Genomic DNA, 55,267 nt, shown 5'->3' with positions numbered 1-55,267 from the left:
ATCCGCGCCGCCCGCCACCCACGGGACGGCGATCTCCGCGGCCGGGCTGCGCGTCTCCGACCGTTCCAGAAAGCGCTTTCTCATGCAACGGGCGGCCGCGATGTCAACGTTGTCAACGGCCGCGATCAACCGGTCGGACGACTCGCGCAGCCCGTCGGAAATTCTCCAGCGGTAGGACTCTTACCGAAGTGGGCCGAGCAACGCCGAGGTACTTCGCACCCAAGCGGTTCGCGGGCACCCGCGAAGATCAGCCGCTCTTGCTGCGGGTCTTCCGCGGCTGACGGCTCTCGGCCCGCATCTCCCGCATGTCCAGGAAAGCGGCAACACCGGACACCAGCGCCGCGAACAGCCCGAGGAACCGGCCCAGGCCGGGTCCGATGGCGACCCCGGCGGCCTCGAAGATGCCGCGCTGGTCGGCGTCGAACTCCCAGTCCAGGGTGAACCAGCCCAGCACCATCAGCAGCAGCGACGCCGCGGCGACCACCAGCCACAGCTGCGGCAGGCCGCTGACCCGCAGGGTCCGGATGCGCCCGAAAGCGACCACGACCAGCCCGGCCAGCAGCAACGGCAGCGGCGGGCACCAGGAGAAGAAGCTCGAGTGCCAGGCGTCGCGGATGACGTCACCGTGGGGCAGCTGCGCGAGGATGCTCTCGATGTCCGGCCTGGTGGCGGTCAGCGTGGTCCACGGCAGGAACGTCGAGCCCAGCGCGAGCAGCCCGGCCGCCAAGCCGAGCCACTCGCGCCAGGTGACGCTCTTGACGAATCCCGGTCGTGTCATTAAACCGATCAGGAACCGACGCGCTCGATGATCAGCTCACGAACCCGCTTGGCGTCGGCCTGCCCCTTGGTCGCCTTCATGACCGCGCCGACGATCGCACCCGCCGCAGCGACCTTGCCGCCGCGGATCTTTTCCGCGACGTCCGGTTGCGCCGCCAAGGCCTCGTCGATCGCCGCAAGCAGCGCCGAGTCGTCCGAGACGACCTTCAGCCCGCGCTTCTCGACGACTTCCCGCGGCTCGCCCTCGCCGGCGAGCACGCCCTGGACGACTTCCTTCGCCAGCTTGTTCGTCAGCTCGCCGGACGTCACCAGCCCGATCACCTCGGCGACCTGGGCCGGTGTGATCGCCAGTTCGGACAGCTCGACCTCGCGGGCGTTGGCCTCCTGGGCGAGGGTGTTGACCCACCAGCCACGGGCGTCATCGGGCGACGCGCCGGCCTCGACGGTGGCCGCGACGAGCTCGACGGCACCGACGTTCAGCAGGTCACGCAGGGCTTCGTCGGAAAGCGACCATTCCTGCTGAATCCGCTTCCGCCGTTCCGAAGGCATCTCCGGCAGCGTCCCGCGCAGCTCCTCGACCCATTCGCGCGACGGTGCGATCGGGACCAGGTCGGGCTCCGGGAAGTACCGGTAGTCCTCGGCGGTCTCCTTCGTCCGGCCCGGCGACGTGGTGCCGTCGGCCTCCTGGAAGTGCCGCGTCTCCTGCTTGATCGAACCGCCCTCGGCGAGGATCGCCGCCTGCCGCGTCATTTCGTAGCGGACGGCGCGCTCAACACTGCGCAGCGAGTTGACGTTCTTCGTCTCGGTCCGGGTCCCGAACTCGGTCGCGTCCTTCGCCATCAGCGACACGTTCGCGTCGCACCGCAGCGAGCCCTGGTCCATCCGGACGTCGGACACGTCGAGCGCGCGAAGCAGGTCCCGCAGCGCACTCACGTACGCCCGCGCGACCTCGGGGGCCCGCTCACCGGTGCCTTCGATCGGCTTCGTCACGATTTCGATCAGCGGCACACCGGCCCGGTTGTAGTCGAGCAGCGAGTGCTCGGCGCCGTGGATCCGCCCGGTGGCGCCGCCGACGTGCAGCGACTTGCCGGTGTCCTCCTCCATGTGCGCGCGCTCGATCTCCACGCGCACGACCTCGCCGTCGTCGAGCGTGACGTCGAGGTAGCCGTTGAAGGCGATCGGCTCGTCGTACTGCGAGGTCTGGAAGTTCTTCGGCATGTCCGGGTAGAAGTAGTTCTTCCGCGCGAACCGGCACCACTCGGCGATCTCGCAGTTCAGCGCGAGACCGATCCGGATGGCCCCCTCGACGGCCTTGCCGTTGACGGCCGGCAGCGCCCCGGGCAGCCCCAGGCAGGTCGGGCAGACCTTCGTGTTCGGCTCGCCGCCGAACTCGTTCGGGCAGCCGCAGAACATCTTCGTGAGCGTGTTCAGCTCGACGTGCACCTCGAGCCCGAGCACGGGGTCGAACCGCTCGACGACGTCGGCGTAGTCCATCAACTCGGCCACGGCAGTCACTTCGTTCCTCCCAGCTCCGGGACCTTGTGGATGAGCGCCCCGCCGGCGGCGGCGTCACGGGCGGCCTCGTAGGCGGCGCCGACCCGGTAGAGCCGGTCGTCGGCGAGCGCCGGGGCCATGATCTGCAGCCCGACCGGCAGGCCGTCCTCGTCGGAGAGCCCGCTCGGCACGCTCATGGCGGCGTTGCCCGCGAGGTTCGACGGGATCGTGCACAGGTCGGCGAGGTACATCGCCATCGGGTCGTCGACGCGCTCGCCGATCTTGAACGCCGTGGTCGGCGTCGTGGGCGAAACGAGGACGTCGACCTGATCGAAGGCGGCGTCGAAGTCACGCGTGATGAGCGTGCGCACCTTCTGCGCCGAGCCGTAGTAGGCGTCGTAGTAGCCGGACGACAACGCGTAGGTGCCCAGCATGATCCGCCGCTTGACCTCGGCGCCGAAGCCCTTCTCCCGCGTCAGCGACATGACCTCTTCGGCGCTGTGCGTGCCGTCGTCGGCGACGCGCAGGCCGTAGCGCATGGCGTCGAACCGCGCGAGGTTCGACGAGCACTCGCTCGGCGCGATCAGGTAGTACGCCGGCAGCGCGTAGACGAAATTCGGACAAGACACCTCGACGACGTCCGCGCCGAGCGCCCGCAGCTGCTCGACCGCGGCCTGGAACGACCGCAGCACGCCCGGCTGGTAGCCGTCGCCGCCGAACTCCTTCACGACGCCGACCTTGACGCCCTTCAGATCACCGGTCATGCCCTGCCGGGCGGCGGCGACCACCGGCGGCACCGGCGTGTCGATGGAGGTTGAGTCCCGCGGGTCGTACCCGGCGATGACCTCGTGGAGCAGGGCGGCGTCGAGCACCGTCCGCGCGCAGGGCCCGGCCTGGTCGAGCGAGGACGAAAAAGCGACAAGGCCGTACCGCGAGACGCCGCCGTAGGTCGGCTTGACCCCGACGGTGCCGGTGACGGACCCGGGCTGCCGGATCGACCCACCGGTGTCGGTGCCGATGGCGATGGCGGCCTCGAACGCCGCGATCGATGCCGACGAGCCACCGCCCGACCCGCCCGGGATGCGGGCGTGGTCCCAGGGGTTGTGCGTCGGGCCGTACGCCGAGTTCTCGGTCGACGACCCCATGGCGAACTCGTCCATGTTCGTCTTGCCGAGGATCACCACACCGGCCTCGCGCAGCTTGCGCGTCACCGTCGCGTCGTACGGCGGCAGCCAGCCTTCGAGCGTTTTCGAACCACAGGTCGTCGGCACGCCCTCGGTCGTCAGGACGTCCTTGAGCGCGAGCGGCACGCCGGCCAGCGGCGACGCGGGCGCCTTGCCGTCGGCGAGACCTTCGTCGACCGCCTTGGCCGCGGCCAGCGCGCCCTCGGTGTCGACGTGCAGAAACGCGTGGATGTGGTCGTCGACCTCGGCGATCCGGTCCAGGTGGGCCTGCGTGACCTCGACCGCGGACACCTCGCGCGAGTGGATCTTGCCCGCCAGCTCCGCGGCGGTCAGCTTGATGAGCTCGGTCACTGCTCTTCCCCCAGAATCCGCGGCACCCGGAAACGGCCGTCTTCGGCGGCCGGCGCACCGGCCAGCGCCTGCTGCTGCGAGAGCCCGGGGACGACGACGTCCTGTCGGAAGACGTTCGTCAGCGGCACGGCGTGCGACGTGGGCGGCACGTCGGCGGCGGCGACCTCGCTCACCTTGGCCACCGAGTCCAGGATCTGGTCGAGCTGGCCGGCGAAGACGTCGATCTCGTCGTCGGTCACGGCCAGCCTGGCCAGCTTCGCGAGGTGCGCGACCTCGTCTCGGGAAATGTTGGGCACGCGGGTGACTCCCGGGTTGTGCTGTGCGGGTTGTCTCGGAAGCTGCAAGTCTATGGTGGCGGCGCGGGCGGACTCGACTGGGTTACGCCCGGCGCAAGCCGGCTGCCGTCCGGCGACGCTCACATCCCGCCCGGCGGACAGCAGGTCCCGCGAGCCGGGTGCGTCTGTCACAATCGGCGACCGGCATCGAGCGTCCCACGGCAAGGCTGGGACGCCAGAGGTGAGAGGGGCGCGTGGTGTCGTTCCTGATCCGGGTCCTCCTTCCGGACAGCCCGGGGACCCTCGGCGCGGTCGCCACGGCGCTCGGCACGGTAGGCGCCGACATCCTCAGCGTGGACGTCGTCGAACGCGGCAGCGGAGTCGCCGTCGACGACCTGGTGGTCGAGCTCCCGTCGGGTCGTCTGCCCGACGCGCTGATCACGGCGGCGGAGAGCGTCGAGGGTGTCGAAGTCGATGCGGTCCGTCCCTACGCGGGTGTCCTGGACACGCACCGCGAGCTCGAGCTCGTCGAAGAGATCGCCGCACAGCCGAAGTCCGGCCTCGACATTCTCGCCGAGGGCGTTCCCCGCATCGTGCGCGCCGGCTGGGCGATGATCGTCGAACATTCGGAGACGGGCGCGGTCCGGCTGGCCTCGTCCAGCGCGGCCCCGGAGACCCCGATCACCGACCTGCCGTGGCTGCCGCTGGAACGCGCCACGGTCCTCGACAGCGAGGAGGACTGGATCCCGGAGACGTGGAAGGAGCTCGGCACCGAGCTCGCCGCGACCCCGCTCGGCAAGCCGGGCAAGGCGCTGCTCGTCGCCCGCCCGGGCGGGCCGAACTTCCGCGCCGCCGAAGTCGCCCGGCTCGCCCACCTCGCCGGCATCGTCGCGGTCGTCCTCGACGGCTAGCGAGAAGCCGGTCACGTCGCCGAAAGGGACGAGCCTGCGTGGGCTCGTCCCTTTCTCGACAACGCCCAGGTCAGAAGTCGATCTGATAGGCGATCAGGGAGATGTGCGGGAACGGCCGCCAGTCCCGCTCGGCCAGGCGCGTGAACCCGAGGCGTTCATAGAGCCGATGTGCGCTGTGCATCCGGTCGACGCTGCTGAGGACCACTCTGCGAAGACCCAGTGCGCGAGCGCGATCGAACACCGCCTTGATCAAGGCTTCGCCGACACCTCGGCCACGCGCCGACGGCGCCACCGCCAGCATCCGGAACTCCAGCTCGCCCGAACGCGAGACCTCGGCGTATTCGGACCCCGGGTGAACGACGGTCACGGTCCCGACCACCTCCCCCGCCCCGTCCACGGCGACCAGGACCTCGGCCTTCTCGACCCGCCGCGCGACGTCGCGCAGCATCGCGTCGTAGCCGACGTCGTCGGCCAAGTGGCCATCGGCCGCGTATGCGCGCACCGTGACCTCGCCCGCTACGGCGTACTCCTCGGGCCGCGGCGGCCTGATCTCGACGTCACCCATCCGATTCCCCGGTCTCTTCTTCGGCGGTCTCGTCGCCGGCCGGCAGCGCCACCTCCCGCGCCGCGTCGGGGCCCTGCTCGAGCAGGACGCGGAAGCCGGCCTCGTCGAGCACCGGCACCTTGAGCTGAATGGCCTTGTCGTATTTCGAACCAGGCGAGTCCCCGACGACGACGAAGGCGGTCTTCTTCGAGACCGACCCGGCGGCCTTGCCACCGCGGGCCATGACGACTTCCTTGGCCTCGTCTCGCGAGAAGCCGTCGAGCGAGCCCGTCACCACGATCGACAGCCCCTCGAGGTGGCGCGGGATCGACTGGTCGCGCTCCTCCTCCATCCGCACCCCGGCGCGTCGCCATTTTTCGACGATCTCCCGGTGCCAAGCGACGTCGAACCACTCCTGCGTTGCGTGGGCGATGGTCGGGCCGACGCCGTCGACTGCGGAAAGTTCCTCCTCGGTGGCCTGCTCGATCCGTTCGATCGAACCGAACTCACGGGCCAGCGCCTGCGCCGCGGTCGGCCCGACGTGCCGGATCGACAGGGCGACCAGCACCTTCCACAACGGCCGGTCCTTGGCCACGTCGAGGTTGGCGAGCAGCTTCCGCGCGTTCGCCGACAACTCCCCCGCCTTGGTCCGGAACAGTTCGACCTCGGCGAGGCTGTCCTCGTTCAGGTCGAAGACGTCGCCCTCATCGGCGACCACCCGGGCTTCGAGCAGCGCAACCGCCGCCTCGTACCCGAGGACCTCGATGTCGAAGGCGCCGCGCCCGGCCAGGTGGAACAGGCGCTCCCGCAGCTGCGCAGGACAGAACCGCGTGTTCGGGCACCGGATGTCCTTGTCGCCTTCCTTCTGGTAGGCGAGCTCCGTGCCGCATTCCGGGCAGTGCGTGGGCATGACGAACTCGCGCTCGTCGCCTGTGCGCGCGTCCACGACCGGACCGAGGACCTCGGGAATGACGTCGCCGGCCTTCCGGATGACGATCCGGTCGCCGATGAGCACGCCCTTGCGCTTGACCTCCTCCTGGTTGTGGAGGGTGGCCCTGGCCACGGTCGACCCCGCGACCGTGACCGGCTCGGTGACCGCGAACGGGGTCACCCGTCCGGTGCGCCCGACGCCGACCTGGATGTCCAGCAGCGTGGTGATCGCCTCTTCCGGCGGGTACTTGTACGCGATCGCCCACCGCGGGGCGCGCGACGTCGTGCCCAGCCGTCGCTGCAGCGCCACCTGGTCGACCTTGATGACCACGCCGTCGATCTCGTGCTCGGCGTCGTGCCGGTGCTCACCCCAGTAGACGATGTGCGCGGTGAGCTCGTCGGCCGAAGTCAGGACCTTGCTGTGCGGTGACACCGGGAGCCCCCACGCAGCCAGCGCGTCGTACGCCTCCGACTGACGCTGGGGCTCGAAGCCCGCGCGTTTGCCGAGGCCGTGGCAGATCAACCGCAGCCGGCGCTCGCGAGTGATCTTGGGGTCCTTCTGCCGCAGCGAGCCGGCCGCGGTGTTGCGCGGGTTCGCGTACGGCGGCTTGCCGGCTTCGACCATCTTCGCGTTCAGCTCGAGGAAGTCCTCGACGCGGAAGAAAACCTCGCCACGCACCTCGACCAGGGCGGGCACCGGGAACTGCTCGGTGCCGGTCAGCAGCTGCGGAACTTGGTCGAGTGTGCGGACGTTGAGCGTGACGTCTTCACCGGTCCGGCCGTCGCCCCGCGTGAGCGCCCGGGTCAGGTGGCCGTTTTCGTACAGGAGGTTGATCGCCAGGCCGTCGATCTTCAGCTCGGCGAGGAATTCCGTGCGCCCGACCTCCTTCTCGACGCGTTCGACCCAGGCCAGGAAGTCGTCCTCGGCGAACACATTGTCCAGGCTGAGCATGCGTTCGAGATGGTCGTGCGCGGTGAAGTCAGTCGAGAACGTGCCACCGACCCGCTGGGTCGGCGACTCGGGCGTGACGAGCGCCGGGTGGGCCTCCTCGATCCGCTGGAGTTCGCCCAGCAGCTCGTCGAACTGCCCGTCGGAGATGATCGGCGAGTCCAGGACGTAGTAGCGGAACTGGTGGTCGCGCAGTTCCTCGGCGAGGGCGCTGTGCCGCTCCCGGACGTCGGCCGGGACGTCGGCGACGTCCTCCGCGGCCACCGGGGCGTCGACCGCCGCAACCTGGTCCTGGGGAAGTTCGGTGCTGCTCACGGGTGGTAACCCTAGCTGGAGGTACCGACATTTTCGTCCGGTCCGCCGCCCAGCCCGCGGACCAGTTCACGGAGCTCCAGAAGGGTGATGGCCCCGGCCGGCTCGGCCTCCGCGGTCTCGACGCGCCGTAACCGTTCGGCGGCGAGCCGTTCACCCAATGTCGCGTCGAGCGGGAGAAAGGTCATGGTCCGCCGGGTGGCGTCGTCGAGATCGCCGAAGCGCGGGTGGAAGACGGCGACATCGACCACGTGCTCCTCGTCGTCCACCTGGGCGACGACCCGGACATCGGCCAGTGCGATCCGGTGCTCGCCGAGGTTCACGGTGACCTCGGTCGGATCGGGTACCGGCGGGACCGAATCGTGGTACTCCCAGATCGCGTCGTCCGGCGGCGCGGCCGCGCGCCACGCGTCGGTGAACGGCCGCACTTCGGGATCTTCCTGGCCGGTCACGACCAGGGCGTAGATCGCCTGGCGACCGCGCTCGAGCGAGAAGTGCAGCCGCGGGTGCAGCGCCTCGACCAGCTGGCAGAGCTCGTACTCGACCCGGTGCGGCTCGCCCTCCCCCAGCGCTGCGCTGACCATGGGAAGCAGCTCGAACCAGCCGTGCCAGAACGCCTCCGCGGCGGCCGCCGGGTCGTCCGGCACGGGCTGCTCGGGCCACGCGGTGCGCGGGTCAGGCGGATCGGCGGCGGCGGCGCTCTTGCGGCGGAACAGACGCATGGTCAGGGGTGATCCTCGTTCGGTCGGCTACCCGACACGCTACTTGCCGGCAGGAGCGGACGTCGGCGAGTCGCCGGATTCCGTCACCAGCCTTCCGGCGGCTCCACGAAGGCTTTGCCGAGGTCCCGCGTCAGCGCCAGGGCCCGCCGCATCCATTCCGGTGTCGCGCCGGCGAGGCCGCAGGCGGGTGTCGGCACCGCTCGTTCGGCGAGGACGCTGCGGTTGAAGCCGAGCCGATCGGCCAGCCGGAACGCCGGCTCGCCGACCTCCTTCAGGCTCGTCGGCGAAGCCGGCGAGGTTGCCGGAACCGCGCCCATGAACAGCGTCGCCCCGCCGTCCCACACCTCACCGATCTCATCGAGGAACGCGGCAGACGCCCCGTCGAGCGCGGCGAGGTCGAAAGCCAAGGCGTCCGCACCGGCCTCGCGCAGCAACCCCAGCGGCGGTTTCGCGGCGCAGCAGTGCAGGATCACCGGACGATCGGTGATCCGTCGCGCGCCCTCGATCACGGTGGTGAGCAGCTGACGGGCCTCAGGCTCCGGCACCGCGGGGACGGTCCCGTAGCCGGACGGGGTCGACAGGCCACCGGCCAGCACCGCGGGCAACGACGGTTCGTCGAACTGGACCAGGACCGGCGCGCCGGTCCTGGCCTGCACTTCCGCGACGTGTTCGGCCAAGCCGTCCAACAGGGACGCCGTGAAGTCCCGCAAGGCCCCGCGATCGGTGAGCACCCGGTGGCCGCGGGCCAGTTCGATCCCGGCGCCGAGCGTCCACGGCCCGGCCACCTGAACCTTGAAGACCGGCGGGGTGACCCCGGACTTCTCCCGCGCCTCCTGCACGGCGTCGAGATCCCAGCGAAGCAGATCGAGGGCCCGGCGATGCTCGTGCCCAGGCCGCGACGCGACGCGGTAGCCGCTCGGCACGACCTCGACCGCCAGGTCGACGAGCAGTGCGGCGGTCCGGCCGAGCATGTCCGCCCCGACGCCGCGGTCCGGCAGCTCGGGCAGGTGCGGAAAGTCGGGCAGCTCGCCGAACACGACCGCCGCCGCTTCGGCGGGATCTTCGCCCGGCATCGATCCGATCGCCGTTGCGGCTCCGCTGGGCCAGATTCGCTCACTCACGACCACCGATTCTGGTCGACCCCTCGATACCGGTACCGGCCGGGGCGTCAAGATGCGGACATTCACCGCATTTCCCTTCAGTGACACCATGAGCGGGTCCGCGGCGATAGGCTGACCGGCCATGACGAGTTCGCCACCGCAGCCGGGCTGGTACCCGGACGCGCGGGACCCCCGTCTGCACCGATGGTGGGACGGCCGGGCCTGGACCGCCGACACCCGCACGGCCTCCCCGTTCCCGCCTCCGAGCGACTCCGAGCCGATCGAGCTGGACATCGAACGTGCCCACGACCCGGCCCGGATCCAGAACCAGGTCAACCGCGCGACACGTGGCCGAGGCGGAACACGCGCCGGGGGCGGGACCCTGTTCACCGAGCCGGTCCTCGTGGTCAACCAGCGCGCCAAGCTGATCGAGATGGCCAACGAGTTCGGGGTCTTCGACCAAAACGGCAACCGGCTCGGCGGGGTCGTCGAAGTGGGCCAGAGCACGCTGAAAAAGGCGATCCGGCTCCTGACCAACTACGACCAGTTCCTGACCCACAAGTTCGAAGTCCGCGACGCCAACCACAGCACCGTGCTCAAGGTGACCCGGCCGGCGAAGGTGTTCAAGTCCCGGTTCCTCGTCACCAGGGCCGACGAGACGCCGATCGGCGAGATCGTCCAGGAGAATGTCTTCGGCAAGATCCGGTTCGGCTTCATCGTCGACGGCCGGCCGGTCGGCGGGATCTTCGCCGAGAACTGGCGAGCCTGGAACTTCTCGATCCGCGACCACGCCGACACCGAGGTCGCGCGGGTGACCAAGACCTGGGGCGGGATCCTCAAGGCCGCTTTCACCACGGCCGACAACTACGTCGTGGAGATCCCGCACCCGCTGCCGGATCCGCTCGCCAGCATGGTGGTCGCCGCGGCCTTGACGATCGACACGGCCCTGAAGCAGGACACCGACTGATCGAGTGACCGGCGTCTCATCTCCTCCCGGTGGACAGCGGGCCCGGCACGGCCCAGCCTGAAGAAGGCCGGGACGCCGCAGTCTCGCCGGGACGGAGGTCACCGTGGAACCGTTGCCGGAAAGCAGCGACAGGAACTGGACCGAGCCCGGAATCTACGAGGTCTCGGCCGGCGTCTACCGGATCCCGTTGCCGCTGCCCAACGATGCTTTGCGCGCGGTCAACGTCTACGCGGTCACCGACGGCGAGAAGCTGGTCCTGGTCGATTCCGGCTGGGCGCTGACCGTGGCCCGGCAACAGCTCGCCGACGCCCTGAGCGGAATCGGTGCCGGACTCGCCGACGTCAGCGAGTTCCTCGTGACCCACGTGCATCGGGACCACTATTCGCAGGCGGTGGTCCTGCGTCGTGACTTCGGTTCGAAGATCGCTCTCGGCCAGGACGAAGAGCCATCGCTCAAGGCATCCGGCAATCCCGACCGCCTGCCGATGGAAGCCCAGGTCGACCTGTTGTTCCAGGCCGGGGCCCGCGAAGTCGTGGAAGCGCTGGCCCGTCAGTTCGGCACGAACCGGCGGCACACGGAAGCCGAGCTCTGGGAAGCGCCCGACGAATGGCTGACGCCCGGCCCGCGGCCGATCCTGCCCGGGCGCGAGTTCGAAGTCGTCGCCACTCCGGGACACACGTCCGGCCATGTCGTCTTCGTCGACGACACCGCCGACCTGTTGTTCTCCGGTGACCACGTGCTGCCGCACATCACGCCCTCCATCGGGTTCCAGCCGGTGCCGGCCGAACTGCCCCTCAACGACTTCATCGACTCGCTCCGCTTGGTGCGTGCCATGCCGGACCGCCGCATGCTTCCCGCGCACGGCCCGGTGTCCGAGAGCGTGCACACCCGGGTCGACGAACTGCTGGAACACCACCGTCAACGTCTCGAGACGATCGCCTCCCAAATCGAGGCCGGTGCTACTTGCGCGCACGAAGCAGCGCACCGGATCGGCTGGACCCGACGCAACCGCAAACTGTCCGAAATGGACTCCTTCAATCAGATGCTTGCGGTCCTCGAAACCGCCGCCCACCTCGATCTCCTGGTATCTCAAGGGAAATTGAGCGCCCAGACCGTCGACGGGGTTCGTCGTTACGCGGTGACCTGAGAGCAGACGCGGCCAGCACTGCGGGTAGCCACGTCGTTGCAGTTAGGTCCGCCGTCCAGCCTCCTGCATACTGGGCGGGATGGAGGTCATCAGACGCGCGCGGGCAACGGACATCGAGGCGCTCGTGCGCCTGTTCGGCGCACGCGGCGAACCGTTGGCAGCCGCGCTCCGGGAACTCATGAACACCCCGCACGTCACGCTGGTCGTGGCCGAGGACGACAACGGCGTCGCCGGCACTGCACAGCTGACCGTGCTTCGAGGCCTCGCCTGGGACGGCGCACCCCGCGGCCTGCTCGAAGGCATCCGCGCCGCACGGCGGGGTGTGACCAGCGCACTCTTGACCTGGGGCATCGACGAAGCCCGCCGGCGCGGGTGCGCGCGCGTCCACCTCGATTCGGGCGTCAACCGCGGCGACCTGCGAGATTTCTACGCACGCTTCGGCTTCGAGTACAGCTATCAAGGATTCACCCGCGTCCTGTGATACTGACGTCGTGGCCGACTACACCATCCGCAGGGCACGGCGAGAAGACATCGAGGCGATCGTGCGCATGCTGGCGGACGACCAGCTCGGCGCCACCCGGGACGATCCCGGCGACCTCGAGCCGTACCTGCGCGCCTTTACCGAGATCGACGCGGATCCGAATCAGCTCTTGGTGGTTGTCGTGTCAGGCGACGAGCCGGTCGGCACCTTGCAGCTCACGATCATTCCCGGGCTCGCCAGGCGCGGCGCGCTTCGCGGCCAGATCGAGGCCGTGCGGATTCACGCCGGCCATCGAGGCACCGGCCTGGGCGCCGACCTCGTCCGCTGGGCGATCGACGAGTCGCGGCGGCGCGGGTGCGCCCTGGTGCAACTCACGTCGGACACCTCCCGGACCGAAGCTCACCGGTTCTACGAGCGGCTCGGATTCGTACCCAGCCACACGGGTTTCAAGCTCAAGCTCTGAGCGACGAAGCCCTCTACCCGCGGCGAAGCGACAGTCCATTTCGGACATTTACCCTCCCATGATCGTCACGCGGTCGTCCGCGTACCCGCACGATCCCGAAACAATTGCGATCCGTCAAGATGAAGGGCGCGAATGGACCGTTCGCGCCCTTTTGCTGACTTTCCTCGCAAGCCGTCGTACCGTCGAGCTCATGACGCATTCACAACCAGTCCACAAGCTCATCCCCGCATCCGTTCAGGGCGCCGACAGTGAACTTCCGTTCGTGCTCCAATCGATCCGCGCCGACCCGAACACCTTGCAGCACATGAAAGACGACCAGGTCGTCGACCTGATCCGTGATACCGACGCGGAGATCTCGAAACTGCAAGCAGTGCAGCTGAGAGCGATCGCGGACCTGAGCGTGCGACGGAGACGGGCGCCCAGCGCGTCGTCGGAAGTCGCGTTGGCCTTGTCCATAACGGAACACCGCGCCAGTGCCATCGTTTCCGCCGCCAACGCGCTGATTGCCCGCCTCCCTCGCATGCTCAACCTCATGGACGACGGCCAGCTCGACCTCTATCGCGCCATGAAGGTGACCGATGCGACGGCATGGCTGTCGGGAGATCACGTACGTGTCGTCGACGCGACGCTCGAAGATCGGGTGCCGGGACGGAACGCCACCCAGGTCCGCCGGGCCGCGACCTACGCCGCCGCGCAAGCCGATCCCGACGGCGCAGCGCTGCGCACCGAAAGGAAGCTCGTCGAGCGGCGACTCACCCTGCACCACCAAGACACCGGCGTGACCCACTTGTCGGTCAACAATGCACCGACAGAGAAGGCAACCGCCGCCTATGCCCGCGTCGACCAAGCAGCCCGTGCGTTGAAGACGCCGGACGAACCGCGAACGCTGGATCAGCTCCGAGCGGACGTGGCCATCGATCTGCTGCTCAGTGGCTCAGGTGGCCCGAGCGAACGCACCGAGGTCTTCCTGCACATCGACCTGGCAACCTATCTCGGCCTCAATCAGACGCCGGCGGCGTTGGCCGGTCGCGGGCCTATCGCGTCTGCGCTGGCTCGGCACATCATCGGCGGGCCCGATACGACGCTGCGCCGAGTTCTCACCGATCCGCGAACCGGTCACGCGGTCGAACTGTCCCCGACGCGCTACTCGCTCGAGCAGGACGAGTTCATCAAGGTTCGCGATCAAGAGTGCCGACAGCCCGGATGCACGCGCCCCGCACAGAGCTGCGGGATCAAAGCGACTCGCACGAAGGGCGGGTCCGGAGGTATCGCGGACCAGGCCGTCACCTACTGCTCGCGGCACAGCAAGCTGGAAGGACAACCCGGCTGGGACTACGAAGTCACGCCGGACGGCACCCTCAACGTCGCGACGCCGACTGGGCAAGTCCATTCGACGACACCGCCGTCGATGCACCCCGGCCGCCGCAAGGCGGACCGGCTCCGGAAGAAACCCCGAAAGTGACCGACGATCAGCGGGTGCCGGAAATCTTCGCGCTGCCGAGGACGACGTCTCCATCGCCGGGATCAGGGCGGTAGAGAACGACGACCTGACCCGGAGCGACTCCTCGCAGCGGCTCGCGCAAGTGCACCGTCATGGTGTCGTTGTCCACGTCGGCGACCGCCTCCACGATCCCTCCGTGGGCCCTGACCTGGACCACGCATTCGGTGGGTTCGGTCAGCGGCCGGCCGCTGGGCCAGATCGCCCGGTCAGCCTCGATCACCGTGACGCCGAGGTCGGCCGCGGAGCCGACCTTGACGGAGCCCGACACCGGTTCGAGCGACAGGACGTACCGAGGACGGCCATCCGGCGCCGGAGCATCGATTCCCAGCCCCTTGCGCTGGCCGACCGTGAACCCGTGCACCCCCGTGTGCCGCCCGAGGACGGCTCCCGTTTCCGCGTCCACGAGCTCGCCAGGACGCTGTCCCAGCCGGTTCTCCAGGAACTTCTTGGTGTCGCCGTCCGGGATGAAGCAGATGTCGTGGCTGTCGGGCTTGTTGGCGACGGACAGACCTCGTCGTTCCGCCTCGGCGCGCACGTCGGTCTTCCAGGAGCCCCCCAGGGGGAACATGGCGTGACTGAGCTGTTCCGGTGTCAGCGAGGCGAGTACGTACGACTGGTCCTTGCCGCTGTCCGCGCTACGACGCAATTCAGGCACACCGTCTACCACGGTGAGACGCGCGTAGTGACCTGTCGCGACCGCATCGAACCCGAGCGCCATCGCCTTTTCGAGAAGCGCTTCGAACTTGATCTTCTCGTTGCAGGTGACACAAGGATTCGGGGTGCGTCCGGCAGCGTATTCGCCGACGAAGGTTTCAACGACCTCTTCGGTGAAGCGCTCAGCGAAATCCCAGATGTAGAACGGGATGCCGAGGATGTCAGCGGCTCGCCGGGCGTCATGCGAGTCCTCGATCGTGCAGCACCCGCGCGAGCCGGTCCGCAGAGTTCCCGGTTTGGCCGACAGGGCCAAGTGCACACCAACGACGTCGTGCCCGGCGTCGACCGCGCGCGCCGCGGCGACCGCCGAGTCCACTCCTCCGCTCATCGCGGCCAAAACCCGCATTGCCTTACACCTCTTGCTTCTGAGTCTGCTTGCGCATTCCGGCGAGGCCGGCCTGCCGGGCGCGCATGACGACGCCACCGATCTCCGCAGCCACGGCGTCGACGTCCGCGGCGGTGGATGTGTGGCCGAGGGAGAAACGGAGGGAACCGCGAGCCGCTGCGGGATCGGCCCCCATGGCGAGCAGCACGTGGCTCGGCTGGGCGACGCCTGCAGTGCACGCAGATCCCGTCGAACATTCGATGCCCTTGGCGTCGAGCAGCATCAACAGGCTGTCGCCAGCGCATCCGGGGAACGTGAAGTGGGCGTGGCTGGGCAGCCTCTCGCCATCTCCACCGTTGAGGACGGCGTCGGGTACCTCACGTTGAACGGCCTCGACGAGCCCGTCTCGAAGTTCCTCGACGCGCTTCGCGTAGTCGGCGCGGGACGCGACACTGCTTCGGACCGCAGCTGCGAAACCCACGATCGCCGGGACGTCCAAGGTGCCGGAGCGGACGTTGCGTTCCTGGCCACCGCCGTGCAGCAGAGGCGCGCAAGGTACGTCACGTCCGAGCAGCAGCGCTCCCACTCCGAATGGGCCACCGAGCTTGTGCCCGGTCAGCGTGAGTGCTGCGGCGCCGCTGGCGGCGAAGTCGACCGGTGCGGCCCCGACGGCCTGAACCGCGTCGGTGTGGAACGGGATATCGAAATCGGCGCACACCGCCGTCAGCTCGGCAATCGGGTTGATCGTGCCGACCTCGTTGTTCGCCCACATCACGGTGGCCAACGCCACGGTCTCAGGATCCGCGGCGATGGCTGCCCGGAGGACGTCAGGCGATACCCGCCCCTGGCTGTCCACGTCCAGCAGCGTGACCTCGGCACCGCTGTGGGCTTCGAGCCATTCGACGGTATCCAGCACAGCGTGGTGCTCCGCGGCACCGCACAGGATGCGGCGACGCTGCTTCTGCTCGCCGCGACGAGCCCAATAGATGCCCTTGATCGCGAGGTTGTCGCTCTCGGTGCCTCCGCCGGTGAAGATCACCTCGGAGGGACGAGCGCCCAGTGCCTCGGCGATGGTTTCGCGGGCTTCTTCGACCATCCGGCGAGCCCGGCGGCCCGAAGAGTGCAGCGCCGAGGCGTTGCCCACGGTGGGTAGCGCCTCGGTCATCGCCGCTATGGCTTCGGGCAACATCGGTGTGGTCGCCGCGTGGTCGAGATAAGTCATCGCTGTTCCAGGGTAGTCCGCTCCAGCGCGTGACGAAGTCCACCCTGGCTCTCGAAGTGGCCTGTCACACCTTTGACGGCCACCGCCCGCTCAGCCGGACGCCCACCACCGCGAGCGCCACCAAGGCCACCGTGAGCAGGGTCATCGCCGGCGACGGGTCGAAAACCGAGCCGACCGCGCCGAGCAGAACACCACCCAGGCCGATGAGCAGCGCAGAGCCGACCCAGTCCGCGAGCTGCATCGCCGAGGTGTTGAATCCGCGCTCGCCTTCGGGCGAGTAGCGGAGCAGGAGGACGGAGATCGCGGGCATCGCGATCCCCATGCCTGCGCCGCCGACCGCGCAGGCCACGAAGGCGACCCAGCCGGGGAACCACGGCTGCGAAACCAGGCCGAAGCCCACCAGGCCGGCCGCGACCAGCCAGAAGCCGGTGCGCAGCGATGCCTCTCGCGACCAGTCGAGGTAGCGGCCTTGGGCTGCCGACGCCGCCGACCAGCCCAAAGCCGTGATCGTCAGTGGCAGGCCGGCGAGGGCGGGGCTGTAACCGTGGACCGCGCTCATCGTCAGCGGGAGGTACGCCTCCATCCCGGCGTACGCTCCGGCGATCAGGGCGCGAGAGGCGATGACGGTCGGCAGGCCGGGACGGGAAGTCAACGTCCCGGACGGCAGCAGCGTCCGGAGCGCGTAGCCCAGCGCGATGAGTCCGACCGTGCCGTAGCCGAGCGCGACGAGTGACTGGTGCTGCGCCGCCCACGTCAACGCTGCGACGCCAAGCGCGGCGATGATCGCCTGCGTCACGCTCGCCCGTCGCCCACCCGTGGCGGGCTCGTGGGCGGGCAAGCGCCGGACGACCACGACCAGCATGAGCACGCCGACTGCCACGAGCGGAACCAAGCCGAGGAAGACCCAGCGCCAGCCGACGCTGACCGTCACGACCCCGGCGACCGAAGGCCCGATGACCGCGGGCAGGACCCAAGCGGCCGCGTTCGCGGCGTAGATGACCGGACGTTCGTGGTCGGTGAACGTCAGCGCGATCAGGAGCGAGACCGAGACGAGGAGCAGTCCCGCGCCGAAGCCCTGCAACGCGCGGCCGAGAAGGAGCGTCGGCATCGCGCTCGCCGTTCCCGCCACCACCAGACCGGCTGCGAACAAAATGGGCCCGGCGAGCAATGCCGGCGCCGGGCCGCGGCGGTCGCCGATCCGGCCCGAAAGCACCGTCGCGACCACGCTGGAGATCAGGAAGATCGTGAACGGCCACGAGTAGAGCGACAGCCCGTGGAGGTCGGCGACCAGCGTGGGCATCGCCGTGGCCACGCCCATGCTCTCGAACGCGACCAACGTGACCACGAGCAGCAACGCGATCGTGGTCAGCCGGTTTTCCGCGCTCCAGAGCACGCTTCGGCGACGGGGCGCGGAGTCGATCGTCGAGGCCATGATCAGCAGCTTGCAACCTCCAGCACGCTGGAGGTCAAGGTGATTCAGGCGGAGCGGTGCACCACCGGTTCCAGTGGCAAGCCGCGGGCCAGCGCAGCCGCCTCGCCTCGGGAACTGACGTCGAGCTTGTCGAGGATGTTCCGGACGTGGAACTTCACCGTGTGCTCGCTGAGCTGCAGTTGTTCGGCGATCTGCCGGTTGCGCAGTCCCTGGGAGATGCCCGACAGGACTTCCAGTTCGCGTGGGTTGAGCCGATCGAGGGGACGCAGCTCCGGCGGCTCCGCCACGCCGAGCGGGAGCGCCGCCGTGACCGTCGTGCCCCAGGTCGGCACGGCGTCGACCTCCCAGTGGCCGCCGAGGGCCGTGAGACGCTCGGTCAGGCCACGGGGCGGGACCGCGTCGGCGACTTCGGGGCAATCGTCGCGGACCGTGATCCGCAGCACCGAGCCGTCCACGCGCCAGGACGCCCTCACGCGCGTGGTCGCAGCACGATCCAACGCCGCTAGCACCAAGCCGCGGGTCAGCGTCCGTGCGGTGTGGGCGATGTCCTGCGGGAGTGACGCGTCGCCCACGGGGTCGACGAGGTCGACGTCGACTTCCGTGTGCCGGACCAGGTCGGCCAGCTGGGTCTTGAGGACCCCGAATGCCGTGTCCGTCTGCTCGGCGGACAGGACCTGGTCGCGGTCGACGACGCCTTTGAGCTCCAGCAGCGCGTCGGCGGCGAGGTCGACCGCGGTGCGGCGGGCGACAGCGTCGGGGAGCCGGCTCGAGCGGAGGACCGACAGGAGCGTGACCAGGCTTGCCGCGTGCGTCTGGCCGAGGTCGGTGATTGCCTGGGCGCGGGCGGAGGCCGCGGCGAGGCTGCCGGCCAGGACGTCCGGGCCCGGGTCGGTCGCCCGCTGGCCCGCGTCGGTGCTGACGATGTGCCACAGCCGGGCCGCCAATTCCAGCTCCGCGGGCGGCGGCTCCGCGGCCTCGGGCACCACGGCGATCACCGCGCCCTGGCCGACGGCCGGTGTCGAAGCGAGCAGGACCAGACGACGCTCGACGCCCCCGAGCACGCCGTCGGTCACCAGGGCCTTGCCCGGCTCGCTGCGGTCGACCAGCCGTTGCAGCTCGACGCTCGTCACGGCCTGCGTGATCGTTTCATCTCCGATGACTTTGAGCGGGCTGCGAGGACAGTCGCCCGTCTGCATCGCCGCCGCGCGATGCGGGATCAGCCTGGCCAGCTCGGCGGTGAACCGGCTGAGCAACTGAGGCCGCGGTGCCGACAGGAGCCGCTCGACGACGTCCAGCACGTGCCGCGGATCCGACCAGGAAGCGTCCATGGCCTCCAAGGTAGGCGCGTCCGGGGTCCGGCGACCTGCTCGTCCGGCTAGTGAACACTGCTCGTCCGGGCGGTTCGGCGGCTCCGCCGGGCGAGTTGACTTCCGGGGGAGGACATTCGAACCGAAGGTCACGAACCAAGGAGCGAAAAAACACCATGCGAGCGATCACCTTCTCCGCATACGGCGGACCGGAAGTCCTGCAGCTGTCCGACGTCCCGGCGCCGGAGCCGGGCCCGAGACAGGTGCGGCTGGCCGTGCGGGCCGCCGGCGTCAACCCGATCGACTGGAAGATCCGCAACGGCGCCATGCAGCAAAATTTCCAGGTCCCGTTCCCGCACATCCCCGGTCTCGAGGTCGCCGGGGTCGTCGACGCCGTCGGGGAGGGCGCGGACTTCGCCGTGGGCGACGAGGTGTTCGGCTGGTCGGAGACCGGTGCCTACGCCGAGTACGCGCTCGCGAAGACGATCGCGCCGAAGCCCGCGAGCCTTTCGTGGGCGGACGCCGCCGCGTTGCCGGTCGCCGGCGAAACCGCGCTTCGCGTGCTCGGGCTGCTCGGGGTTCGCGAGGGTGAGACGCTGCTGCTCCTCGGCGCCAGCGGCACGGTCGGGCGGTTCGCCGCTCAGGTGGCGATCGCGCAGGGAGTGACCGTCGTCGGGACCGGGGGAAGCCGGAGCCTCGACGACCTCAAGTCGCTGGGCGTCGTTCCGGTCCGCTACGGCGACGGCTGGGTGGAGCGGGTCCGCGAGGTGACGTCGGGGCCGGTGGACGCCGTCTTCGACGCCGCCGGGCACGGGGTGCTGCCGGGGTCCGTCGAGCTGCGGGGTACCAAGGACCGGATCGTCACCATCGCCGATGCGGCCGCGTTCGAGCTGGGGATCCCCTTTTCCAGCGGGGGCGAGCAGACCCGTGAGGTCCTCACACGGATCGCCGGCTGGGTGACCGATCGAGGGGTCGGCATCGCACAGGGCAAGAGCTATCCGCTGGCCGAGGCGGCCGCGGCGCAGGTCGAAAGCGAGGACGGGCACCCTGGCGGAAAGTTGACCATCGCCGTCGGCTGACCGAAAAGGGACCCAATCCGGGCCTGTCGCCGGATCGCGGCGACAGGGCCCGGATCACTTCGCGGGAGGCGAAGCCAGTGGGGCCGCCTGGCGGCGCGGGGTCCGCCGCCGCTGCTGGGCCGGGATCTGCACCGTTCCCAGTGCGGAATGGACCGCCGCCTCGGCGAGGGCGGCCAGTTCGCGGCGGGTTTCCGCGCGGCCTGGGGCGATCTCCGGGCAGACGTGGATCTCGAGCACCAGACCGCGCAGGGCCGCGACCCGGCGCAGGGAGGCGACCAGCGACTCCGGTCCGATGAACGCCGGGCGGCTGGTCTCGCGGCCGTCGGCGAGGCGGTACCGCAACGCGATCGGGCGCACCGGGACACCACCGTCGATGGCCGCCTGGAACGTCGCCGTCGTGAAGCGGCCCGACGCCAGGCCGCACCACGTGGTGCCCTCCGGGGTGACGCTCACCAGCGAGCCCGTCCTCAGCGCGTCGGCCAGCGACGCCATCGTGGCGGGCAACGTCGTCAGCCGTTCGCGGTCGAGGAAGATGCTGCCGCCGCGGCGGACCAGGCCGCCGAGCACCGGCCAGCCCGCGATCTCCTTCTTGGCCAGCGCGCGCATCGGCCGCAGCGCGTTGATCGCGACGATGTCCAGCCACGAGATGTGGTTGTTCACCACCAGTGCGCCACGGCCGGCGGGCGCGGTCAGGAAATCGGCGCCGCCCCGGATGTCCAGGCGGACGCCGAACGCCCGCAGCACGCCGAGGAAGATCAGCCGAAGCAGACGCTCGCGGCCTGGGGCGACCAGCAGCAAGGGCGCGAACACCAGTGCCGCGAGCACGACCGAGATCGCCGCCCCGAAGCGCAGAACCCGTCGCGGAAGACCGACCACCGGGTCGTCGGCGGTGAGGCAGCCGTCGCCGCAGGGCGACGACGGCATCCAAGCGTGGCTCATCCCTGGACCCCGAGGAAAAACTTGAGGTACCGCTCGTCGACGTTGTGCAGGTCCAGGAGGACGAAGAAGTCCGCGACGCCGAAGTCGACGTCGAGCGCCGGCGGCCCGCAGACCTTGGCGCCGAGCCGGACGTAGCCCTTGATCAGCGGCGGCAGCGTGGGCCGCGCCGGGCGCTCGATGCCCGAGGTGTCCCACGGGATCAACGGTGCGACGCGCGTGGCCTCGTCGGAGTAGTGCTTGGCGCGCAGGACGTCCCACACGCCGGCGGCGAAGGAACCGTCGTCCACCAGCGGGACCGAAGCGCAGCCGGCGAGGTAGCGGTGGCCGGAAAGCAGCATGTAGCGGGCGATCCCCGCCCAGACCAGGCTGACGACGGCGCCGCTGCGGTGGTCCGGGTGCACGCACGACCGGCCGGTTTCGACCAGCGACGGTCGCAGGCCCTCGATCGCGGTCAGGTCGAATTCGCTGTCCGCGTAGAGCTTTCCGGCCTGGGCGGCGCGGTCCGGCGGGAGCATCCGGTAGCAGCCGACGATCTCGCCCGTGTTGTCGTCGCGGACCACGAGGTGGTCGCAGAATTCGTCGAACTCGTCGATGTCGAGACCGGGCCGCGGGGAGTGGAGGCGCGCGCCCATTTCCTCGGCGAAAACCAGGTGGCGCAGTTTCTGCGCCGCAACCACTTCGTCGTTCGCGTGCGCGACGAGAAGTGAGTACCGAGGGGCGTCGGCGGGGAGCTCGTTACCCGCCTGATCAGTGCTGACGAGGAGCTGTGACGTCGTCATGGTCAAGGTTTACCCGCGCGGAGGAAGCCGCGGAGAGTGCCATCCGATGACCGATTAGTGCACGTTCAGTTAATGGCGGGTTCTCAGGCTCTTCTCAGGTGCCTGAATGCGCGAAGGGCCTCCCGGAACGTCCCGGGAGGCCCTTCGACGAAGCTGGAAATCAGCCCTTGCGCTTCGCGACCGCCTCGGTCAGCTGCGGCGCGACGTTGAACAGGTCGCCGACGATGCCGAAGTCGGCGATCTCGAAGATCGGCGCCTCCGGGTCCTTGTTGACGGCGATGATCGTCTTCGACGTCTGCATGCCCGCGCGGTGCTGGATCGCGCCGGAGATGCCGAGCGCGATGTACAACTGCGGCGAGACCGTCTTGCCGGTCTGGCCGACCTGGAACTGCGCCGGGTAGTAACCCGAGTCGACAGCGGCACGCGACGCGCCGACAGCCGCGCCGAGCGAGTCGGCCAGCTTCTCGACGACGTCGAACTTCTCCGCCGAGCCGACACCACGGCCACCGGACACCACGATGGAGGCCTCGGTCAGCTCCGGCCGGTCACCACCGGTCACCGGCTCGACGCCGGTGATCTTGGTGGCCTTCGCCGCGTCGACCGCGGGGAGCTCGACGGTCTCCTCGGCCGCCGCGCCCTCGGCGGGCTCGGCCTCGACCGCGCCCGGGCGGATCGAGACCACCGGCGCGCCCTTCGCGGACTTGGACTTGACCGAGAACGCGCCACCGAAGATGGACTGGTCGATGACGCCGTCGCCGTTGACGCCCACGGCGTCGTAGATCAGGCCGGAGCCCAGGCGCACGGCCAGGCGGGCGGCGACCTCCTTGCCCTCACCGCTGGCGGTGACGAGCACGGCGGCCGGGGACGCCTGCTGCGCGAGCGCCGCGAGCACGTCGACCTTGGGCGTGACCAGGTAGTTCGCGGCGTCGTCGCCTTCCGCGACATACACCTTGGCGGCGCCGTGCGACGCCAGCGCCTGCTTCGCCTTGGCGGCGGTCCCGGTCGGGCCGACGACGACGGCCGACGGCTCACCGAGCGCGCGGGCGGCGGTCAGCAGCTCGAGCGTGACCTTCTTGACCTCACCGTCGACGTGGTCGACGAGGACGAGTACTTCAGCCATGGTTCTACTTCCTCCTCGAAGAGCCGTTGTCAGATGAGCTTCTGGCCGACCAGGTACTCGGCGACCTTGGTGCCGCCGTCGCCCTCGTCCTCGGTCTTCTCGCCGGCGGTGCGCGGCGGCTTCGGCGAGGATTCGGTCACCGTGGACCACGCGTTGGCGAGACCGACCTCGCCCGCGTCGATGCCCAGGTCGGCGATGGTGAACGTCTCGACCGGCTTCTTCTTCGCGGCCATGATGCCCTTGAACGACGGGTAGCGCGGCTCGTTGATCTTCTCGCCGACGCTCACGATCGCGGGCAGGCTCGCCTCGAGGTGGGTGAGGCCGTCCTCGGTCTCACGGGTGGCCTTGATCGTCGAGCCCTCGACGGTCAGCTCACGCACGTAGGTGACCTGCGGCAGGCCCAGCAGCTCCGCGAGGATCGCCGGGATGGCACCACCGCGGCCGTCGGACGACTCGTTGCCGGCGATGACCAGGTCGAAGCCCTCGACCTTGCCGATGGCGGCGGCGAGCACCTTGGCGGTGGCGATCGCGTCGGAGCCGTGCAGCGCCTCGTCGGAGACGTGGATGGCCTTGTCGGCGCCCATGGACAGCGCCTTGCGGATGGCGTCGGTCGCGCGGTCGGGGCCCACCGAGATCACGGTGACCTCGCCCTCGCCGGCTTCCTTGATCTTCAGCGCTTCTTCGACGGCCTTCTCGTTGATCTCGTCGAGCACGGCGTCGGCGGATTCGCGGTCAAGGGTGTGGTCGGACCCGTTGAGCTTCCGCTCCGAGTAGGTGTCCGGTACCTGCTTGACCAGGACGACGATGTTGGTCATGGGTCTGCTTCGACCTCCCGGTTCGTGGCCCGCGGACGACCACGGGACAGTGCTCTACTGGCCGGTAGATTAGGACCAATCGGCGCGCGGGACCCGTCGAGGTGACGTCATTCACCTGGATGGGCAATTTAGTGGGACCATCGTCCCGGTAGTTGACCGGTTACCCCACCCGAACTGCCGTTCGTCCGATCGGACCAACCACGGCCTACTCGCGGTGGGTGTCCGGCATTAACCTTCTCCACCATGCCCGCGCGCATCGCCGTCATCACCGACTCGAGCTCCTGCCTGCCCGACCTCGTCGCTTCTCGCTGGGCCATCGGCGTCGTCCAGATCCAGCTCAGCCTGGGAAGCCACTACGACGACGAAAACCGCTTCGACCGCGGCGAAGTGATCGACGCCATGAGAGCCGGGCAGGTGATCGCCACGGCGCCCCCGGACCCGGGGGCGTTCTTCTGGGCCTACCAGGAGGCAGCCACCGCCGGCGCGACCGCCATCGTCAGCATCCACATCTCCGGCCGCATGTCCGACACCGTCCGCGCGGCCCGGGAGGCCGCCCAGCAGGTCCGCATCCCGGTGCACGTCCTCGACAGCCGGACCACCGGCATGAGCCTCGGCTTCGCCGCCGTGTCGGCCGCGCGGGCCGCCGCGGCCGGCGCGGACGCCGACCGGGTCATCGAGGCCGCCGAACGCCGGTGCACCACGAGCACCGAGTTCATCTACGTCGACACCCTCGAGTACCTCCGCCGCGGCGGCCGGATCGGCGCCGCCCAGGCCATGCTCGGTAGTGCGTTTTCGATCAAACCGCTGCTCACGGTCAAGGACGGCGAGGTCGCGCCGCTCGCCCGGGTGCCCGGCACCAAGCGCGCCCTGGCGAAGATGGTCGACCTCGCGGTGAAGAAGTCCGGCGGGTTCCGCGCCGACATCGCCGTGACCCGGTTCGGTGCCAGCGATCACGAACTGGAGATCGGCAGGCAGATCGAACGCCGGGTGCCGGCGATGGTCGAGAGCATGGTCGTCGAAGCGAGCACGGTCATCGGCGCGCACCTCGGCCCCGGCGCGCTCGGCATCACGGTGTCGCCGGTGGGCTGACCCGCCGCGCCGGGACCAGCAGGACCACGAGCGGCAGCAGCACCCCCAGCCCGGTCGTCCCCACGATGAGGACCTGGTCGATCCGCTCGAAGTGCCCGACGTGGCCGAGGTGGTAGAGGAAGTGCGGGACGCCGAACAGCAGCGCCGAGACGGCCGCGAGCCGCGCCACCGCTGTGGTGCCGATCACGGCGGCCCCGATCAGCAGGGCCGCGAGCGCCAGGTTGAGCCCGCCGAAGTCGCGCAGGAGGTGCTCGTTGAACGGCCCGTCCATCGAAACCCAGCCGGCACGGAAGCCGGGAAAGTCCTGGTAGAAGCCGGTCGGCGACCCGAGTGGCCAGATTCCGACCACGGCCTCGACCAAGCCGAAGACGACGAGCAGTACGCGGGTGATGGTCCGTTGCATGACCACGGAACGAGACGGCGGTGCCGGACGTGACACCCGCTAGGGTCGCGGAGGTGACCACCCCAGCCACCCGGGCCGAGGCGCTGCACCTGACCGGCGAGCGGACCGTCCCCGGCATCGCCGAGGAGAACTACTGGTTCAGGCGCCACGAAGCCGCGTACGCCGCCCTGCTCCCCCACTGCGCGGACGCGATGGTCCTCGAAGCCGGCTGCGGCGAGGGCTACGGCGCGAGCCTCCTCGCCACGACGGCCCGCCGGGTGCTCGCGCTGGACTACGACGTCCCGACCACCGAGCACGTCGCCCGCCGCTACCCCGAGGTCGCCGTCGCGCGGGCGAACCTGGCCTTCCTCCCGGTCCGGGACGGCGCGGTCGACGTCGTCGCCAACTTTCAGGTCATCGAGCACCTGTGGGACCAGGCCGGGTTCCTCGCCGAGTGCCGGCGCGTGTTGTCGGAAAACGGCAAGCTGCTGGTCACGACGCCGAACCGGCTGACCTTCACCCCGGACAGCGACACGCCGCTGAACCCGTTCCACACGCGCGAGCTGGCGCCCTCCGAACTGGCCGGGCTGCTCACCGACGCCGGCTTCGCCGTCGAATCGCTGCACGGGCTGCACCACGGCCGGGCCGTGCGCGCCCTCGACGAGCGGTACGGCGGTTCGATCATCGACGCCCAGCTCGACGTGGTCATGGGCAAGCTGCCGGGCCAGGCCGAGTGGCCGGAAGCCCTGCTCGCCGACGTCGCCGCGATCGAGGCCACCGGGTTCGACATCCACGGCGACGACCTGGACGCCAGCCTCGACCTGATCGCCGTGGCGGTGCGCCGATGAGCGAGGGCACCTTCTGCCTCGTCGTGCACAGCCACCTGCCGTGGCTGCCGCACCACGGGAACTGGCCGGTCGGCGAGGAATGGCTCTACCAGGCGTGGGCGCACTCCTACCTGCCGATGGTCGAGCTCCTGGAGCGCTTCGCCGACGAAGGCCGCCGCGACGTGCTGACGCTGGGCGTGACGCCTGTGCTCGCCGCGCAGCTCGACGACCCGTACAGCATTCGCGCGTTTCACGACTGGCTCGGCCACTGGCAGCTGCGGGCCCAGCACGCGGCGACGCTGTGGCGCGGCGACCCGCTGCTGCGCGAGCTCGCCGCGGCCGAGCACCGGACCGCCGTCCGCGCGGCCGAGGAGCTCGGGACGCGGTGGCGGCACGGGTTCTCCCCGGTCCTGCGGTCCTTGGTCGACAATTCGACCATCGAGCTGCTCGGCGGCCCGCTCGCCCACCCGTTCCAGCCGTTGCTGGACCCGCGGGTGCGCGAGTTCGCGCTGAACGCCGGTCTCGCCGACACGGCCCTGCGGATCGGGACGCGGCCGGAGGGGATCTGGGCCCCCGAGTGCGGCTACGCGCCTGGTATGGAAAACGACTACGCGGCGGCCGGCGTCCGGCGGTTCCTGGTCGACGGCCCGTCGCTGCGCGGCGAGTCCTGGGCCGCCCGGCCGGTCGGCGACACCGACGTCCTCGCGTTCGGCCGGGACCTCGAGGTCACCTACCGCGTCTGGTCGCCGAAGGCCGGCTACCCCGGCCACGCCGCCTACCGCGACTTCCACACGTGGCAGCACGAGGTCGGCCTCAAGGCGGCGCGGGTCACCGGCAAGACGGTCGAGCCGCAGGACAAGGCGCCCTACGATCCGGCGCTCGCCGCCGACGTGCTGCGGACGCACGTCAAGGACTTCGTCGAGACCGTCGTGACGCGCCTGCGGTCGCTGAAGCGGCAACACGGGCGTGAGGCGCTCGTGGTCGCCGCGTACGACACGGAGCTGTTCGGGCACTGGTGGCACGAAGGACCGGCGTGGCTGGAAGGCGTGCTGCGCGCGCTGCCCGAGGCCGGCGTGCGGGTGACGACGCTGAAGGGCGCGATGGAAGCCGGCCACGTCGGCGAGCCGATCGACCTGCCTTCGTCGTCGTGGGGGTCTGGCAAGGACTGGCGCGTCTGGGACGGCGAGCAGGTCAAGGACATGGTCGCCGCCAACGCGGCGCTGCAGGACCGGCTGCTCGACCTGGTCGCCGGGCTGGACCGGACGGCCCGGGACACCGTCGCCGACCAGGCCGTCGCCGAGGCGATGCTGGCGCTGGAAAGCGACTGGGCGTTCATGGTCACCAAGGACTCGGCCGCGGACTACGCACGTCGTCGCGCGGCGGTCCACACCGAGCGCTTCGACGCGCTGGCCGGGCTGCTGCGCCGCGGCGATCGCGCCCGCGCCGTTGAGCTCGCCGCCGCCTACCGCGCCGACGACGGACCGTTCGGGCACCTCGACGCCCGGGCGCTGAAGCACGACTGAAAGGAACTTTTATGGGGATCCACGAGATTCCGCTCAAGACCCTCGACGGGCACGACAGCTCGCTGGGCGAGTTCGCGGGCAAGGCGCTGCTCGTGGTCAACGTCGCGTCCAAGTGCGGCCTGACCCCGCAGTACTCCGGTCTCGAGCGGCTGCAGGAACGCTTCGGCGAGCAGGGCTTCTCCGTCGTCGGATTCCCGTGCAACCAGTTCGCCGGGCAGGAACCGGGCAGCGCGGCCGAGATCCAGACGTTCTGCTCGACGACCTACGGCGTCACGTTCCCGCTGTTCGAGAAAATCGACGTCAACGGCGAAGGTCGCCACCCGCTCTACGCCGAGCTGACCGAGACCGCCGACGCCGAGGGCGCGGCGGGCGACGTCCAGTGGAACTTCGAGAAGTTCCTCGTCGGCGCGGACGGGGAGGTCCTGGCGCGGTTCCGGCCGCGCACCGAGCCCGAGGACGAGGCGGTCGTCAAGGCGATCGAGGCGTCGCTGCCGGCTTGATGCCGAGGTGAGGACCGGCTGTGGTCGAAATCAGGACGAGCCCGCTTCGATCACGGCTCGCACGCACTTCGCGACCACGGCCGGGTCCACCTTCACCACGCGACGGTCGTAGGTGAGCAGCCCGTTGACCTCGTTTTCGACATCCGTCGTCTGGGTGTAGACGGCCCCGGACAAGCCGCGGTCCACCACCACTCGCTCGAGGGCCGCGCTCACCTCGGCGTAGCGCTCGGTCAGCCGCTCCCGCGTCGGCGTCATCTCGTACGCGTTGGGCGGGCCGGGCCAGCAGTGGTCGTCCAGAACCAGACCGAGGCCGCCGTACTCGCCGTCGACGATCGCGCGGCCGTCGCGCACCGACGGCGACCCCGGGCCCACGTACGTGTGGTCGTCGTAGACGTCGCCCGCGCCGCTGTCCGGCCGCGAAAAACAGCAGTTGACGCCGCTGTTCGCGATGACCAGCCGCGTCGGGTCGAGGGTTTTGACCGATTCCGCGACACGGGCCGTGTCGAACTCGCCCCAGCCCTCGTTGAACGGGACCCAGCCGACGATCGACGGGACCGCTCGCAGCTGCGTCACCATTTCGGCCAGCTCGGCCTCGAACCGCTCGCGCGCCCGCGGGACCGGGTCCGGCGCGATCCCCGGCGGCCCGTCGAACGACACGGTCAGCGACGGCATGTCCTGCCAGACGAGCAAGCCCAGCGTGTCGGCCCAGTAGTACCAGCGGGCCGGCTCGACCTTGACGTGTTTGCGGACGAAGTTGAAGCCCAGCTCCTTCGTCTTCTCGAGGTCGAACCGCAGGGCGTCGTCGGTGGGCGCGGTGGAGATGCCGTCCGGCCAGTAGCCCTGGTCGAGCGGTCCGTGCAGAAAGGTGACCCGGCCGTTGAGGGCGATCCGCGGGCGGCCCTGCGGGTCCGGGACCAGGCCGATCGTCCGGAGACCGGCGTATCCGCCGACCTCGTCCGAAACCGAACCATGCTCGTCGAGCAGCTGGACGCGCAGCGAGTAGAGGTGCGGGTCGTCGGGCGTCCAGAGGCGCGGCGAAGGAACGTCCACGCGCACCGACGTCCCGGCCGCACCCGAGGCCCGCGCCACCTCGGTGCCGTTTGCCGAAAGAACGACAACGACCTCGGCACCGCCGGTGACCTGCGGGAAGACCGTCACGCCGGTCAAGTCCGGAGTCAGGTCCAGCCGTTCGATCCTGGTCTCGGGGACCGGCTCCAGCCACACCGTTTGCCAGATTCCGGACGACGGGGTGTAGCAGATCCCGCCGGGCGCGTTGCGCTGCTTGCCGACCGGGAAGGGCTCGATGTCGGTGCGGTCCTCGGCGCGGACGGTCAGCTCCTGCGGTCCCGAAGCACGCAGGACGTCGGTGACGTCCGCACTGAACGCCGTGTACCCGCCTTCGTGGGTCGCGACGAGCTGGTTGTTGACCCAGACCTTCGCCGTCTGGTCGACCGCGCCGAAGTGCAGGAGGACCCGTGAGCCGCGCCAGTCGGCGGGGACTTCGAAAACGCGCCGGTACCAGAGGACTTCGTCGCGTCGCCGAATTCCGGACAACGCCGATTCCGGCGGGAACGGGACCAGGATGCGCTCGGCGTACCCGGACGGCCGTGGTTCATCCGGCGACGACGGCCAGCCCGCGTACTCCCAGACGCCGTTGAGGTTCAGCCAGCGAGGCCGCGTCAGCTGGGGCCGCGGGTACTCGGGCAGGGCGTTGTCCGGAGCGACGTCGGCGCTCCACGGGGTCGGCAGGGGCGGGTCGAGCCGGCGCCAGCCGGGGTCCTTGTCGGGAGTCATCCCGGTCGATGGTCGCAGAGATCCGCACACCGGCCAGTGATCGAGATCACATGTGAATACTTCGCCAGCACGGGCGCGCCGAGGCCTACTGACTCGCGAGTAACCTCTGCGCATGCGAGTGCTGATGCTGTCCTGGGAGTACCCGCCCGTGGCCATCGGGGGCCTGGCCCGGCACGTCCACGCGCTCGCTACCCACCTCGCCCGCCAGGGCCACGAGGTCGTCGTGCTCTGCCGGCACGCCGCGGGCACCGACGCCGGGACGCACCCGCGCACCGACCGCGTCGTCGAGGGCGTGCGGGTCATCCGGGTCGCCGAAGACCCGATGCACGTGACGTTCGAACGGGACCTCGTCGCCTGGACGCTGGCCATGGGACACGCCATGATCCGCGCCGCGCAGGACCTGCTGCGCACCTGGCAGCCCGACGTCGTCCACGCGCACGACTGGCTGGTCGCCCACCCGGCCATCGCGATCACCGAGGCGGCGCGGGTGCCGCTGGTCGGCACCATCCACGCGACCGAGGCGGGACGGCACTCCGGCTGGCTGTCGCACCCGCTGAACCAGCAGGTCCACTCGGTCGAATGGTGGCTCGCGAACCGCGCCGACGCGCTGATCACCTGCTCGCAGGCGATGCGTCGCGAGGTCGCGTACCTCTTCGAGGTCGAGGCGGCCGACGTCACGGTGATCCACAACGGCATCGAGGAGCGCGGCTGGCAGGTGCCCGCGGACGAGATCGCCCGCGCCCGCGAGGTCTACAGCCCGGCCGGTGCTCCCCTGTTGCTCTATTTCGGACGACTCGAGTGGGAAAAGGGCGTGCAGGATCTCCTGGCCGCCCTTCCCCGCATCCGGCGCCGCCACCCGGGCACCCGCGTGGTCGTGGCCGGAAAAGGACGACACTTCGACGAGCTGGTCGAGCAGTCGCGGAAGCTGCGGGTGCGGCGCGCGGTGGATTTCGTCGGGCACCTCTCCGATCGCGATCTCCGGGCGGCGCTGGCCGCGGCCGACGCCGTCGTGCTGCCGAGCCGGTACGAGCCGTTCGGCATCGTCGCGCTGGAGGCCGCGGCCGCGAAGGCACCGCTGGTGGCGTCGACGGCCGGCGGGCTCGGCGAGGTCGTCGTCCACGGGGAGACCGGGCTGGCGTTCAGCCCCGGGGACGTCGCCGCGCTGGCCGCCGCGGTGACAACGGTGCTCTCCGACGCCGGGGCCGCGGCCGAGCGGGCCCGGGCCGCGCAGTCCCGGCTGGCCGCGGACTTCGACTGGGGCCGGATCGCCGAAGCGACCGCCGACGTCTACCGGCGGGCGAAGCCGGGTGAGCCGGTCGAACTGCCCCGGCCCAAGATCGCGACCGGCAACGCCTTCGAACCGGTGCCGGCCGAGATCCCGGAAGTCTAGGTAGCCGCCCGCTCAGAACCGGCAGGGCCGGACGCAGGCCGGAGCGGCCGAAACGGTCGTGGTCGTGATTCCGTCCACGGCGAACGCGAGCGAAAACAGGACGATGAGGGTGGCGGCGGCAGCTCTGAACCTGCAGGTCATGGGGACTCCTCGGGAAACGGTGGCGCGATCGGCGCCTCGCAGCGAGCATCCGCGCCGCCTCCCGGGGAAACAATAAGCGGAACAGCACGGGCCGATACGTATTCGCCTTCCGTGATCGGTTCGTCCGGTTCACCGGGTTCCGGTCACCAGCCGGACCCGGACGCGGACCGGCGGGCGGCCCAAGTTCCGCTCAGGGCGGACTCAGCGTCACAGTCGGATCTCGGCTGACAACCCGCTGGCCTGCACAAACGCCCTTACGACACGAACCGAAACTCCGCGAGGTCATCATGAAGATCCTCTCCCTCACCGCGGCCGGTCTGCTCGCGCTCACTCCGGCGGCCGCCGCGCAGACCACCACACCGCCACCGCTGCCCACCTGGCTGAACCTGTCCGTCTACAGTGGACATCCCGGCGAGAAGGTGTCCCTCACCGTCGCGTGCGAAGGCGAAGCGAGCCCGATCACGACCAAGGCCCTGCGCGTCACCGCGCCGTTGGACCGCAACGCCGAGGGACACCAGCCGTGGGCGCTTTTCGGCGAAAGCGTCGTCGCCGCCGTCGCGCCCGGCACTTATCCGGTCTCCGTCCGCTGCGCGAGGAAACCGCTGACCGTGCACTTCACGGTGCTGGCTGCGAAGCCCCGGCCCGGCCAGGTGAAGGTCCTCCCCCACGGCGCTCCCCGGACCGGGGACGGCTCGGCCTCCTAAAAGACCGGCAACAGGACGCCGTGTTCCGATTCCGGTCGTGGGCCGAAGATGCGGCGGTCGGCTTCGGCGATCGGGACGTCGTTGATGCTCGCTTCGCGGCGGCGCATCAGGCCTTCGTCGCTGAACTCCCACAGCTCGTTGCCGTAACTGCGGAACCACTGCCCCTCGGCGGTCCGGGACTCGTACTGGAACCGGACGCCGATGCGGTTGCCGCGAAAACCCCACAGCTCCTTGCGCAGGGCGTAGTCCAGCTCGCGCGCCCATTTCTCGGTGAGGAACTCGACGATCCGCGCGCGTCCGACGACGTGACGGTCGCGATTGCGCCAGACCGAGTCCTCCGTGTACGCGAGCGAGACACGCTCGGGGTCGCGGGTGTTCCACGCGTCTTCGGCGGCCTGGACCTTCTGGCGGGCGGTGTCTTCGTCGAAGGGCGGGAACGGCGGGCGCGGGGTCATGACGGCTCCTTCCGGACGCGGAGAACGTGCGTTCTCCACTGCTCCCGCTAGACTAGAGAACGATCATTCTCAGCGCCAGGGGCAGGTGACATGGATTCCACGGAGGCGACCGACCGGCTGCTGGAGGCCGCCGAGGACCTCTTCTACGCCCAGGGCGTGCAAGCGGTCGGGATGGACGCCGTCCGCGAACGCTCCGGCGTCTCGCTCAAGCGGCTCTACCAGTGCTTCCCGGCGAAGAGTGACCTCGTGGAGGCGTACCTGCTTCGCCGCGACGAACGCTGGCGCGGCTCGTTGCGCGATTTCGTCCACGCCCGCGGCGACGACCCCCTGGCGGTGTTCGCCTGGCTGAAGAACTGGTTCGCCGAGCCGGGCTTCCGCGGCTGCGCGTTCATCAACTCCTTCGGCGAGTTCGGCGAGCCCACCCCCGGTATCGCCGCCGCGATCCGCAAGCACAAAGACGAGGTCCGGGCCTACTTGCGCGGCCTCGTCGCGGACCCGAGCCTCGCCGACCAGCTGTTCGCGCTCATGGAGGGCGCGACCGTGCTCGCCGCGATCACCGGAGACGCGGGCGAAGCGGACACGGCCGGCGAAGCCGCGAAGGTCCTGCTGGCCGCTCAGGGGTAGAGCGTCAGCCCCGGATCGAGCGCCACCTCCGCCAGCTGGCCGAGGCTCAAGGGCGGCGACGGCATGTCCGGCGCATCACCCAGCTTCGCGTCCCGGGCGGTGTTCTGGGCCTCGACGATGACGCCGGTGCCGTCGGGCTTGGTGACGTTCACCCGGTTGACCGTCGGGCCCTCCTCGATGGTGAGGGTCACCTCGACGATCGTCTCGCCGTGCGGCCCGGTCCGGCGGTGGCACGTGCCTTTGGTCTGGTCCGGCGGCGGGGTGCACTCGGTTTGCGGGGTGGCATTGCCGCCGAGCCGGGTGACGATGGCCCAGACGTTGCCCTTGCGCGCCTTTTCCGCCGTCGACGCCGCGGCCATGAAGTAGTCCTCGCCGCCGCTACACGTGCTGTCCCTCGACACCACCGCGGAAAAGACGTGGTAGAAGGCCAGCGGCCCGTGCTGGGTTCCCTTCGGGTACTGCCCCAGCGGGTGGACGCCGAGCGTCGTACCCGCGGCGACCCGCTGCTTCACGGCGTCGGTGAGCACCGTCGTCAGCCGGTCCGCCACCACCGTCGCCTTCTCCGGGAGCGGAGCCCCGGTCGTTCGCGGGAGGAGCTTGCACGCGTCGGCCGACGGGGGCGGCGCGGCCGCTCCTGGTTGCGCGAAGCTCGGCGCCGGATCACCCGGCGCGAGGGCGAACACTGCGCCGGCAGCCACCGCCGCGACACCCGCGCCGGCGGCGGTCCACGGGTTCGCCACGCGGCGGACCCGTGCCCGCCGGCGTTCGCGGTCCAGCACCGCCTCGACGTCGACAGTGGACGGCGGGACGACGCCGATGGCCGCGTCGAACTGCTCCCTGCTCATTTTTCCTCCATCAGCTCTGACTCGCGGCGACGAGCGCGCGCAGCGAGTCGAGCCCCCGCGCGGTCTGGCTCTTCACGGTCCCGGGCGAACACTCCAGGATCTCGGCGGTCTCCTCGATGGACAGGTCGCAGTAGTAGCGGAGCACCACCGCGGCCCGGCGCCGCGGCGGCAGCGCGTCGAGCAGTTCCAATAGGCCGAGCCGCTCGAGGACGTCGTCGGTGGGCAGCACCGGTGGCTCCGGCAGCGTCTCCGCCGGCTCCTCCCGCCGCCACGCCCTGGCCTTCTCGTCCAGCCACGTCCGCACGAGGATCCGGCGGACGTAGGCGTCGAGGTGCTGCACCTGCCGGGCCCGTGGCCAGTGCCGGTACAGCTTGCCGATCGTGATCGACACCAGGTCGTCGGCGAGGTGCCAGTCCCGGCACAGGAGGAAGGCCGTGCGGCGCATCACTTCCATCCGGGTCGTGACGTAGTCGCGGTACCCCGACTCTTCCGACCGTTTCACCAGTTCCTCCTCGTCGCCCCCACACCTGTGGAACGGGGTGGGCGGGCGCGGGGGTTGCCTGGAGATCGAAATATGGGGTCCTGCGGCGGCAGCTGAACCCGAAAACGAAAATGAACCGGTCCCGGGGGCGGGGAGCCGCCGCCACCGGGACCGGTTCGGACCCACACCATCCCAACAGTGTGGAATCCGGTCGCCCCTCGTCAGGTAGGGGCGACCGGATGCTCGAAGCACTCTTTACCGCTGAGAGCACATCGAACGGAGTTCGAAGCACTCCCTACCGTTGAGAGCGCAACGAACAGAGCCCTGCTACCGGGCGTCCGTGAGGTACCGCGCGTAGGCACCCGTGGTGAGGAAGCTCGGCAGCTTCTCGCCCAGCGCGGTCTCGGTGAAGATCTCGTACGCGTCGTCGAGGCGGTTGCCCGTGCCGAGTTCGGCGCGGACCGACGCGAGTTCGTCGTCCAGGAATTCGACCGCCAGTTCGCGGGTCAACGCCGTGCCGTCCTCGAGCTTCGTGCCGTTGCGGATCCACTGCCAGATCTGGCAGCGCGCGATCTCCGCGGTGGCCGCGTCCTCCATGAGGTTGTGGATCGCCGCCGCGCCGGTGCCGCGCAGCCACGCGTCGACGTAGCGCAGCGCGACGTTGATGTTCGCGCGCACGCCCGCTTCGGTGACCTCGCCGCCGGCGCTGGCCACGTCGAGCAGGTCCTCGGCGGTGACGTGGACGTCGTCGCGCAGCTTGCCGAGCTGGTTCGGCCAGCCGCCGAGCACGCCGTCGAAGACCTCGCGGCAGACCGGGACCAGGCCGGGGTGCGCGACCCACGAGCCGTCGAAACCGTCGCCGGCCTCGCGTTCCTTGTCGGCGCGGACCTTCTCGACCGCGGTCGCGTTGACCGACGGGTCCTTGCTCGGGATGAACGCGGCCATGCCGCCGATGGCGTGCGCGCGCCGCCGGTGGCAGGTGCGCACCAGCAGCTCGGTGTAGGCCCGCATGAACGGCACGGTCATGGTCACCTGCGCGCGGTCCGGCAGGACGAAATCGGCGCCGTGCGCGGCGAAATTCTTGATCATGCTGAAGATGTAGTCCCAGCGACCGGCGTTGAGGCCGGCCGCGTGCTCGCGCAGCTCGTAGAGGATTTCGTCCATCTCGAACGCGGCGGTGATCGTCTCGATCAGCACGGTCGCGCGGATGGTGCCGCGCGGGATGCCCAGCTCGCGCTGCGCCAGCAGGAAGACGTCGTTCCACAGGCGTGCTTCGAGATGGTTTTCCAGCTTCGGCAGGTAGAAGTACGGGCCGACGCCGCGGGCGAGCAGCTGGCGCGCGTTGTGGAAGAAGAACAGGCCGAAGTCGACCAGGCTCGCCGACACGGGGCGGCCGTCGATGCGGATGTGCTTCTCCACCAGGTGCCAGCCGCGGGGGCGCGCGACGATCGTCGCGGGCTCGTCGCCGATCGTGTACCGCTTGCCGGCCTCGGTGGTGAAGTCGATGTTGCGGCGGATGGCGTCGTAGAGGTTGATCTGGCCGTCGATGACGTTGTGCCACGTCGGCGACGTCGCGTCCTCGAAGTCCGCCAGCCAGACCTTGGCGCCGGAGTTCAGCGCGTTGACCGTCATCTTGCGGTCGGTGGGGCCGGTGATCTCGACGCGGCGGTCTTCCAGGCCCGGCGCGGTCGGGGCGACGTGCCACGACTCGTCGTCGCGGATCCGGCGGGTCTCGGGCAGGAAGCCGAGCGGCTTCTCCCCGGACTGCAGTTCTTCGCGCCGCACGCGGCGGGCGTCGAGCAGCTCGCGCCGGCGTCCGGCGAACGTGTTGTCCAGCTTGGCCAGGAAGTCGAGTGCCGCCGGGGTCAGGATCTCCGCGAACCGGCCCTCGACCGGCCCGGTGACCTCGATGCGGTAGTTCAGCCGATCAACCATGGGGTGCCTCCGCGAGCTGTGGGCAGGGAAGGAAAGAGGGGGAAGGACGCGGCCTGACGACGATGGGGGTTTTCGTCGTCAGGCCGCGGCCGGGATCAGTGGAACTGGGCTTCTTCGGTGGAGCCCTTGAGCGCGGTGGTCGAGCTCTCCGGGTTCAGCGCCGTCGCGATGTTGTCGAAGTAGCCGGTGCCGACCTCGCGCTGGTGCTTGGTCGCGGTGTAGCCGCGGCTCTCCGAAGCGAACTCGCGCTCCTGCAGGTCGACGTAGGCGGTCATGCCCTCGCGGGCGTAGCCGTGCGCCAGGTCGAACATCGAGTAGTTCAGCGCGTGGAAGCCGGCCAGCGTGATGAACTGGAACTTGTAGCCCATGTGGCCGAGCTCGCGCTGGAACTTCGCGATCGTCGCGTCGTCCAGGTGCTTCTTCCAGTTGAACGACGGCGAGCAGTTGTAGGCCAGCATCTGGTCCGGGAACTTCGCCTTGATCGCCTCGGCGTACTTGCGCGCCACCTCGAGGTCCGGCTCGGAGGTCTCCATCCAGAGCAGGTCGGCGTACTGGGCGTAGGCCAGGCCGCGCTCGATGCACGGCTCGATGCCGTTGCGGACCTCGTAGAAGCCCTCGGCGGTGCGGCCGCCGGTGAGGAACTGCTGGTCGCGCTCGTCGACGTCGCTGGTCAGCAGCGTCGCGGCCTGGGCGTCGGTGCGGGCCACGACCAGGGTCGGCACGTTCAGCACGTCGGACGCGAGCCGCGCGGCGTTCAGCGTGCGCTCGTGCTGCTTGGTCGGGATCAGGACCTTGCCGCCGAGGTGACCACACTTCTTCTCGGACGCGAGCTGGTCTTCCCAGTGCACACCCGCGGCGCCGGCGGCGATCATGCCCTTCATCAGCTCGAACGCGTTGAGCGGGCCACCGAAGCCGGCCTCGGCGTCGGCGACGATCGGCGCGAACCAGTCGATGTCGGTGTTGCCTTCGGCCCAGTTGATCTGGTCGGCGCGGCCCAGCGCGTTGTTGATGCGGCGGACCACGGCCGGCACCGAGTTGGCCGGGTAGAGGCTCTGGTCCGGGTAGGTCTGGCCGGACAGGTTCGCGTCGGCCGCGACCTGCCAGCCGGACAGGTAGATCGCCTGCAGGCCCGCGCGGACCTGCTGGACGGCCTGGTTGCCGGTGAGCGCGCCGAGCGCGTGGATGTAGTCCTCGGTGTGCAGCAGGTCCCACAGCTTCTCCGCGCCGCGGCGGGCCAGGGTGTGCTCCTCGACGACGCTGCCGCGCAGCTTGATCACGTCTTCGGCCGAGTAGGAGCGCTGCACGCCCGCCCAGCGGGGGTCGTTCGCCCACTGCGCCGCCAGCTCCGCGGCCGCCTGCTTGGCCTGTTCCGTCATCGGATCTCCCGGTGTTGCGAAGTTTGCGATTGCTCGCCTTGCTTGGCCTGACCCTGACACGCCAGCGAAAACGCGGTCTAGTTGTCCAATTTGCCAATTTGTGCGAAGGGTCCGTAGGCTCTTTGCAAAGGTTGCGAATCAGCCGATTCGCAACTGATCGAAAATCCGCGTTCTTGACCGTTCACGTAACCGTTCAGGACCGGAAACCTTCCGGGAAGGAGGGCTCGAATGGAGAAGACTTTCGCCGGCGCGCGGTTGCGGCACCTCCGCGAAAGCCGCTCGATGAGCCAGGCCGACCTCGCTCGTGTGCTGGAGATCTCACCCAGCTACCTCAACCAGATCGAGCACAACTCGCGCCCGCTGACCGTGCCGGTGCTGCTGCGGATCACGCAGGCGTTCGGGGTCGACACCGAGTTCTTCGCCAACAACGACACGTCCCGGCTGGTCGCCGACGTCAAGGAAGCCCTGCTCGACGAAGCCCTCGGCATCGACGTCACCACCGGCGAGCTCAACGAGCTGGCCACGAACCTGCCGGCGATCGCCCAGGCGCTGGTCAAGCTGCACCGCAGCTACCGCAACGCCGTCGAGAACACCGCCGCGCTGACCACGGAAAACGGCCTGGGCCTGCACGGCAGCGCCGCCGCGCCGCTGCCGCACGAGGAGGTGCGCGACTTCTTCTACGAGCGCGAGAACTATGTCGCGGAACTGGACGAACGCGCCGAGAAGATGGCCGCGGACATCCCGCTGCAGCGCGGGCAGGTGCTGAGCGCGCTGAAGGAACGCCTTTCCCAGCGCTACGGCGTCGAGGTGACCAGCGAGGGCATCGACGAGGCCAACGGCCAGCAGCACCGCTACGAGCCGATGACGCGGGTGCTGCGGCTGGCACCGAGCCTGCGGGTCGGGCAGCAGGCGTTCCGGATGGCTTCGCAGATCGCGCTGCTCGAGTACGACGACCTCATCACCGAGCTCGCGGACTCGTGGGCGTTTTCCGGACCGGCCGCCCGGTCGCTCGCCCGCGTCGGCCTGGCGAACTACTTCGCCGGGGCGCTGATCCTCCCCTACGGGCCGTTCCTGGCCGCGGCCGAGCGGTTCCGGTACGACATCGAGCGGCTGTGCGACCACTACGGCGTCGGCTTCGAGACCGTCTGCCACCGGCTGTCCACGCTGCAACGGCCGAAGCAGCGCGGGGTGCCGTTCTCGTTCGTGCGGGTGGACCGGGCCGGGAACATGTCGAAGCGGCAGTCGGCGGCCGGGTTCCACTTCTCCCGCGTCGGCGGGGCGTGCCCGCTGTGGAACATCTACGAGGCGTTCACCCAGCCGGGCAAGATCCTCACCCAGATCGCCACGCTGCCCGACGGCAAGAGCTACTTCTGGGTCGCGCGCACGGTGTCGCGCAACATCGGCGGCTACGGCAGCCCGGGCAAGACGTTCACGGTCGGGCTGGGCTGCGAACTGCGCCACGCCGGACGGCTGGTCTATTCGACCGGACTGGACCTGGACGAGCCGGCCGCCGCGACGCCCATCGGGATGGGGTGCAAAGTCTGCGAACGGCCGGCGTGCTCCCAGCGCGCGTTCCCGACGATCGGCAAGCAGCTCACCGTGGACGAGAACACCAGCACCTTCGTCCCCTACCCGGCGGTGCCCAAGGGCTGATCAGCCGATCACGTGCGGCGTCCACTTCGACTCGTCCGGGCCGATCGGCGTGATCCGGCTCAGCAGCTCCTGCGAGGTGATGCCCGCGGCCTGGGGCTTGTCGATCGCGACGCACGCCCGCAGCCCGTTCTTCGTCGTGCACACGGGCTTGCCGAGGCCGTCCGCGTGGCCGCCCGGCGGAGTGACGGTGATCGTCGCCAGCGCCCCGTTCGACGAGTACTGGAGCACCGCCCGCCACGGGACGCCGTCCTGGTCGGGGCGGCGCCACAGCTCGACGTCGGCGACGCGGAACGCCGCGGGCAGGCTCGAGATGTGCAGCGGCAAGGGCACCGCGCGGTTCGCGAACGTCACCTCCCCGGCGACGTGCAGCAAGACCTGCTGCAGGTCGGGGAGGGCGAGGTAGTAGGCGTTCAGCTCGGCCCAGCGGCCGTCCGCGGTCGGCCAGCGCAGGTAGCTGTTGCCCTGGTTCAGCGGGTCCCGGGCATCGGCGGTGACCCAGTAGCCGTCGCGGTCGCCGACCCGGACCGGGACGCGCACCGCCCGCCCGCCCATGTCGTGCCGGCGGTCCAGGGCGGGTTCCTGGTCGTACACGGCGAGCCAGATCATCGGCGCCATGTCACCGCGGCCGATGGCCAGCGCGTAGTCGCCGTGGCCGCCGGCGCCGTACTCGACGCCCTTGATGGGCTCCGGCAGCCAGCCGAAGCTCGCCTTCGTCACCAGCGGGTTGTCGGTGGGCGCCGGCGCGACGGGCGGCGGCTTGGGCAGGACGACGGCCGGCGCGATCGGGGGCGTCGGCCGCATCGCCGACACCGCCGTCAGCCCCCCGGCCGTCACCACCGCGGCACAGCCCACGACCAGCGCCGTGGTCCGCACACGACGACGGCGTCCCCCGAGCCGGCGCGCGCTGTCGAGGTCGATCCGGGGTGGCGGGGCAGGCGTTTCGGCCAGTTCCTTCAGCTTGGTGGCCAGCTCGTGGTCGGTCATGCTCGTCCCTCCCGGATCGGTTCGCGCAGCAGCTCGCGAAGCGTGTCCACGGCCTTCGCGGTCTGGCTCTTGACGGTGCCTTCGGAACAGCCCAGCGCCCGCGCGGTCTCGGCGACCGGCAGATCGCCGAAGTAGCGCAGGACGACGGTCGCGCGCTGCCGGGCCGGCAGCCGTTCCAGCGCGGCCCGCAGGTCCAGCGCCTGTTCGACGTCCGTGCCCGGGGCCGGCGGCTCCTGGTCGTTTTGGCGCAAATCCACCCGCCGCCACCACGACGTCCGCTGTTCGGCCAGGAACGTGTTGACCAGCGTGCGGCGCGCGTAGCCGTCCAGGTTGTCGGCGCGGGACGCGCGCGGCCAGTTCGCGTAGAGCCGGGTGATCGCCGACTGGACCAGGTCGTCGGCCCGGTGCCAGTCGCCGCAGAGCAAGTACGCGACCTTGCGCAGCCAAGCCGCCCGCGTGGTCACGTACTCGGTGAATCCGGCGTCCATCGGCGCCCCCCATCTCGTTCGTCACCCCTTTGATGCGCCCGGAGGCCCGGCCGGTTGCCCGGGACGCGCGAGTCGTAGATTCACCGGGGTGCACGACATCGACACGGTGACCGCGGCGACCATCGAGAAGGCCGCCGAGCGGCTGGCCGGGGTGGTGACCCGGACGCCGCTCGAGCCGAGCGCCCGGTTGTCGTCCCGGGTGGACGCGCAGGTCTGGGTGAAGCGCGAGGACCTGCAGACCGTCCGGTCGTACAAGATCCGCGGCGCCTACAACTTCATCGTCCAGCTCGACGAGGACGTCCGCGCCCGCGGCGTCGTCTGCGCCAGCGCCGGCAACCACGCCCAGGGCGTCGCGTACGCGTGCCGCCGGCTCGGCGCCAACGGCCGCGTGTACGTCCCCGGGACCACCCCGCGGCAGAAGCGCGAGCGCATCGCGACGCTCGGCGGCGCGCACATCGAGGTCGTCGTTGTCGGAGAAACGTACGAAGACGCCTTCGCCGCGGCCAACGAGGACGCCCAGCGCACCGGCGCGACCCTGGTGCCCGCGTTCGACGACGTCCGCACCGTCGCCGGCCAGGGCACGGTCGCCCTCGAGGTGATCGAGCAGCTCGGCTTCGTGCCCGACGTCGTGGTCGTGCCCGTCGGCGGCGGCGGGCTGCTCGCCGGGGTCGGCAGCTGGCTGCGGGAGCGGCACCCGGACGTCCGGATCGTCGGCGTCGAGCCCGCGGGCGCGGCCTGCATGGCCGCCGCCCTCGAGGCCGGGCACCCGGTGCGGCTGCCGGAGCTCGACTCGTTCGTCGACGGCGCCGCCGTGCGCGAAGCCGGCGCGGTCACCTATCCCCTGATCCGCGAGAGCGGCGCCGAGCTGACCGCGGTCGCCGAGGGCGCGGTGTGCACCGAGATGCTCGCGATGTACCAGTCCGACGGGATCATCGCCGAACCCGCGGGCGCGCTCGCCGCGGCGTCGCTCGGCACGGTCGTCGGTGTCGAGCCCGGCCAGACCGTCGTCTGCGTGGTCTCCGGCGGCAACAACGACGTCAGCCGCTACAGCGAGATCCTCGAACGCTCGCTGATGCACGAAGGGCTGAAGCACTACTTCCTGGTCGGCTTCCCGCAGGAGCCCGGCGCGCTGCGGCGGTTCCTCGAGCAGGTGCTCGGGCCCGAGGACGACATCACCCGCTTCGAGTACGTCAAGCGCACCAACCGCGAGATGGGACCGGCGCTGGTCGGCATCGAAATCGCCCGGTCAGCCGACCTGCCCGGGCTGCTGGCCCGGATGGCCGCCAGCCCCCTGCAGGTGGAGCGGATCAAGCCGGGCAGCCCCCTGTTCCACTTCCTGCTCTGAGCGCGTGGTCCACTAGGCGGATGGTGAAGGTCGACGGTGTCCGCAGTGTCGAGGCGTTGCGTGAAAAAGTCCACGAGGGTGCGGAGCCCGAGTACCTGCTGTTCTACGGGCACACGCCCTCGAAGTCCGGGCGGGTGACGGCGAGCTGCCTGAGCCAGTGGTGGGTCGACCCCTTCGAAGCCGACGGCGTCGTCTACCCGACCGCCGAGCACTACATGATGGCCGGCAAGGCCGAGCTGTTCGGCGACCACGAGAAGGCCGAGCTGATCCGGACCACGCCGGACCCGAAGGCGGCGAAGGTGCTCGGCCGCGAGGTCGCCGGGTTCGACGCCGCCACCTGGGAGCGGCACCGGTTCGACATCGTCGTCGACGGCAACCTGGCCAAGTTCCGCGCCCACCGCGACCTGCGCCGGTTCCTGCTCGGGACCGGGGACGCGGTGCTCGTCGAGGCGTCCAAGAAGGACCTCGTCTGGGGCACGGGCCTCGCGCGCGAGGAGAAGAACGCGACCAAACCCGACTACTGGCGCGGGCTGAACCTGCTCGGCTTCGCGCTGATGGAGGTCCGCGAGCAGCTGCGGGCGCGCGTCTGACTCAGGGAGCCCCGCGCACGACGTCGTCCGACCTGTGCCGAGGTCAGCCGCCGGGACATTCGTTGCCGCCGCCGCTGTGCTCGACGCAGTGCCGCGGTCCCGGTGGGGGCGGCGGTGCGTGCCGGAGGTCGTCCGCCCACTTCAAGGCCGCGACGACCGCGGCCAGCGTCAGGCAGATCCCGAAGAACCACGTCCACCCGCGCCGCCGCGTGGTCGCCGAAACGACCACGCCCACGAGCGGCAGGCCGGCGCCGAGCCAGGCCGCCCAAGTCAGGTAGCCGTCGCCCCCGTGCGTGCTCGTGCCGAACACCGGCATGTTCGCGAGCGCGCCCTGCAGTACCAGGAACGGGACGACGACCAGCCACCCCACCGCCACCAGCGCGAGCACGGTGGACACGACGACCTCGCGGTACTCCCCCATGCGACCACCATTACCGGAAAACGACCACGTGGCCTGAGTAGTCCTACTGCTCGCCGAGGGTTTTCTGCAGGGCCTTGTTCGCCTTACGGGCCATGTCCGCGACAGCCTCGCGACGCGCGGCATCGGCCGCGTAGTCGTCCTTGCGGTTGCGGACCACCCGCGCCGGCGTGCCGACCGCGATCGAGTAGTCCGGAATGTCACCACGGACGACCGCGTGCGCGCCGAGCACGCTGCCGCGGCCGATGCGGGTGCCCTTCAGGACGCTGACCTTGGTGCCGAGCCAGGTGTCCGGGCCGATGCGAACCGGGGACTTCACGATGCCCTGGTCCTTGATCGGCACGTGGATGTCCGAAATGACGTGATCGAAGTCACAGATGTACACCCAGTCGGCGACCAGCGTGGCCGCGCCGAGCTCGATGTCGAGGTAGCAGTTGATCACGTTCTGGCGGCCGAACACGGACTTGTCGCCGATCCGCAGCGAGCCCTCGTGGCAGCGGATCGCGTTGCCGTCGCCGATGTGGACCCAGCGGCCGATCTCCAGCCGTCCGTAGCCGGGGCGGCAGTGGATCTCGACGTCCTTCCCGAGGAAGAGCATGCCCCGCAGGATGATGTGCGGGTTGGCGAGCCGGAACTTGAGCAGCCGGTAGTACCGGACCAGGTACCAGGGCGTGTACGCGCGGTTGCGCAGCACCCAGCGCAGCGAGTCGGCGGTCAGGAACTTCGCCTGCCGCGGGTCCTGCCGGGCACGGCGCCAGGCCCGCACCCGCGACAGCGCGGGCGCACCCCACATCGACGTCATGCCCGTGACCGTAACCTGTGTGCGGGACGGGTTCGCAGGCAAGGGGAGCGGGATGGGCACGAAGCTGATCATCGACACCGACCCGGGCGTCGACGACGCGCTGGCGATCGCGCTGGCGGCGCTGTCGCCGGATGTCGACCTCCTCGGGGTGACGTCGGTTTTCGGCAACGTCCCCCTCGAGCGCACGACGTCGAACGCGCGGCGGCTGCTGGAGCTCTTCGGCCGCACCGACGTGCCCGTGGCCGCGGGGGCCGCGCGGCCGCTCGTCTACTCCAAGCCGCGTGACGCGAAAGAGGTCCACGGCGGCGACGGCCTGTCGGGCCACTCCTACACCCTGCCCGAGGCGACCCGTCCGCTGGAGGAACGGGACGCCGTCCGGCTGATGCTCGACCTGCTCGAGACGTCCGACGAACCGGTGACCATCGCCCCGATCGGGCCGTTGACGAACATCGCCGCACTGCTCGCGGCGCACCCGGGCGCGGCGGCGAAGATCGCGCGGCTGGTGATCATGGGCGGCGGCGTGACGTTCGGCAACAGCACCACCGCGGCCGAATTCAACATCTGGAGCGACCCCGAGGCGGCCCGGCGGGTGCTGGTCGAGGAGGACGTTCCGGTGGTACTGGTGCCGCTGGACCTCACGCACCGCTGCGCCGTCGACGGCGAATGGCTGGCCAAGCTCGCGTCGTCGGGGCCCGTGGGCGCCGTCCTCGAAGGACTGACCTCGACCTACCGGCAGCACTACACGCGCGTGTTCGGCGAGGACCGGATGGTCATGCACGACGCCGTCGCGGTCGCCGAAGCGATCTCGCCGGGCATCCTCCACACCGAGACCTACCGGGTCGACGTCGACTGCGGCCTCGGCCCGGCGCGCGGCCAGACCCTGGTCGACCGGCGGCGGCTCGGCGAGGACGATCCGCAGTTCAGCCCCGGCCGCCCGATCGAGGTCGCGCTGGACACCGACCTCGACGGCCTGCGCGGCTTCGTCCTCGACCGGCTCACCGGAGCGGCCCGGTGAGCGAGGAGCCCGAGGTCGTCCCGACTGAAGAGCCTGAACCGACCGAACCGACTGAACTGGCCGAACGGACCGAACCGTCTGCACCGCCCGCACCCCGCCGCCGGAAGCCCGTGGTCGTGATCGCGGCGGTGGTCGTCGTCGCGGGCGCCCTGGTGGCCGGCATCCTGCTCGCGCCGAAGCAGCAGGAGACCACGAACGCCGCCGCGACGGGCACACCGGCGTCGTCGACGTCGCCGAAGCCTTCGAAGCCGCCGGCGACCACGCCCCCGCAGACCTCGACGCCGCCGAAGGTGCCCGAAGCGAGCGAGTTCGACGCCTGGGCGTCCAAGACCAGCCAGTGGCTCGACGTCCCGCTGCGCGCGATGGTCGGCTACGCGAAGGCGACGACGAAGCTGGGCAAGGACGTCCCCGGGTGCCACCTTTCGTGGGTCACGCTGGCCGCGGTCGGAAAAGTGACCACGGACCACGGCCGCGCGCGGGGCGGGCAGTTCGGCACCACCGGCGTCCTGGACAAGCCGCTCGGCACGATCGAGGTGCGCGACTTCTACAACAAGGTCGTCTCGACGGCGAACGCCGCCGGGCCGATGCAGCTGTCCCCGGCGGTCTGGGGCAAGTACCAGGCCAGCGCGTCCGGCGGGAAGCCCGATGTCCAAAACATCGACGACGCCGCGCTGACCACGGGCCGCGCGCTGTGCGCCGACGGCCACGACCTGTCCCAGGGCCAGGTGTGGTGGGACTCGGTCGGCACGCTGCAGCCGGCGCCGCTGTTCCTGCACCGGACGCTGGCCACGGTCAACGTCTACGGCACGGTCGGCCAGGGCTCGGCGGCGCCGAACGCGGCGGTGCTGAGCGCGGTGAACTTCGCGATCGACAAGATCGGCCTCCCCTACATCTGGGGCGGCAACGGCACCGGCGGCAGCGACCCGGGCTTCGACTGCTCGGGCCTGACGACGGCGGCGTACGGCAGCGCGGGGGTCAAGCTGATGCGCACGGCCGACACGCAGTTCCGCAGCGTCCCGCACGTGACCGACCCGCAGCTGGGCGACCTGATCTTCTACGGCGAGCCGGCGACGAAGATCCACCACGTCGGCCTCTACATCGGCAACCAGCAGATGATCGACGCGCCGCAGACCGGGCAGGCGGTCCAGGTCCACTCGTACCGCCGGGACGGCGACGACTACGCCGGAGCCGGCCGCCCCACGGCCTGAGCCCGGCCGTGGTCGCGCGGACGGCAAAAGGATTGGACGGCGTGCGGTCCGGGCTTGTAGCTTGCCGGGAACCGTGACACCGCCCGAGGAGGTGAGCCCCATGAACGCAGGATCGACGTGGGTGCTCCCCCGCCAGTCACGGCCGGGCGATTGACGTAGGTGTCGCCGGGAGCGCCTCGACCCAAGGCACTCCCGAAAGGCACCACCATGGACTCTTCGCCATCCACTCCGTCGCCGTTCGACGTGGTCATCGTCGGCTGCGGGCCGACCGGCGCGACGCTGGCCGCCGAACTGCGGCTGCACGACGTGCGGGTCCTCGTCCTGGAACAGGACACCGAGCCCGCGTCGTTCGTCCGCATCGTCGGGCTGCACATCCGCAGTCTCGAACTGATGGCCATGCGCGGGCTGCTGGACCGCCTCCGCGCCCACGGACGGCAGCGTCCGGCCGGCGGGTTCTTCGCCGCCATCCCCAAACCCGCGCCCCGGGACCTCGATTCCGCGCACGCCTACCTGCTGGGCATTCCGCAGCCGGTCATCGTTCGTCTCCTCGAAGACCACGCGGTCCACCTGGGCGCCGAGGTCCGGCACGGTGGCGCCGTGGCTGGGTTCGAGCAGGACGAAGAGGGCGTGACCGTCGAACTGGCCGGCGGCGAACGGCTGCGTGCGCGCTACCTCGTCGGCTGCGACGGCGGACGCAGCACGGTGCGCAAGCTGAGCGGCATCGGCTTCCCCGGCGAGCCTTCGCGGACCGAGACGCTGATGGGTGAAATGGCGGCCACTGCGCCGCCGGCGGAGATCGCCGCCAAGGTGACCGAGGTCAGCGAGACCCACCGGCCGTTCTGGCTCCGGCCCTTCGGTGAAGACGTCTACAGCGTCGTCGTCCCGGCCGCGGGCGTCGCCGATCGCGCGGCACCACCCACCCTGGACGATTTCCGGCAACAGCTGCGGGCCATCGCCGGAACCGACTTCGGCGTGCACTCCCCGCGCTGGCTGTCGCGGTTCGGGGACGCGACCCGGCTGGCCGAGCGGTACCGGACCGGGCGGGTGCTGCTGGCCGGCGACGCGGCGCACATCCACCCGCCCACCGGTGGCCAGGGGCTGAACCTGGGCATCCAGGACGCGTTCAACCTCGGCTGGAAACTGGCCGCGCGGATCCGCGGCTGGGCACCGGAACCGCTGCTGGACACCTACCAGGCCGAACGCCGTCCGGTCGCCGAGGCCGTGCTGGACAACACCCGCGCCCAGATGGAACTTTCGGCCCCCGGACCGGGACCGCAAGCCGTGCGCCGGCTGCTCACCGAGCTGATGGACCTCGACGAGGTGAACCGCTACCTGATCGCGAAGATCGCCGCGATCGACATCCGCTACGACTTCGGGGCGGGCCCCGATCTGCTCGGCCGCCGCCTGCGCGACCTCGACGTGAAACAGGGGCGCCTCTACGACCGGCTGCACCGCGGCCGCGGCCTGCTGCTGGACCGCACCGAACGCCTGACCACCGGCGGCTGGTCGGACCGGGTCGACCACCTCGCGGACCCCACCGCGGACCTCGACGTCCCGGGCGTCCTGCTGCGCCCCGACGGGCACGTCGCCTGGATCGGCGACGACCAACGGGACCTGGACGACCACCTGGCCCGCTGGTTCAGCTCACCTCTCCGGTGAGGCCCGGTGGACGGCGTCGAGGCGGGCCAGCTCGTCCGGGGTGAGCCGGAGGGCTCCGGCCGCGACGTTGTCCTCCAGATGACCAGGAGTCCCGGTGCCGGGGATGACCAGCACGTGCGGTCCCCGCCGCAGGGTCCAGGCGAGCCGCACCCGCGCCGGGCTCACCCCGTGCGCCCGGGCGGCGGCGAGCACTTCCTCGTGCTCGTCGCCGCCCGCTCCGGCCTCGCGTCCGGCGCCGGCGATCGCGAAGAACGGCACGAACGCGATGCCCTGCTCGCCGCAGGTGCCGAGGAAGGCGTCCTGTTCCCGGCGGTAGCCCAGGCCGTAGGCGTTCTGCACGCACACCACCGGCGCGACGGCCTGCGCCTGGGCGAGGTGCGCGGGCCGCGCGTTGGAGATGCCGAGGTGCCGGATCAGCCCCGCCTCGCGCAGCCCGGCCAGCACGCCGAAGTGCTCGCTGATCGAGTCCAGTCCCGATACGCGCAGGTTCACCAGGTCCAGGTGGTCGCGGCCGAGCTGGCGCAGGTTCTCTTCGACCTGCCCGCGCAGCTGCTCCGGGCGGGCCAAGGGCAGCCACTGGCCGGACGGGTCGCGGGCCGGGCCGACCTTGGTGGCGATGACCAGCTCGTCCGGGTACGGCGCCAGCGCGCGGTTGATCAGCTCGTTGGCCGAACGCAGACGCGAGAAGTAGAACGCGGCGGTGTCGATGTGGTTGACGCCCAGCTCGACGGCCCGGCGCAGCACGGCGATCGCCTGGTCGCGGTCGCGCGGGACGGCGTCGGCGGCGAACGCCTGGCCGTTTTGCGGCAACCGCATCGCACCGAAGCCGATGCGGTTGACCGTGCGGTCGCCGAGCGTCCAGCTGCCGGGTGGGTCCGTGATCATCGGCGGATGATGGCACCGGGCTCAGCCGAGGTGGTCGTTGGCCCCGCTCACCCAGGCGATGTAGCGCTCCGCGGACCGGCGCACCACGCCCTTGGCGTCCCCGAGGACCTTGCCGCCGAGGAGGCCGTAAAGGCGGTCGAACTCGTAGGGCTCGAGGCGGTCCACGATCCGCTGCACCAGGCCCGCGGAGAGCGGGATGCGGTTGGGGTAGCTGCGCATGAAGGTCACCCACCCGGCCGCCGCCACCGGGAGCATGGTGTCGCCGGCCAGCAGGGTGCCGCCGGTGTCGTTCTCGACGTGGGCGACCGCGGCGCCGGGGAAGTGCCCGCCGGCTTCGACGAGGGTCACCCCGGGCAGGACCCGCTCGGTGCCGGACCACTCCCGGATCACGGCGTCCTCGCGCCGCACCCAGCGCCGATCGGCGGAATGGACGAGGACCGGGACGTTCCCGAGCCGCCGGCTCCAGCTGACCTGGGAGCCGTACATGTGCGGGTGGCTGGCCACGATCACCGCGGCCCCGCCGAGTTCCTCGATCTTCGCGGCCAGCGCCGGGTCGAGGTGGTTCGGCGGGTCCCACAGCAGGTTGCCGCCGGGCGTCCGGACCAGGTGCGTCCACTGGCCGATCCCGAACCGCGGTTCGCGGTTGAACCCGTGCAGGCCCGGTTCGAGTTCCCGGTGCACCACTTCGCGGCTGTCGGCCGCGAGCTCGTCGAGGGTCGTCCACACCTGCCCCGAGGCGGGCACCCACTGCCGGTCGTCGGCGCAGATCGCGCAGTCGCCGGCCGGGGGGCGGTCGGTGTCGGGGTGTTCGACCCCGCAGGTTCCGCAGATCCAGATCGTCATGACGCCAGTCTGGGAACTCGACCAAGGTGGAGGTCAAGGCCGCAGGGATAATCCTGTGATGGACTCGGGGACCACCACGCAGCTGATCACCGTGGGCGCCACGCTCGGCGGGGTCGTGCTCACACTGCTGACCAACACGTTCGTCGAGGGCCGCAAGCTCAAGGCGACCCACCGCGCGGAAGCGCAGAAGCGGGCGGCGGACCACGCGAACTGGCTGCGCGACGAGCGCGTCAAGGCCTACGCGGGCCTGTCGACGGCGAGCGAAGAGGCGTTCCAGCTGGTCCGGTCGGAGTTCATCAAGCTGCCGGCGGACCGGGAGCAGATCGAAACCCGGTGGCGCGAACGGCGCACCGAGCTGCGCAAGGCGCACAACCAAGTCGCCCTGTTCGGCACCGAGGAACCGCGGAAGCGCGGCAAGGAGCTGTGGAAGGCGGCCCGCAACGGGGTGAACGCCGTCTTCGCCGAGCTCGACGCCGGGGCCGAGGAGGTGCGCCGGGAGAGTCTCGACCAGGTGCTGACCGGGATCAGCGACGCCGGGGACCGGTTCCTGGAGGCGTGCCGCGCCGACGTCCAGGGCACGCGCTGAGCGTCAGCTGCGGAGGCGGCGGATCCGGGCGGGTTCCCGCAGCGACGGCGCCGAGAAGACGATCCCGAGGGTGACCACGACCGCCGACGAGAGCGCCCAGTGCAGCCCGACGCGGGTCGCGAGCGCGCCGACCAGGACCGGTTCCACCAGGAACCCCAGGTACCCGCAGGCCGCGACGGCGGCGACCGCCCGGCCCGGCGCGTCCGCCTGCTTCCGGCTCGCCACGCTCCACGCGATCGGCACGATCCCGGCCACGCCGAGCCCGACGACCGCGAAGCCGGACACCACCACGACCGGCCACGGCGCGGCGAGGACCACGGCGAAGCCCAGCACCGCGACCGTGGCCGCCACGCGGACGAACCGGACCGCGCCCGTCCGCGCCACGACGCGGTCGGCGACCAGCCGGACCGCGATCATCGTTCCCGAGAAGGCGAAGTAGCCGAGCGACGCCAGCGCGGGTGTCGCGCCGGTGACGTCGGCGAGGTACACCGCGCTCCAGCTGTTGACCGCCCCCTCGGCGACGAACCCGCAGAAGGCGATCACGCCCAGCGGCACCAGCGCCCGGCTCGGCCACGCGAAGGCCGCTTCGCCTTGCCCGCGGTCGGCGCCGCCGAGGAAGCGGGTGCGGGCCGCCCACAGCGCGAGGGCGAGCAGCACCGCGCCGGCGACCGGGAAGTGCACGGTCACCGGGACGTGCCAGGCTTCCATCAGCGCGTCGACGCCCGAGCCCGCGAGGCCGCCGATGTTCCAGAAGGCGTGGAATCCGGCGAAGATCGGACGCCCGTAGCCCTCCTCGACGCGGGCCGCGTGGGCGTTCATGGCGACGTCGAGCAGGCTGTTGCCCACGCCCAGCACGACGAGCGCGGCGAAGAACACCGGCGCCGACCACGCGAACGCGACCAGCGGAAGTCCCGCGCACAGCACGACCGCGCCGAGCCCGACGGCCGCCCGGCTGCCGATCCGGGTGAGCAGCGCACCCGCGCCCAGCAGGGCGAACACCGATCCGGCGGCGAGACCGAACAGCCCGGTCGCCAGCTCGCCCGTGCTCAGCCCGAGCCGCCCCTGCACCGCGGGCACCCGGGCCAGCCAGGTCGCGAACGCGGCGCCGCACACCGCGAACACGACGGAAACCCCGAGCCGAGCGCGGTTCAGCTCCCCAGTCACCCCGCCACCCTACGGATCTTGGACCGGCGCGAAACCCCCTGTCCAGGTCCCCGGAGGCCGGCTTCGGGGCAGCCGATCACGACCCCACGGCCACCGCCGCACGGCCTACGGTGGTGGGGTGAAGTCGTTGAGCCATGACCGGCTGGCCGCCGCCCTCGGCACCGAAGCGGACCGGTTCGGGAGGGCGATCGCGGGCGCCGCCCCGGACTTGCGCGTCCCGACGTGTCCGGAGTGGACACTGCGGGACCTGACCTGCCACGTCGGGATCGCCTACTACAAGTCCGCGGTCGTCATCGCGAGCCGGCCCACGGGTTACGTGCCGTTCGAGTCCGTCACGATCGACGACCCGCCCGCGTTCGAGGCTCTCGGCGGCTGGCTGCGCGAGGGCGCGCGGCGGCTCGTCGCCGCGGTGGCCGAGGTCGGTCCCGAGACCCCGACGTCGACGTGGACCCCCGATCGGCGCGCCGGGTTCTGGACGCGGCGGCTGACCCACGAAACGGTCGTCCACCGCGCGGACGCCGCCTTCGCGACGGGCACGCCGTACGACGTCGACGCCGACGTCGCCGCGGACGGGATCGCCGAGGGCCTGGGCCTGGCGGCCACCTTCTCGCGCCGGCAGCACCCGGCGCTGGACCGGACCTCGTTGCAGGGCACCGGAGAGACGCTGCTGTTCCACGCCACCGAACCCGCGGTCCACTGGCTCGTCCGGCGGACCCCGGCCGGGGTCGAGGTGGCCCAGGAAGCCGCCGAGGCCGACGTCGTCGTCGAGGGCCGTGCCGCCGACCTGCTCCTCGCGCTGACCGGGCGCCTCGCCGCGGACGACCCCCGGCTCACCGTGTCCGGCGACGCGGCCCTGTTCCACCACTGGCGGGAGAACACGCGCTTCTAGCCGCCCACGGTGTCAGGTTCCGGACGCGGTGAGCCTGTGTAAGGTCCCTGTCATGAGTCCAGCCCCGACCGGCGACCGGCCCGGCTACCTGATCAAACGTGCCCAGCAGGCACTGAACCAGGCCTGCACCGACCGGCTGCGTCCCCTGGAGCTGTCGATGTCGCAGTACGCCGTGCTGCGCGCGCTCGACGACCACCCCGGCGCGTCGTCGGCGGAACTCGCGCGGATCACGTTCGTCACGCGGCAGTCGTTGCGGGACGTCCTGGGCGGCCTGCGGTCGGCCGGGCTGGTCACCGTCGCCGAGCAGGCGAGCACCGGCCGGGCGCGCCCGGTGACGCTGACCCCGTCGGGCCGCGCCCGGCTGGCCGCCGCCGAAGACCTGATCACGCAGGTCGAAGTGCAGATGCTCGACACGTTGTCGGCCGGCCGGCGGCGCGACCTGGCGGATCTCCTGCGCACCTGCGTCGCCAACCTGGCTTGACGGCGGTCGTATAGTCGGTTCCGACTAACAGGGAGCGACTAGTGCCGTCACGCAAGATCCGCAACACGCTCGCGCTGGCCTTGCTCGGCCTGCTGCTGGAACGCCCGATGCACCCGTACGAAATGGCGTCCACACTGCGCGAGCGCCACAAGGGCTCGACGTTCAAGATCAACCCGGGGTCGCTCTACGACACCGTGGAGGCCCTGGCGAAGCACCGCTGGATCGAGCCCGTCGAGACGGTCCGCGAAGGCAACCGGCCGGAGCGGACGGTCTACGCGCACACCGAGCTCGGCCGCCAGGAGTTCGTCGCCTGGCTCGACGAACTGGTCCGCGAGCCGGTCGCGGAGTACCCGAAGTTCGTCGCGGCGGTGAGCTACCTCGGCGCGCTCGGCCCGGACCGCGCCGCCGACGCGCTGGAGGAACGCGCCCGGCACCTCGCCGAACGCATCGACGGCGCCGACAAGGCGCTGGCCGAGACCGTCGGCAAGGGGGCGCCGCGGCTGTTCATGATCGAGGTCGAGTTCGTCCGGGACGCGTGGCGCGCGGAGCTCGACTGGGCGCGCCGCACGGCCGCCGAAATCCGGTCCGGGTCCCTGCCATGGCCCGAAAACTGGCCCGAAAACTTCTGAGGGGAACCATGTCCGACTTCGAAACCGACGTCCTCGTCGCCGGTGCCGGCCCGGCTGGCCTGCTGCTCGCCGCGGAGCTCGCCCTGGCCGGCGTCCGCACCACGATCGTCGAACGCCTGCCGGAACGTCCGCCGTACTGCCGCGGCTTCAACCTGAACGCGCGGGCGCTGGACCTGCTGGCCCGCCGCGGGCTGGCCGAGGGACTGGTGGCCGAGGGGCACCGGGTGCCGCACGCACCGGTGACCGGCCTGCCCGGCCCGCTACTGCTGAACGGCGCGGCGACGGATCACCCGTTCTCGCTGGGGATCCCGCAGACGCGCGTCGAAGAGGTCCTGGAGGCGCGGGCGCTCGAACTGGGCGCCGAAATCCTGCGCGGCCACGATCTGCGCTCGTTCACCCAGTCCGCGGACGAGGTCACCGCGGTGGTCCACAATGGACGTTTCGGCCGGACGATCCGGGCACGCTTCCTCGCCGGCTGCGACGGCGGCCGCAGCACCGTCCGCAAACGGGCCGGCATCGGCTTCCCCGGCGTCGACGCGCGCTGGTACGCGCTGCTCGGCGACGTCGAATGCGACCTGCCGTACGGGCCTTCGGCGGGGCCGGACGGGCGGAGCGTGTTCGTCATCCCACGGCCCGGGTACGTCCGGATCGTGGTCCGGGAGGACGACCCGCCGTCGGACAAGGACACGCCGGTCACGCTGGAGCGGTTGCAGGCGCAGGTGGACGCGGTCCTCGGCCGCCACGTCGAGTTGCGCGCGCCCCGCTGGCTGAGCCGCTTCGGCGACGCGGCCCGCCTGGCCTCGAGGTACCGCGAAGGCCGGGTGCTGCTGGCGGGCGACGCGGCCCACATCCACCCGCCGGCGGGCGCGATCGGCGTGAACGTCGCGCTCGACGACGCGTTCAACCTGGGCTGGAAACTGGCCGCGACGGTGCGGGGAACAGCACCGGCGGGCCTCCTGGACACCTACCACGACGAGCGGCACGCGGCGGGTGCGCGGATTTTGGCCAACACGCGGGCACAGGTGGCGCTGGAGGAAGCGGCCGCGGAGCCGTGGGCCGACTTGATGCGGCGCGTGGCGGCGCACCCGGCGGGGAACCGCGCACTGGCGGAGATCATCACGGGGCTGGACGCGTGTTACGAGCCGGGCGGACACCCGTGGCTGGGGCGGTTGGCGCCGGACGTGCGGCTGCGGGTGTCGGGAGCGGAGACGCACCTGGCGGCGCTGCTGCACGCCGGGCGGCCGGTGCTGCTGGACCTAACCGGATCGTTCGCGGCCTGGCCCGCGGTGGTGGCCGCTTCGAGTCCGTCCATTTCGGACGTTGCCGCGGTGCTGCTGCGGCCGGACGGGCACGTGGCCTGGGTGGGCACGGCGGACTCGGGTGAGGCGGGGCTGGCGGAGGCGATGCAACGGTGGGTCGGCGATGTTCCGGTCCCGGCGTCCGCCTGACCGGCAGCGGCGCCCAGCGCGGTCATGGTCACCTCGGCCATGACCGCGGCACGGGCGGCCGAGACCGGGCTGCGTCGGCGTTGGCGAACGCGGCCCGGGCACCGGCCTTCGGGTGGCCGGATGGAGGTGGCGAACGCGGCCCAGGCACCAGCCATCGCGTGGCCGGATAGAGGTCGCGAACGCGGCCCAGGCACCAGCCATCGCGTGGCCGGATAGAGGTCGCGAACGCGGCCCAGGCACCAGCCATCGCGTGGCCGGATAGAGGTCGCGAACG

Annotated in this window: 56 protein-coding genes; 25 read left to right on the top strand and 31 right to left on the bottom strand. The window is 70.7% G+C overall.

Annotated elements, in window-relative coordinates:
* Window positions 1-247 precede the first annotated feature (247 nt).
* The 4 genes from AB0M30_RS20050 to gatC are packed head-to-tail and all read right to left on the bottom strand — an operon-like array spanning window position 248 to window position 4,102.
* Window positions 248-778, bottom strand: coding sequence for a hypothetical protein (locus AB0M30_RS20050; protein ID WP_364585572.1), 531 nt, complete (start codon window positions 776-778; stop codon window positions 248-250).
* A gap of 8 nt (window positions 779-786) precedes the next feature.
* Window positions 787-2,292, bottom strand: a complete 1,506-nt coding sequence (gene gatB / locus AB0M30_RS20045; RefSeq protein ID WP_364585570.1) for an Asp-tRNA(Asn)/Glu-tRNA(Gln) amidotransferase subunit GatB — start codon at window positions 2,290-2,292, stop codon at window positions 787-789.
* Entirely contained in the window at window positions 2,289-3,806 is a 1,518-nt protein-coding gene (gene gatA, locus AB0M30_RS20040) for an Asp-tRNA(Asn)/Glu-tRNA(Gln) amidotransferase subunit GatA (RefSeq protein WP_364585568.1), read from the bottom strand. The genes gatB and gatA overlap by 4 nt, the downstream gene beginning before the upstream one ends.
* Entirely contained in the window at window positions 3,803-4,102 is a 300-nt protein-coding gene (gene gatC / locus AB0M30_RS20035) for an Asp-tRNA(Asn)/Glu-tRNA(Gln) amidotransferase subunit GatC (RefSeq protein WP_013223569.1), read from the bottom strand. Before gatC ends, gatA begins: the two co-directional genes overlap by 4 nt.
* Window positions 4,103-4,338: 236 nt before the next feature.
* On the opposite strand from gatC, the gene AB0M30_RS20030 reads away from it, so the two are divergent.
* Complete coding sequence (locus AB0M30_RS20030; protein WP_364585566.1) at window positions 4,339-4,992, top strand: amino acid-binding protein; 654 nt, start codon at window positions 4,339-4,341, stop codon at window positions 4,990-4,992.
* A gap of 70 nt (window positions 4,993-5,062) precedes the next feature.
* Here the strand turns inward: AB0M30_RS20030 and AB0M30_RS20025 are convergent, their stop codons facing one another.
* The 4 genes from AB0M30_RS20025 to AB0M30_RS20010 form a co-directional block, all read right to left on the bottom strand.
* Entirely contained in the window at window positions 5,063-5,557 is a 495-nt protein-coding gene (locus AB0M30_RS20025) for a GNAT family N-acetyltransferase (RefSeq protein ID WP_364585564.1), read from the bottom strand.
* Window positions 5,550-7,730 (bottom strand): NAD-dependent DNA ligase LigA, encoded by a 2,181-nt coding sequence (gene ligA / locus AB0M30_RS20020; protein ID WP_364585562.1) that lies wholly within the window; start codon window positions 7,728-7,730, stop codon window positions 5,550-5,552. The genes AB0M30_RS20025 and ligA overlap by 8 nt, the downstream gene beginning before the upstream one ends.
* An 11-nt stretch (window positions 7,731-7,741) precedes the next feature.
* A complete protein-coding gene (locus AB0M30_RS20015; protein ID WP_364585561.1) occupies window positions 7,742-8,449 on the bottom strand; it encodes a hypothetical protein in 708 nt (235 codons plus the stop codon).
* Between the two features lie 83 nt (window positions 8,450-8,532).
* Window positions 8,533-9,570, bottom strand: a complete 1,038-nt coding sequence (locus AB0M30_RS20010; protein ID WP_364585559.1) for a methionine synthase — start codon at window positions 9,568-9,570, stop codon at window positions 8,533-8,535.
* Between the two features lie 121 nt (window positions 9,571-9,691).
* Between AB0M30_RS20010 and AB0M30_RS20005 the strand changes: the two genes are divergently transcribed.
* The 5 genes from AB0M30_RS20005 (at window position 9,692) to AB0M30_RS19985 (ending at window position 14,069) form a co-directional block, all read left to right on the top strand.
* Window positions 9,692-10,516, top strand: coding sequence for a phospholipid scramblase-related protein (locus tag AB0M30_RS20005; RefSeq protein WP_364585557.1), 825 nt, complete (start codon window positions 9,692-9,694; stop codon window positions 10,514-10,516).
* A 103-nt stretch (window positions 10,517-10,619) separates the two neighbouring features.
* Window positions 10,620-11,663: an MBL fold metallo-hydrolase gene (locus tag AB0M30_RS20000; protein ID WP_364585555.1), complete on the top strand. Its 1,044-nt coding sequence runs from the start codon at window positions 10,620-10,622 to the stop codon at window positions 11,661-11,663.
* Between the two features lie 79 nt (window positions 11,664-11,742).
* Window positions 11,743-12,144 (top strand): GNAT family N-acetyltransferase, encoded by a 402-nt coding sequence (locus tag AB0M30_RS19995; RefSeq protein ID WP_103335418.1) that lies wholly within the window; start codon window positions 11,743-11,745, stop codon window positions 12,142-12,144.
* A gap of 10 nt (window positions 12,145-12,154) precedes the next feature.
* Entirely contained in the window at window positions 12,155-12,607 is a 453-nt protein-coding gene (locus tag AB0M30_RS19990; protein WP_364585553.1) for a GNAT family N-acetyltransferase, read from the top strand.
* 58 nt (window positions 12,608-12,665) lie between these two features.
* Complete coding sequence (locus AB0M30_RS19985) at window positions 12,666-14,069, top strand: DUF222 domain-containing protein (protein WP_364585552.1); 1,404 nt, start codon at window positions 12,666-12,668, stop codon at window positions 14,067-14,069.
* 7 nt (window positions 14,070-14,076) lie between these two features.
* Here AB0M30_RS19985 and mnmA read toward each other — a convergent pair whose 3' ends face one another.
* The 4 genes from mnmA to AB0M30_RS19965 form a co-directional block, all read right to left on the bottom strand.
* Window positions 14,077-15,168, bottom strand: a complete 1,092-nt coding sequence (mnmA, locus tag AB0M30_RS19980; protein WP_364585550.1) for a tRNA 2-thiouridine(34) synthase MnmA — start codon at window positions 15,166-15,168, stop codon at window positions 14,077-14,079.
* Window positions 15,169-15,172: 4 nt separating this feature from the next.
* Window positions 15,173-16,369 (bottom strand): cysteine desulfurase family protein, encoded by a 1,197-nt coding sequence (locus AB0M30_RS19975; protein WP_364585548.1) that lies wholly within the window; start codon window positions 16,367-16,369, stop codon window positions 15,173-15,175.
* A gap of 64 nt (window positions 16,370-16,433) precedes the next feature.
* Window positions 16,434-17,801: an MFS transporter gene (locus tag AB0M30_RS19970; RefSeq protein WP_364585546.1), complete on the bottom strand. Its 1,368-nt coding sequence runs from the start codon at window positions 17,799-17,801 to the stop codon at window positions 16,434-16,436.
* A 44-nt stretch (window positions 17,802-17,845) separates the two neighbouring features.
* Window positions 17,846-19,129 carry a LuxR C-terminal-related transcriptional regulator gene (locus AB0M30_RS19965; protein ID WP_364585544.1) on the bottom strand — a complete coding sequence of 428 codons (1,284 nt, stop codon included), beginning with the start codon at window positions 19,127-19,129 and terminating at the stop codon, window positions 17,846-17,848.
* 155 nt (window positions 19,130-19,284) lie between these two features.
* On the opposite strand from AB0M30_RS19965, the gene AB0M30_RS19960 reads away from it, so the two are divergent.
* Window positions 19,285-20,187: an NADP-dependent oxidoreductase gene (locus AB0M30_RS19960; RefSeq protein ID WP_364585543.1), complete on the top strand. Its 903-nt coding sequence runs from the start codon at window positions 19,285-19,287 to the stop codon at window positions 20,185-20,187.
* A gap of 54 nt (window positions 20,188-20,241) precedes the next feature.
* Here the strand turns inward: AB0M30_RS19960 and AB0M30_RS19955 are convergent, their stop codons facing one another.
* From AB0M30_RS19955 to AB0M30_RS19940, 4 genes are all read right to left on the bottom strand, one after another.
* Window positions 20,242-21,126 (bottom strand): lysophospholipid acyltransferase family protein, encoded by an 885-nt coding sequence (locus AB0M30_RS19955; protein ID WP_364585541.1) that lies wholly within the window; start codon window positions 21,124-21,126, stop codon window positions 20,242-20,244.
* The gene (locus AB0M30_RS19950) at window positions 21,123-21,905 is read right to left on the bottom strand and encodes a GNAT family N-acyltransferase (protein ID WP_364585539.1); all 783 of its coding nucleotides are present in this window, start codon (window positions 21,903-21,905) and stop codon (window positions 21,123-21,125) included. Before AB0M30_RS19950 ends, AB0M30_RS19955 begins: the two co-directional genes overlap by 4 nt.
* Window positions 21,906-22,065: 160 nt before the next feature.
* A complete protein-coding gene (locus AB0M30_RS19945; protein WP_103335405.1) occupies window positions 22,066-23,025 on the bottom strand; it encodes an electron transfer flavoprotein subunit alpha/FixB family protein in 960 nt (319 codons plus the stop codon).
* 29 nt (window positions 23,026-23,054) lie between these two features.
* The gene (locus AB0M30_RS19940; protein WP_364585537.1) at window positions 23,055-23,840 is read right to left on the bottom strand and encodes an electron transfer flavoprotein subunit beta/FixA family protein; all 786 of its coding nucleotides are present in this window, start codon (window positions 23,838-23,840) and stop codon (window positions 23,055-23,057) included.
* A gap of 243 nt (window positions 23,841-24,083) precedes the next feature.
* On the opposite strand from AB0M30_RS19940, the gene AB0M30_RS19935 reads away from it, so the two are divergent.
* On the top strand, window positions 24,084-24,929 hold the full coding sequence (locus AB0M30_RS19935) for a DegV family protein (RefSeq protein ID WP_285988972.1): 846 nt from the start codon (window positions 24,084-24,086) through the stop codon (window positions 24,927-24,929).
* On the opposite strand, the gene AB0M30_RS19930 is transcribed toward AB0M30_RS19935, so the two are convergent.
* Window positions 24,907-25,332 (bottom strand): hypothetical protein, encoded by a 426-nt coding sequence (locus tag AB0M30_RS19930; protein WP_364585535.1) that lies wholly within the window; start codon window positions 25,330-25,332, stop codon window positions 24,907-24,909. The genes AB0M30_RS19935 and AB0M30_RS19930 overlap by 23 nt on opposite strands.
* A gap of 53 nt (window positions 25,333-25,385) precedes the next feature.
* On the opposite strand from AB0M30_RS19930, the gene AB0M30_RS19925 reads away from it, so the two are divergent.
* Genes AB0M30_RS19925 through AB0M30_RS19915 form a run of 3 tightly spaced genes read left to right on the top strand, consistent with a single transcriptional unit; the run spans window position 25,386 to window position 28,161 of the window.
* Window positions 25,386-26,159 (top strand): class I SAM-dependent methyltransferase, encoded by a 774-nt coding sequence (locus AB0M30_RS19925; RefSeq protein WP_364585533.1) that lies wholly within the window; start codon window positions 25,386-25,388, stop codon window positions 26,157-26,159.
* Window positions 26,156-27,661, top strand: a complete 1,506-nt coding sequence (locus tag AB0M30_RS19920; RefSeq protein WP_364585531.1) for a glycoside hydrolase family 57 protein — start codon at window positions 26,156-26,158, stop codon at window positions 27,659-27,661. Before AB0M30_RS19925 ends, AB0M30_RS19920 begins: the two co-directional genes overlap by 4 nt.
* Before the next feature lie 11 nt (window positions 27,662-27,672).
* Window positions 27,673-28,161, top strand: coding sequence for a glutathione peroxidase (locus AB0M30_RS19915; RefSeq protein ID WP_364585530.1), 489 nt, complete (start codon window positions 27,673-27,675; stop codon window positions 28,159-28,161).
* Window positions 28,162-28,191: 30 nt separating this feature from the next.
* Here AB0M30_RS19915 and AB0M30_RS19910 read toward each other — a convergent pair whose 3' ends face one another.
* On the bottom strand, window positions 28,192-29,955 hold the full coding sequence (locus tag AB0M30_RS19910) for a sugar-binding domain-containing protein (protein WP_364585528.1): 1,764 nt from the start codon (window positions 29,953-29,955) through the stop codon (window positions 28,192-28,194).
* A 112-nt stretch (window positions 29,956-30,067) separates the two neighbouring features.
* On the opposite strand from AB0M30_RS19910, the gene AB0M30_RS19905 reads away from it, so the two are divergent.
* Window positions 30,068-31,345 (top strand): glycosyltransferase family 4 protein, encoded by a 1,278-nt coding sequence (locus AB0M30_RS19905; protein WP_364585526.1) that lies wholly within the window; start codon window positions 30,068-30,070, stop codon window positions 31,343-31,345.
* Window positions 31,346-31,357: 12 nt separating this feature from the next.
* Here the strand turns inward: AB0M30_RS19905 and AB0M30_RS19900 are convergent, their stop codons facing one another.
* A complete protein-coding gene (locus tag AB0M30_RS19900) occupies window positions 31,358-31,486 on the bottom strand; it encodes a hypothetical protein (protein ID WP_364585524.1) in 129 nt (42 codons plus the stop codon).
* 287 nt (window positions 31,487-31,773) lie between these two features.
* Here AB0M30_RS19900 and AB0M30_RS19895 point away from each other — a divergent pair, with 287 nt between their 5' ends.
* A complete protein-coding gene (locus tag AB0M30_RS19895) occupies window positions 31,774-32,190 on the top strand; it encodes a hypothetical protein (RefSeq protein ID WP_364585522.1) in 417 nt (138 codons plus the stop codon).
* On the opposite strand, the gene AB0M30_RS19890 is transcribed toward AB0M30_RS19895, so the two are convergent.
* Entirely contained in the window at window positions 32,187-32,645 is a 459-nt protein-coding gene (locus AB0M30_RS19890) for a nuclear transport factor 2 family protein (protein WP_364585520.1), read from the bottom strand. The genes AB0M30_RS19895 and AB0M30_RS19890 overlap by 4 nt on opposite strands.
* Window positions 32,646-32,735: 90 nt before the next feature.
* On the opposite strand from AB0M30_RS19890, the gene AB0M30_RS19885 reads away from it, so the two are divergent.
* Window positions 32,736-33,269 (top strand): helix-turn-helix domain-containing protein, encoded by a 534-nt coding sequence (locus tag AB0M30_RS19885; protein ID WP_364585518.1) that lies wholly within the window; start codon window positions 32,736-32,738, stop codon window positions 33,267-33,269.
* Here the strand turns inward: AB0M30_RS19885 and AB0M30_RS19880 are convergent.
* The 4 genes from AB0M30_RS19880 to aceA form a co-directional block, all read right to left on the bottom strand.
* Window positions 33,260-34,114, bottom strand: coding sequence for a hypothetical protein (locus AB0M30_RS19880; RefSeq protein WP_364585516.1), 855 nt, complete (start codon window positions 34,112-34,114; stop codon window positions 33,260-33,262). The two genes, AB0M30_RS19885 and AB0M30_RS19880, sit on opposite strands and share 10 nt — an antisense overlap.
* A 10-nt stretch (window positions 34,115-34,124) precedes the next feature.
* The gene (locus tag AB0M30_RS19875; RefSeq protein WP_364585514.1) at window positions 34,125-34,616 is read right to left on the bottom strand and encodes a SigE family RNA polymerase sigma factor; all 492 of its coding nucleotides are present in this window, start codon (window positions 34,614-34,616) and stop codon (window positions 34,125-34,127) included.
* Window positions 34,617-34,922: 306 nt separating this feature from the next.
* On the bottom strand, window positions 34,923-36,530 hold the full coding sequence (aceB, locus tag AB0M30_RS19870) for a malate synthase A (RefSeq protein WP_364585512.1): 1,608 nt from the start codon (window positions 36,528-36,530) through the stop codon (window positions 34,923-34,925).
* Between the two features lie 95 nt (window positions 36,531-36,625).
* Window positions 36,626-37,906 carry an isocitrate lyase gene (gene aceA, locus AB0M30_RS19865; protein ID WP_364585511.1) on the bottom strand — a complete coding sequence of 427 codons (1,281 nt, stop codon included), beginning with the start codon at window positions 37,904-37,906 and terminating at the stop codon, window positions 36,626-36,628.
* A 228-nt stretch (window positions 37,907-38,134) separates the two neighbouring features.
* On the opposite strand from aceA, the gene AB0M30_RS19860 reads away from it, so the two are divergent.
* Window positions 38,135-39,559: a short-chain fatty acyl-CoA regulator family protein gene (locus AB0M30_RS19860; RefSeq protein ID WP_364585509.1), complete on the top strand. Its 1,425-nt coding sequence runs from the start codon at window positions 38,135-38,137 to the stop codon at window positions 39,557-39,559.
* On the opposite strand, the gene AB0M30_RS19855 is transcribed toward AB0M30_RS19860, so the two are convergent.
* Both AB0M30_RS19855 and AB0M30_RS19850 read right to left on the bottom strand, forming a co-directional pair.
* Window positions 39,560-40,543 carry a hypothetical protein gene (locus AB0M30_RS19855; protein WP_364585507.1) on the bottom strand — a complete coding sequence of 328 codons (984 nt, stop codon included), beginning with the start codon at window positions 40,541-40,543 and terminating at the stop codon, window positions 39,560-39,562.
* Window positions 40,540-41,031, bottom strand: a complete 492-nt coding sequence (locus AB0M30_RS19850; RefSeq protein ID WP_364585505.1) for a SigE family RNA polymerase sigma factor — start codon at window positions 41,029-41,031, stop codon at window positions 40,540-40,542. Before AB0M30_RS19850 ends, AB0M30_RS19855 begins: the two co-directional genes overlap by 4 nt.
* Window positions 41,032-41,119: 88 nt before the next feature.
* Here AB0M30_RS19850 and ilvA point away from each other — a divergent pair, with 88 nt between their 5' ends.
* Complete coding sequence (gene ilvA, locus AB0M30_RS19845; protein ID WP_364585503.1) at window positions 41,120-42,376, top strand: threonine ammonia-lyase IlvA; 1,257 nt, start codon at window positions 41,120-41,122, stop codon at window positions 42,374-42,376.
* Window positions 42,377-42,396: 20 nt separating this feature from the next.
* Window positions 42,397-42,966, top strand: coding sequence for an NADAR family protein (locus AB0M30_RS19840; RefSeq protein WP_364585501.1), 570 nt, complete (start codon window positions 42,397-42,399; stop codon window positions 42,964-42,966).
* Between the two features lie 43 nt (window positions 42,967-43,009).
* Here AB0M30_RS19840 and AB0M30_RS19835 read toward each other — a convergent pair whose 3' ends face one another.
* Both AB0M30_RS19835 and AB0M30_RS19830 read right to left on the bottom strand, forming a co-directional pair.
* Entirely contained in the window at window positions 43,010-43,387 is a 378-nt protein-coding gene (locus tag AB0M30_RS19835; protein ID WP_364585499.1) for a hypothetical protein, read from the bottom strand.
* A gap of 43 nt (window positions 43,388-43,430) precedes the next feature.
* Complete coding sequence (locus AB0M30_RS19830) at window positions 43,431-44,186, bottom strand: acyltransferase (protein ID WP_103335374.1); 756 nt, start codon at window positions 44,184-44,186, stop codon at window positions 43,431-43,433.
* 52 nt (window positions 44,187-44,238) lie between these two features.
* Here AB0M30_RS19830 and AB0M30_RS19825 point away from each other — a divergent pair, with 52 nt between their 5' ends.
* From AB0M30_RS19825 to rox, 3 genes are all read left to right on the top strand, one after another.
* Window positions 44,239-45,201, top strand: a complete 963-nt coding sequence (locus tag AB0M30_RS19825; protein ID WP_103335372.1) for a nucleoside hydrolase — start codon at window positions 44,239-44,241, stop codon at window positions 45,199-45,201.
* 110 nt (window positions 45,202-45,311) lie between these two features.
* Window positions 45,312-46,409 (top strand): C40 family peptidase, encoded by a 1,098-nt coding sequence (locus AB0M30_RS19820; protein WP_103335518.1) that lies wholly within the window; start codon window positions 45,312-45,314, stop codon window positions 46,407-46,409.
* A gap of 207 nt (window positions 46,410-46,616) precedes the next feature.
* Complete coding sequence (gene rox / locus AB0M30_RS19815) at window positions 46,617-48,068, top strand: rifampin monooxygenase (RefSeq protein ID WP_364585496.1); 1,452 nt, start codon at window positions 46,617-46,619, stop codon at window positions 48,066-48,068.
* Here the strand turns inward: rox and AB0M30_RS19810 are convergent.
* Together AB0M30_RS19810 and AB0M30_RS19805 are read right to left on the bottom strand one after the other, a co-directional pair.
* Window positions 48,054-48,953: an aldo/keto reductase gene (locus AB0M30_RS19810; RefSeq protein ID WP_364585494.1), complete on the bottom strand. Its 900-nt coding sequence runs from the start codon at window positions 48,951-48,953 to the stop codon at window positions 48,054-48,056. The genes rox and AB0M30_RS19810 overlap by 15 nt on opposite strands.
* A 21-nt stretch (window positions 48,954-48,974) precedes the next feature.
* On the bottom strand, window positions 48,975-49,796 hold the full coding sequence (locus AB0M30_RS19805; RefSeq protein ID WP_364585492.1) for an MBL fold metallo-hydrolase: 822 nt from the start codon (window positions 49,794-49,796) through the stop codon (window positions 48,975-48,977).
* Between the two features lie 58 nt (window positions 49,797-49,854).
* Here AB0M30_RS19805 and AB0M30_RS19800 point away from each other — a divergent pair, with 58 nt between their 5' ends.
* Complete coding sequence (locus AB0M30_RS19800; protein ID WP_364585490.1) at window positions 49,855-50,382, top strand: hypothetical protein; 528 nt, start codon at window positions 49,855-49,857, stop codon at window positions 50,380-50,382.
* 3 nt (window positions 50,383-50,385) lie between these two features.
* Here the strand turns inward: AB0M30_RS19800 and AB0M30_RS19795 are convergent, their stop codons facing one another.
* The gene (locus AB0M30_RS19795) at window positions 50,386-51,546 is read right to left on the bottom strand and encodes an MFS transporter (protein ID WP_364585488.1); all 1,161 of its coding nucleotides are present in this window, start codon (window positions 51,544-51,546) and stop codon (window positions 50,386-50,388) included.
* 118 nt (window positions 51,547-51,664) lie between these two features.
* Between AB0M30_RS19795 and AB0M30_RS19790 the strand changes: the two genes are divergently transcribed.
* Genes AB0M30_RS19790 through AB0M30_RS19775 form a run of 4 tightly spaced genes read left to right on the top strand, consistent with a single transcriptional unit; the run spans window position 51,665 to window position 54,993 of the window.
* Window positions 51,665-52,435, top strand: coding sequence for a maleylpyruvate isomerase family mycothiol-dependent enzyme (locus tag AB0M30_RS19790; RefSeq protein ID WP_364585486.1), 771 nt, complete (start codon window positions 51,665-51,667; stop codon window positions 52,433-52,435).
* Window positions 52,436-52,487: 52 nt separating this feature from the next.
* Window positions 52,488-52,916, top strand: a complete 429-nt coding sequence (locus AB0M30_RS19785; protein WP_364585484.1) for a MarR family transcriptional regulator — start codon at window positions 52,488-52,490, stop codon at window positions 52,914-52,916.
* A gap of 41 nt (window positions 52,917-52,957) precedes the next feature.
* Window positions 52,958-53,545 carry a PadR family transcriptional regulator gene (locus AB0M30_RS19780; RefSeq protein ID WP_364585482.1) on the top strand — a complete coding sequence of 196 codons (588 nt, stop codon included), beginning with the start codon at window positions 52,958-52,960 and terminating at the stop codon, window positions 53,543-53,545.
* Window positions 53,546-53,553: 8 nt separating this feature from the next.
* A complete protein-coding gene (locus tag AB0M30_RS19775; protein WP_364585480.1) occupies window positions 53,554-54,993 on the top strand; it encodes an FAD-dependent monooxygenase in 1,440 nt (479 codons plus the stop codon).
* The last annotated feature ends 274 nt before the right edge of the window (window positions 54,994-55,267 follow it).

The sequence above is a fragment of the Amycolatopsis sp. NPDC051716 genome, from assembly GCF_040681595.1.
Classification (GTDB): domain Bacteria; phylum Actinomycetota; class Actinomycetes; order Mycobacteriales; family Pseudonocardiaceae; genus Amycolatopsis.
The sequence above is the reverse complement of the archived record's forward strand: the minus strand, read 5'-3'. Positions and strand labels throughout refer to the sequence as shown.

Bases quoted from the DNA above. Each gene is read 5' to 3' on its own strand.
- AB0M30_RS20050 (WP_364585572.1), bottom strand. From the start codon at position 778: ATGACACGACCGGGATTCGTCAAGAGCGTCACCTGGCGCGAGTGGCTC.
- AB0M30_RS20025 (WP_364585564.1), bottom strand. From the start codon at position 5,557: ATGGGTGACGTCGAGATCAGGCCGCCGCGGCCCGAGGAGTACGCCGTA.
- AB0M30_RS20015 (WP_364585561.1), bottom strand. From the start codon at position 8,449: ATGCGTCTGTTCCGCCGCAAGAGCGCCGCCGCCGCCGATCCGCCTGAC.
- AB0M30_RS20005 (WP_364585557.1), top strand. From the start codon at position 9,692: ATGACGAGTTCGCCACCGCAGCCGGGCTGGTACCCGGACGCGCGGGAC.
- AB0M30_RS19995 (WP_103335418.1), top strand. From the start codon at position 11,743: ATGGAGGTCATCAGACGCGCGCGGGCAACGGACATCGAGGCGCTCGTG.
- AB0M30_RS19985 (WP_364585552.1), top strand. From the start codon at position 12,666: ATGATCGTCACGCGGTCGTCCGCGTACCCGCACGATCCCGAAACAATT.
- mnmA (WP_364585550.1), bottom strand. From the start codon at position 15,168: ATGCGGGTTTTGGCCGCGATGAGCGGAGGAGTGGACTCGGCGGTCGCC.
- AB0M30_RS19975 (WP_364585548.1), bottom strand. From the start codon at position 16,369: ATGACTTATCTCGACCACGCGGCGACCACACCGATGTTGCCCGAAGCC.
- AB0M30_RS19970 (WP_364585546.1), bottom strand. From the start codon at position 17,801: ATGGCCTCGACGATCGACTCCGCGCCCCGTCGCCGAAGCGTGCTCTGG.
- AB0M30_RS19965 (WP_364585544.1), bottom strand. From the start codon at position 19,129: ATGGACGCTTCCTGGTCGGATCCGCGGCACGTGCTGGACGTCGTCGAG.
- AB0M30_RS19960 (WP_364585543.1), top strand. From the start codon at position 19,285: ATGCGAGCGATCACCTTCTCCGCATACGGCGGACCGGAAGTCCTGCAG.
- AB0M30_RS19955 (WP_364585541.1), bottom strand. From the start codon at position 21,126: ATGAGCCACGCTTGGATGCCGTCGTCGCCCTGCGGCGACGGCTGCCTC.
- AB0M30_RS19950 (WP_364585539.1), bottom strand. From the start codon at position 21,905: ATGACGACGTCACAGCTCCTCGTCAGCACTGATCAGGCGGGTAACGAG.
- AB0M30_RS19945 (WP_103335405.1), bottom strand. From the start codon at position 23,025: ATGGCTGAAGTACTCGTCCTCGTCGACCACGTCGACGGTGAGGTCAAG.
- AB0M30_RS19940 (WP_364585537.1), bottom strand. From the start codon at position 23,840: ATGACCAACATCGTCGTCCTGGTCAAGCAGGTACCGGACACCTACTCG.
- AB0M30_RS19935 (WP_285988972.1), top strand. From the start codon at position 24,084: ATGCCCGCGCGCATCGCCGTCATCACCGACTCGAGCTCCTGCCTGCCC.
- AB0M30_RS19930 (WP_364585535.1), bottom strand. From the start codon at position 25,332: ATGCAACGGACCATCACCCGCGTACTGCTCGTCGTCTTCGGCTTGGTC.
- AB0M30_RS19920 (WP_364585531.1), top strand. From the start codon at position 26,156: ATGAGCGAGGGCACCTTCTGCCTCGTCGTGCACAGCCACCTGCCGTGG.
- AB0M30_RS19915 (WP_364585530.1), top strand. From the start codon at position 27,673: ATGGGGATCCACGAGATTCCGCTCAAGACCCTCGACGGGCACGACAGC.
- AB0M30_RS19910 (WP_364585528.1), bottom strand. From the start codon at position 29,955: ATGACTCCCGACAAGGACCCCGGCTGGCGCCGGCTCGACCCGCCCCTG.
- AB0M30_RS19905 (WP_364585526.1), top strand. From the start codon at position 30,068: ATGCGAGTGCTGATGCTGTCCTGGGAGTACCCGCCCGTGGCCATCGGG.
- AB0M30_RS19900 (WP_364585524.1), bottom strand. From the start codon at position 31,486: ATGACCTGCAGGTTCAGAGCTGCCGCCGCCACCCTCATCGTCCTGTTT.
- AB0M30_RS19895 (WP_364585522.1), top strand. From the start codon at position 31,774: ATGAAGATCCTCTCCCTCACCGCGGCCGGTCTGCTCGCGCTCACTCCG.
- AB0M30_RS19890 (WP_364585520.1), bottom strand. From the start codon at position 32,645: ATGACCCCGCGCCCGCCGTTCCCGCCCTTCGACGAAGACACCGCCCGC.
- AB0M30_RS19885 (WP_364585518.1), top strand. From the start codon at position 32,736: ATGGATTCCACGGAGGCGACCGACCGGCTGCTGGAGGCCGCCGAGGAC.
- AB0M30_RS19880 (WP_364585516.1), bottom strand. From the start codon at position 34,114: ATGAGCAGGGAGCAGTTCGACGCGGCCATCGGCGTCGTCCCGCCGTCC.
- aceB (WP_364585512.1), bottom strand. From the start codon at position 36,530: ATGGTTGATCGGCTGAACTACCGCATCGAGGTCACCGGGCCGGTCGAG.
- aceA (WP_364585511.1), bottom strand. From the start codon at position 37,906: ATGACGGAACAGGCCAAGCAGGCGGCCGCGGAGCTGGCGGCGCAGTGG.
- AB0M30_RS19860 (WP_364585509.1), top strand. From the start codon at position 38,135: ATGGAGAAGACTTTCGCCGGCGCGCGGTTGCGGCACCTCCGCGAAAGC.
- AB0M30_RS19855 (WP_364585507.1), bottom strand. From the start codon at position 40,543: ATGACCGACCACGAGCTGGCCACCAAGCTGAAGGAACTGGCCGAAACG.
- AB0M30_RS19850 (WP_364585505.1), bottom strand. From the start codon at position 41,031: ATGGACGCCGGATTCACCGAGTACGTGACCACGCGGGCGGCTTGGCTG.
- AB0M30_RS19840 (WP_364585501.1), top strand. From the start codon at position 42,397: ATGGTGAAGGTCGACGGTGTCCGCAGTGTCGAGGCGTTGCGTGAAAAA.
- AB0M30_RS19835 (WP_364585499.1), bottom strand. From the start codon at position 43,387: ATGGGGGAGTACCGCGAGGTCGTCGTGTCCACCGTGCTCGCGCTGGTG.
- AB0M30_RS19830 (WP_103335374.1), bottom strand. From the start codon at position 44,186: ATGACGTCGATGTGGGGTGCGCCCGCGCTGTCGCGGGTGCGGGCCTGG.
- AB0M30_RS19825 (WP_103335372.1), top strand. From the start codon at position 44,239: ATGGGCACGAAGCTGATCATCGACACCGACCCGGGCGTCGACGACGCG.
- rox (WP_364585496.1), top strand. From the start codon at position 46,617: ATGGACTCTTCGCCATCCACTCCGTCGCCGTTCGACGTGGTCATCGTC.
- AB0M30_RS19810 (WP_364585494.1), bottom strand. From the start codon at position 48,953: ATGATCACGGACCCACCCGGCAGCTGGACGCTCGGCGACCGCACGGTC.
- AB0M30_RS19805 (WP_364585492.1), bottom strand. From the start codon at position 49,796: ATGACGATCTGGATCTGCGGAACCTGCGGGGTCGAACACCCCGACACC.
- AB0M30_RS19800 (WP_364585490.1), top strand. From the start codon at position 49,855: ATGGACTCGGGGACCACCACGCAGCTGATCACCGTGGGCGCCACGCTC.
- AB0M30_RS19785 (WP_364585484.1), top strand. From the start codon at position 52,488: ATGAGTCCAGCCCCGACCGGCGACCGGCCCGGCTACCTGATCAAACGT.
- AB0M30_RS19775 (WP_364585480.1), top strand. From the start codon at position 53,554: ATGTCCGACTTCGAAACCGACGTCCTCGTCGCCGGTGCCGGCCCGGCT.